This is a genomic window from Pseudoalteromonas sp. SR41-1, from assembly GCF_014164015.1.
Lineage (GTDB): Bacteria > Pseudomonadota > Gammaproteobacteria > Enterobacterales > Alteromonadaceae > Pseudoalteromonas > Pseudoalteromonas distincta.
The window spans coordinates 1-57,671 of record NZ_JACJEK010000017.1; the positions used below are offsets into that span (position 1 = coordinate 1).

A 57,671-nucleotide genomic window follows, 5' to 3' on the forward strand; every position below is an offset into this window, starting at 1 on the left:
CCAAGCGCACAGGGCGTGCATCTGTGAAAGTGTTATGGCAAGGATGGCTTAAGTTACAAGCCATCCTGGAAGGCTACGATTTAGCAAAATCTCTTGAGTCAGACTTGTGATCAAGAGACAGCTTTACAGCGGCTTTTTATTCTCTGTATTTTCATGCAGTTCGAGTTTTGGTGCACTCATACCTTTGAGCAACCGACCAAATATATCAGCGCCGGTAATAATGCGTTTCACATCGCTCCACACTAATACCACATCGTGATCAATGGCCCCATCAAACGATTTATCTAAAGAATGATTAGCCCGTATTTTTAAAATCACTTCACTTAAACGCATCGCTTCATCAGCAACAATTATAGGTCTGTGACAATAGTGATAAGGGTCAAACGTATCTGGCTCAAATAACGCTGATCTTAAAAAGCCGTCAGCATCTACCACTAATAAAGGCCAACCGTCTTCATTGGTAATGATCACCCAGTTATAACCTGACTTATGTAGTTTGCGTAAAAACTCATTATCAGTTGTTAATGTAAGGTCTGGGAAAATAGGCAAATCAAGCTTAGTAGGCAAAGCAATAATCGAGTCTGGATCAATTACCTCACCCTCTTTGGTTACGCTTATTTCATCTAAGCTAAAAAAGTTAAGCGCGCCTATTCCCTCAACGTGTTGAACATCAGCTTCTTCAGCCTCTATGTGTTTGCGAATAATACCCCTGAGCTCACTTTCAGCAAAGTACGTAATCCCCTCTTTACCTAACCATGCATCGAGAATTAAAGCAGTTGGCTTAGCAACTATATAAAACAGAATCTGATAAAACTTAATTAACGGCGAAAGTAGGCTCGCCATTTTTAACGCATTACGCGAAAAATAAGCCTGTGGTGTTATTTCACCAATAATAGTAATTGCGATAGTTGAGAATAAAAACGAACTTGCGCCCATTAATACCGAATCAGAAAGTAGTGTAAGTAGTACGTTAATACCTACGTTACCCCACAAAATAGTCGATAATAAAAAGTTAGAGTCGTTTCGAAGGGCCATGACTTTTATGGCCGCCTCGTTCCCTTTTGCACTTTCCATTTCAAGCTGAAGCCTACTTAGTGAAAAAAACGCTAAGTTTAAGCCCGAAAATATTGCCGATTGTGAAATACACAAAGCAATTGCACACCAAATCATGACTTCAAAGGTCATTGTATTTTCCTGTTAGTAATACCAATTCACTTAATTAAGCGAATTGGTATAAGGCTTATAAAAGCAATAAACTGCCTAAACCTAAAAAGGTAACAAACCCAACAATATCGGTAACGGTAGTTAAAATTACCGAACCAGATAACGCAGGATCAATTTTCATTTTGTCTAAAATAGACGGAATAACAACACCTGCTAGTGACGCGGCCACTAAATTCAATAATATGGCTACCGTAATCGTAATACTAAGCATTAAGTCGTTAAACCATAAAAAGGTAAGTAGGCCGATTACAAACGCCCATACCAAGCCATTTACAGCGCCAACACGCAGCTCTTTTTTAAGCAACGCATTACGGTTTGAATCTGTAACCTGTCCAAGCGCTAAACCTCGCACAATAACGGTTAATGTTTGACTACCTGCAATTCCCCCCATAGAAGCGACCACTGGCATTAATACCGCTAGTGCTACAACTTGTTCTATCGTTGCGCCAAATAAACCGATAAACCACGACGCTAAAAAGGCAGTAGCTAAATTAATACCTAACCATATGCCACGGTTTTTAGCACTTTTTCGCACACTTGCGAACAGGTCTTCGTCTTCACGTAAACCACCGGCTTTAGCGGCTGCTTCATCAGCAATTTCTTGTCGTAATTCATAAGCAGAGGCAATGGTTAATCGCCCAAGTAATTTGTTATCAACATTAACCACTGGCAGTGCCATTTTTTCACTGTGGATCACCACTTCTGCCGCTTCATATAAATCATCATCAGCATGGAGCGATGAAAAGTCATGATTTGCCAATGTCATTAAGTTATCGGTGTCGCTGGCTTTTATTAAATCATTTACCGCAACCTCACCTATTAAACTACCCTTGCGGCTTACTAAATAAATAACTTCACTGTATTGCGGTAAACCTTTGTGTAGCAATTTTTTAGCACCACCGGCTGTTAGCTTCTCCGATACTTTTAAAAAGTCAAAACCTAACCAGTGACCTAATTGCTCTGGCGGGTATTGCTGCGCTAAATCATATTGTTTGGTTTGCGCTTCATCGAGTTGCTTTTTTGCATACTCAACAAATCGCTCTGGTATAACTTCTTCAAGTTCCAGTAGCTCTTCTACATTAACTTCATCAAGAAGTTTAAAAGCCTCAGTGTCTTCTAGCGTTTGTAGCAACCACAAACAACTATCTTCACTTAAATTAACAAAAATTTCGTGTTGCGTGTCTTCATCAAGCAACTGCCAAATTTCAAGTCGTTGCTCTTTTGGTATCGCCTCAAAAAGTAATGACAGGTGCTCTGTTGAAAGCGTTAACTGCGCATCTGCTAATAATTTATTTTTGCGTTCTGTTGTATCGCATTGCAATAAATCATTTATGAGCTGTGGAAGTTGGTCTACCGGATACTCAATCATCTTAAAACCTTAAAATTTAAAAGCGCACATTATTTATAGTCTACTTGAACAATAAAAAATTGCAGAAAAAACGTGAACTTATTAAGCATGCGCAAGCTATTTTTGCGCATTGTATGGGCAAACTAAATGCAGTACTAATATTTATTTTAAAAAATTAAAAAAACAGTAAAAGGAATTATTTTTGAGGGATTAAACAACAAGTAAACAAACTAAAGGGATTACTTATAATAAAAAAAATCCCATATTAGCTAGGCTAATATGGGCAAAATCACACAATGAATTAGGTGTTTTTAAATTATGGTTTATGCTTTAAATTAAAGTCTATCAGTAATATTTCGTACTAAGTCAGAATCTACAAATTGAGTAATAAGTGCAGTGCCCCACGCATAGCCACGCTGTATTGGGTAACCTTTAAAAATCCAGCGTTTACGCACGTGATTAAAGCGCTCTAAATAGTCTTGCTTTTTTTGTGGCAGAGGCTGCTCACCCAATTTATTCCATGCTTTATATACGCCTGACATGTCAGATCCTCGCATAAAGCGTTGCAACCAACGTGGAAAACGAGAAAAGCTAATAGTGGACTGAAAATCAATAAAGTAAGGTTTACCGTCTGCGCCGCATAAAATATTACCCATATTACGCAAGTCTAAATGCACGATGCCTTTGCGATGCATTTTTGCTACTTGACGCTCAAGCTCACTAAAAAAGTTAACAGGTAGTGTTTTGTCTTCATGAATTAAAGCGCGCAGTGGCGTGCCTTCAATATAGTTATAAGCAACCGCTATCGGCGACAATCTACAAAGGCGGTTAGCAACTGCATCAAGCTCTGCTAAACGGCTCAACCCTTTATACTCTTGATTTACCGACATTCGTGCAAATGTTTTGCGGATAAACCAGGGGCTTTGGCTAAAATCTTTAACGATTAAATCAAATTCATTATCTTTATATCGATACACAATCGCGTTAGCAAAACGTCCCTTATGGACAACACTTAAGTGATGTTGCATAAAAGTATGTTCTGGATATTGCTGTTGTAATTGTACTAACAAATTATTTTCAATCATAACAAACCTAACAAGATGATAACCTTAATTGCCTAGGCAACTATATTATCAAAGTTAGATTCTGCGCACAATCAGATCAACTAATTAGCACGCTAACTTTCTATTGAAACAGTATCGCTATTTTATTGATAATCTACTTTTGGGGGGAGTCTGGCAGTGAATCAAGATTATTTATAGCTTTGAATAGTAAGTCGATTATTTGGTTTTTTTCTGGCTCTGAAAAACCATTTAATGCTTGCGCATAGACTTCGTTCACTACAGGCATAATTTCAGGACAAAGAGCTTTACCTTTTTCACTTAAACACAAAATAGTTGAGCGCTTATCAAGCTCACATTGCGTTTTAATAATGAGTCCTTTTTCTTCAAGTCGGTTTAGTAAGCGGCTCATAGCGCCACGATCATAAACCATATATTCGCAAAGTCCTGCAAGCGTATTAACCGACTCTCTCGCAAGTAGAACAACCACAATATATTGCGCAGAAGTTAAGTCCATAGGAAGTAACTTGGCATCAACATGAATGGCTAATCTCGAACGTAAAAAAGAGACTAAACGCCCCAAATCTTGCTCTGGCGCTAACTCTTCTCGAGTACAACGTTTAATTGATGGCATGTTTTGCATGGTTATTCCACTGTATAAGTATATTTGCATGCTGATAGACCTTAACGCATACAAAAAATTCAATAATTTTTATAAAAAATCGCCCACAAAAATAAAGCCGCTATTAGCGGCTTTTAGTGTAGGGCTTTAAGCTTTGTTAAATTTTAAATTGGCCAACTAAGTGTCCTAAGCTTTCACCACGCCCAGCTAAATGCTGACCAACTGAAGAGGTGGTTTTACTTGAAATAGTTAGCTCATTAACTATTTCTTGAATAGCAAATACATTACGGTTTATTTCTTCTGTAACGCTACTTTGCTCCAGCGCCGCTGTCGCAATTTGTGTGCTCATGTCGTTAATTGATCTAACTGAGCTTGTTACAGCGCCTAAACTTTCTGAAATAGCACGAGAGGATTCAACAGAGCGATTACAACTACTTTGGCTTGCTTGCATTGCTGCAACTGCATCTGATACTAAATTATGTAGCTCACTCAACATTTCACTAATCTCTAGTGTGCTAACTTGAGTACGACTTGCTAGGCTTCTTACTTCATCGGCTACAACTGCAAACCCTCTGCCTTGCTCACCTGCTCGCGCAGCTTCTATTGCAGCATTGAGTGCAAGTAAGTTTGTTTGCTCAGCAATTCCACCAATTACACTTAGTACGCTATTAATCTTTTTAGATTGATCACTGAGTGAATCAACCTGTTCAGCAGCTAGGTTAATTTCGCCCATTAAGTTTGAAACCTCACAGAGTGAAATATCAACACACTCTTGAGCTTTAGCAACTTCTTGCGTTGCCGCTTGAGTTGACTCTGCCACTTGGTTTGTATTTTGAGCCACCTCATGAGAAGTAGCCGACATTTCGGTAATAGCCGTTGCAACAAGGTCTGTTTCATGATTGTGATTAAGTAACTTGTCTTCAATTAATCGTGTTTGTGTATTTATGTCACCAGAAGCTGTTTTTACATCGTGTGTTACATCAACCACATTAGCAATAATGCCATGTAGCTTACTTACAAACATATTAAATGCTTCGCCAAGTTGACCTATTTCATCATTAGTATCAATGTCTAGACGCTTAGTTAAATCGCCCTCACCTTTTGCAATATCGTCAAGGCTTTGCGCCATGCGCTGTATTGGTTTTACCATTGTGTTTGCGGCAACTAACGCACATATAATTGTTAAAACAACCCAAAATAAAGCAATTAATAATAAGGTCATTACCTTATCATTCATGTGCTCTTGCATTGTTGTTTGGTATTTAAGTAGCTCTGCGTCTATATCATCCATATATGCGCCAGTACCAATCATCCAGTTTGTGCCTGGTATCATTGCTGCATAGCCCATCTTTTCAACTAAGCCTGTGGTATTTGGTTTTTGAAAATGATAGTTAAAAGCGCCACCGCCTTTTCTAGCTTGCTCTAATAAGCCCACTATTATTTTTTTACCGTTAGGGTCAGTCATCCCTATTTTGTTTTGCCCTTCAATAGCATCACCTAGTAATGCATGAAAAACACTAATGCCATTGGTGTCGTATATAAAAAAGTAACCACCTTGGCCAAATGTTAAGTCTCTTAAAGCGTTTTTAGCATCTTGCTCAGAGCCATTTGCTAATTGATAGCGAACAATTTTGCTAGCAATTTCAATTTCGGTACTTAGTAACGTTTGCTTGTCACTTATTAACTTAGTTTGAAATGCTTCAAAATTTTGTTGCTGATTTTTATTCTCTAAATAATAAGAACTCAGCATTAAGCTGATCAAAAGTAGCATTAGCGGTAAAATAGCTAGTAACAGCAATTTGTTTTTCAAGCTTAAATTACTCATTTTTTCTCCGAGGTGAATAAAGGTGTGTGTGCAGCAACAACTAAAATCTAGCAAAACTAATATAGTTTGCAGATTTACTTATTTGCCCAAAATAACTTCGCTCATTTATATCGCTTTAAACTTATATTAAGAAAAGCATAGGTGAAATTAGGTAGGACCAAGTTAGTTAGAAGTCAGCTTAGCCATATTATAATCCCAACTCGGCATTTTAGACACCAATAACGCAGAGACCTTAGTCTTAATAAAAATAATTCATCCAACGTTTATCCATTATTTAAAACACTCTCTATAAATAATATCCACGTAGCCTTACTGCTTTTATTTAAGTTAATTAATTTTAATTGCAGCGAGTTAGATTATTTGTAAGCGAGTATAAACATTGACCTCAAGGTTAAATTAATATGTAGAGATTAATTTTTTATTAACATATAATAACCCTATCTTCCTAGTACCAAATAACCAGATAGATTGAAACATATTGTTTTGAGCCACTGTTATGAATTAATAAAAATGAATTACTAATGAAATATATTTTATATCTTGCGCTTTTAATCTCTAGTCAAGTATTTGCAAAGCCTGTAAATAATAGTATTGCATTTTACTATTCGTACCCGATACCTCTAGCCGAAATGACTTTTTATTCTCGCGTTGTAGTTCAGCCCGAACACGTCACTGAGCACGAACTTAATTGGTTTAAACAACGTAATATTGCTGTTTATGCTTATTTAAGTGTTGGCGAGTCCTTTAATAAAAATAAGTCATCACTTAGTATAAACCCCAACTGGAATAGCCATATTGCCGATTTAGCATCAGCACATTGGCAACAACATATTCAAAGGAGCGCTGAGACATTAAAAGCACGTGGTTTTAGCGGCTTATTTTTAGATACTCTAGACAGCTATCAACTTTTAGATGACAAGCACAGTAAACCCGAACAACAAGCTGGATTAGTCACCATAATAAGCTCTCTATCTGAAACTTTTGATAAGCACCTTATCCTCAACCGGGGCTTTGAGCTATTGCCTAAACTCGCTAATTTAGCCAACGACTTAGTTGCTGAGGGTTTGTATAGCCACTTCAACCCTAACGACAATAGCTATACACTGACTAACAAAAACGACCAAAATTGGCTAAGCGCACAATTAAAAAAAGCACAAAACTTAGGCCTCAACGTCCAAATTATTGATTATGCAAAGCCCGATAACCGCCTCGCTATGGCACAAAAGATTATAGACGCAGGTTTTAATCCATGGGTGACAGATGGCCACTTGCAAACATGGGGTACATCATCGATAACACCGGTGCCTAGGCGAATATTAATTCCTTATAATAGCGATATTTCACCATTAGTTAAAAAATCTGTTCATTCAAAGCTTGCTACAATCATAGAATACTTAGGGTATATTCCTGATTATGTAGATGTAGCTAAAGAAAGGTTACCTAGAATAGATCCGAGTTTACATGCCGGCATTATTTCTTGGACTACTAGTAATATATTTTATAGTACTGAGATTATTAAATGGCTAGAAGAAGGTTTAGAAATAGTACCGGAACTAATATTAGGGGAATTACCTCAATCAAATAAATTACTGATTAGTTTAGGCGTAGAAAATATAAATAATGCGCAACCTGGCCCTTATAAAGTTGAATACTTTGCCGATTGGCTAAAAGGTGAAACTACAAAAGCACCTGTAATTATCAGACCAAATTCCCTTAAGTTAACCTCGGACGCCACAGCGTTAATTAGCATTAGTTCAGCAAATGGTAAAATCCTAGCGCAAGGAAGTAAGACTAAACTGGGTGGCATAATAGTAGCCCCTTGGCTAATTGATAATTTACCACTGGAAGGCAGTAAATGGGTGATCGACCCTAAGAAATTGTTAAAGAAAGTACTAAATTTACCCACAATATTAGCTCCTGATACAACGACTCTAAGCGGAAGGCGTATGTTAACTTTGCATATAGATGGCGATGGATTTAGTAGTATTGCGCACTTCAAAGGTAAGCCATACAACTCAGAAGTAATTCGCGATGAGGTAATAAAAAGGTACAAATTGCCATTAACCTCCTCCATAATACAAGCAGACATAGAGCCTAACGGCTTACATTCAAAACAAAGTAAAGAACTTGAGCAAGTTGCAAGAGATATATTTGAACTACCTTATGTAGAGGTTGCATCGCACACATATAGCCACCCTTACTTTTGGAAAGTGCTATCAGGAATACAAAACATAGATGAAGATGATACGAAATACGGACTTAATTTAAATATTCCTGGGTATCTCTCTGTCGATTTAGAAAAAGAAATTTCAGGGTCAATTCAATATATTAATGAACGACTGACGCCAAAGAATAAAAAAACAGTATTAATTCTATGGTCAGGCGATGCGGTTCCAGGACCAAAGGCTTTAGCCATAGCAAGAAAAGCTGGCGTGCTCAACGTGAATGGTGGTAATACTTCAGTAAAAGCTGATAACCCAACTCTTACAAATGTATCGCCAATTGGACGACCTGAAGGTGACTTGTTATACCAAATTTATGCACCCATTATTAACGAGAACGTATACACCAACTTGTGGCATGGGCCTTATTATGGTTTTAAGCGCCTAATCGAAACATTTGAAATTACAGAAAAACCATACAGATTAAAACCCTATAGTATTTACTTTCATTTTTATTCTGGTGAACTACCTGCTGGACTTGATGCCCTGAAATATAATATAGACTACGTACTTGCAAGACCGAATACGCCAGTACATTTAAGCCAGTATGCAAAAATAGCTAAAGACTTTTATTTTTCAGCTCTTGCTAAAAACAGCAATAACGAATGGGTTTTTAGCTCTCAAAGTATTCGAACATTACGTATTCCCAATGATTTTGATGTTCCTAATGTAGCTCAAAGTTCAGGAATATCCGGCGTCACTCAAAAGGGTAATTACATTCATATAACTGATGATTTAGCAAAGCTTAGCTTTGATCACAGCCAAGAAAACAATGTACCGTATTTAGCTTCAGCTAATGTCTCCATGGATAATTGGCAAGTGAATGGAGCTGTCAGTTTTAAAGCCTGGGTGCCTGCTAAAATTGATTTAGTTAATGGGCGTTCTTGTGAGTTTGTTTCTAATGATGGAAAGCGCTTTAAAGGTAAATCAAATGCTGATATCACACAGTTTAGTCTGCCAAAAGGTCAATTCTACGGTTACTTAAAATGTAAAAGAGCTGCTTGATGGTGAGTAATAAAAAACTAAGCTCTTATTGTAAGTAACATATTGATACATTCTTTTATCGTTTTTCTAAGTATAGGTTTGTAGGTTGCTCTTAATAACTCGAGTGGCAAACCAATGGGTTTTATTGTGGTGAGTTAATCAAACCAGCATGTTATTATACCCCTTGAGTATATGGTTGAATTAACATGTAGAAATTAATCTTCCATTAACATATAATAACCCTATATTACTAATACCAAATAGCTAGATAAATTGGACCGCATTACTTTGAGCCACAGTTATAAATTAATTGAAATGAATTACTAATGAAATATTTTTTATACCTAGTGCTTTTAATTTCTAGTCAAGTATTTGCAAAGCCTGTGAATAATAGTATTGCATTTTACTACTCAGCGCCGATGCCATTAGCCGAAATGACCTTTTATTCTCGCGTTGTAGTCCAGCCTGATCTTGTGACTGAGCACGAACTTAATTGGTTTAAACAGCGTAATATTGCTGTCTATGCTTATTTAAGTGTTGGTGAGTCGTTTATTGAAAGTAAGTCTTCACTCGCAGTTAACCCTAACTGGAATAGCCATATTGCCGATTTAGCATCAGCACATTGGCAACAACATATTAAAAGTAGCGCTGCGGCATTAAAAGCACGCGGCTTTAGCGGCTTATTTTTAGATACCCTAGATAGCTATCAGCTATTAGATGCTACACACAGTAAACCCGATCAACAAGCTGGGTTAGTCACCATAATAAGCTCACTATCTGAGACTTTTGATAAGCACCTTATCCTCAATCGGGGATTTGAGTTATTGCCTAAACTCGCCAATTTAGCAAGTGACTTAGTTGCTGAGGGTTTGTATAGCCACTTCAATCCAACCGACAATAGCTATAAAGTGACCAACAAAAACGACCAAGATTGGCTAAGCGCACAATTAAAAACAGCACAAAGTTTAGGCCTCAACGTCCAAGTTATTGATTATGCAAAGCCCGGTAATCGCCTTACTATGGCACAAAATATTATAGACGCAGGTTTCAATCCGTGGGTGACCGACGGTCACTTGCAAACGTGGGGCACATCATCAATTACGCCGATCCCTAGGCGCATTTTAATCCCTTATAACAGTAACGTAAAACCACTCATATACACTACCGTACACTTAAAGCTTGCGACCATGATTGAGTATTTGGGGTACATACCTGATTACATAGATATGGCAAAACGCGACTTACCTTTGGTTGACCCTAGCTTACATGCCGGTATTATTTCGTGGACCTCAAGCGATGCATTTTACACCCCAACACTTACCAATTGGCTTGAAGCTAATTTAGGTGTTGTGCCAGAACTTATTTTAGGCGAGTTACCACAGTCAACTAAATTACTATTTAACATGGGTATTGAGTCGTTAAACACACTACCTGAAGGTCCATATAAACAAGATAGCTTTGCACCTTGGCTCAAAGGAGAATCCACAACACCTCCCCCTATCGTTAAACCATATTTACTAAAATTAGCAACTAATGCGACTCCTTTAATTACAATAAAATCAGCTGATAACACAATAATTGTACAAGCGGCTAAAACTAAATATGGTGCAGTCGTGGTTGCTCCTTGGCTAATTGATACATTTCCGATGGAAGGCAGCAAATGGGTTATTGATCCGCGTACATTGCTTACTCAAGCAATGGGGTTACCACCTATATTAGTGCCAGATACAACCACCGAAAGCGGCAGGCGAATGCTTACTTTGCATATCGATGGAGATGGATTTACAAGTATTGCCCACTACGCAGGTAAGCCTTATTCAGCAGAAGTAATTCGAGATGAAATAATTAAACACTACAAACTACCGTTAACGTCATCAGTGATCCAAGCTGATATTGAAGAAGGCGGTATTCATTCTAAACAAAGTGCCAAACTCGAAGGCATTGCGCGTAGTATTTTTAACCTGCCTTACGTAGAAGTTGCTTCACACACTTATAGTCATCCCTATTTTTGGACAGCACTATCTGGGCGAAAAAAAATAGATGAAGACGACACAGATTACGGTTTTCATCTAGACGTGCCTGGCTACAACACAATTAGCCTTAAAAAAGAAATTACCGACTCGATAAAGTACATTAATGACAAGCTCGCACCTAAAAATAAAAAAACAGTAATGATGCTATGGTCTGGTGATGCAACACCTGGCCCAAAAGCACTTGAACTTGCTCGTGACGCTGGTGTGTTAAATGTCAATGGCGGTAATACTGATGTAAATGCTGATAACCCAAGCCTTTCTCACATCTCCCCTATCGGTCGCCCTGAAAGAGATTTGCTGTATCAAATTTACGCCCCCATATTAAATGAAAATGTTTACACAAACTTATGGCATGGCCCTTATTACGGCTTTAGACGCTTAACCGAAACATTCGAAATAACAGAAAAGCCATATAGGTTAAAACCTTACACTATTTATTATCACTTTTATTCAGGTGAAGTACTTGCGGGCTTAGACGCTCTAAAACACAACATTGATTATGTTTTAGCAAGGCCAAATACACCGGTGCATTTAAGCCACTATGCAAAAGTAGCAAAAGACTTTTACTTTTCTGCACTTGCTAAAAACAGTGATAATGAATGGTTATTTAGCTCAAAGTACATTCGCACTCTGCGCATATCTAGCGATTTTGATGTGCCAAACATAGCTCAAAGTGAAGGTGTATCTGGTGTAACTGAAAAAGGTGACTACATACATATTATAAATAACATAGCTCGCCTTAGCTTTGATCATAGCCAAAATAGTAAAAAACCTTATTTAGCATCTGCAAATGTTGTTATTAATAACTGGCAAGTTAACGGACCGGTTAGTTTTAAAGCATGGGTGCCCGCTTCACTTGATTTAATTAATGCACGTTCTTGCGAATTTGTATCTAATTTGGGTGAGCGCTTCAAAGGTATTAATCGGGGTAAATTAACACATTTCAAAATACCTACAGGTGACTTTTATGGTTACCTTAACTGCAACGGATCTGCTCTATAATGAATACTAAAAAGCGCCCTCAGTTAATTTCTATAAAAACAATATTAGCGATACTAGCTGTAAGTTGTTTTGCACTTTATGCGTTATTTCCCCATACCTTATTTTTTGAAGATGATGCACTTTCACAAGATTATACCTTTGAGAAATCTTACCTTAATGCAGCGCTCAATACAGAGCCCGACAACGAAAAGCTACGCGCTAAATTGGTTGAGCTACATATAGGGCTTAGTGAGTATTCACAAGCCACTAACGAGCTTGAAAAGCTACCTAGAGGTGAGCGCAAAGCAACACTTGAAATAAAGCTGCTCTACTCATTATGGCTAGCAAGCGGTGCTAAAGTTGACGACCGCTTTGAAGAGTTATCTTTAAAAATTGGTGCTCATAAAAACTGGAACGAACAAATATTAACTATTGCAAAAGCAGTTGGGTTAAATGCAAAAGTTGCTCAGTACTATCAAAAAAATAAACAGCCTCTCCTTGCAGCCGATTACTGGTTAAGCGCAGGCGAACCAGACAAAGCATTCGCTATTTATAAAACAAATATAAATGCTGATATTGCAGCTAAAGCGATTGAAACTGCACTTGGTGCAAATAACCCGATACAAGCTTATGCATGGTGGAAAACCTATGGCGACCAAGCCAATATTAAACGCACACTTTATTTGGCTAACTTAGCAGGCAATACAGAAGATGCGGCTCAAGCCATTGAAAGTTTATTAAAGACCGATCCAAATAACAGCGAGTACTTAACACAAGCAATGCATCTGCGTTTAGCAAATGGAAATGCAAAAGGGGCTGAGCAATTACTTGCAAAGCTATTACTACAAAGCCCAGCTGACAAAGAGCTACATTTATTAAATTGGAAGATAAAGCGCTGGCAAAACAAGCCTAAAGAAGCACTTCGAGAGTTTAAATGGCTAATGTCTAACAAAGCTGTAACTCCTGCGATGCTTACCGATAGTATTAACGATGCCACCGCTTTATATTTATACCAAGACGCTAATGATATATACGAATATAAAGCCCAAAATAGAAATCTAAAAGGTAATGGCTTTGCTAATTGGATGCAAGCTAACGAATTTATTGGTAACACAAAGCAAGAATTAAATAATATTGAACGCTTTGAGCAAATAAATGGTAAAAGTGCATTATCACAATATTGGAAAGCAAAAGTACTTCACGATACTGGTAATTTAAAAGCATTAAGAGCTTTGTGGCCTACATATAAAGGGCCTAAAAATGAAGAAGATTTACTTTGGATTGCCCGCGCATTTTGGCTAGATGATGACTTTTCTACAGCTCTGCAAGTACTAAAAAACAAACATGAAAGTTCTGACGATGAGTTTTGGAGCGCCAATGTTGACATGGCAATGCGAGTTAAGGACAAAGCTCATGAGCTATATGCATTAGAGAAGTTACAAAAAATAAGTCCTTTGAGCGTAGGCGACATGCTGCACTACCAACAACTGCGCTTTGAAGGTAGGCCTCAGGAGCTTCTTGATTATTTATGGAAAAGTGAGTCGCAAACTGACCGTCAATTGATTCAAATTGCATTATTAAGCACACAAGTAAATGATGCTAAATCAGTTGCACGTATTCATGCTGAACTTGATAAACAACGATATAATAAAGCTCTCTATCCTGCTTGGTTAATTCTTTCTAATTGGTATCAAAACCAAAGTGATTTAAATTCAGCTTATACAACTTTAAACCGCGCTGCTAAATTAAGCGAATATGACTCTGATGTTGTGCTTGCACAAGGTTGGTTAGCGCTGCAAATGCATGACACTGTAATGATTGGCCGCATTTTAACACGCTATTCTCAAAGCGACACTTCCTATGCGTGGACGCAGCTCTTAGCTAGCCTATCTATTTATGAAAAATCATATAACAGTGCCTACTTTTATTTGCGTAAATTGGCCATTGCAGAGCCAAGTGACTTAACAACACTGGTTAACTTAGCCGATGTAATGAAACAACTTGGATATTATGCAAATGCTGCTGAACTTAATCACTATTTACTGCAACACTTACCTAAAGATAAATATGCATATAGAGGCTTAATGTTTCGCTGGGCGGGCGCGATGGCTGTTCCTCATTTAATGCAATTAAACACAATGGAAGAACTTGCCCCCGACACTATTGGTGAGCCCCAAACAAACTGGTGGTTAGCACGCCGAGCTGCACAAAAATTAGAGCCATGGCAAAAGCTACAACTTTATATGACCAACGGCGAGTTTAATAAAGCGAAACAGCTTATAGCTGAAGGTTCACTAAGCAAATTAGATGAACTAAACGCCCTACTCTATTTAAAACAACCCTATGCCACCATGCAACGTTGGTACGAAGAACTCACTGGCGAGGCAAATGAATCGCAATTGAGTTTACTCAGAAATGCACGCGCATCCTATTTTAGAGCGCTTGAAATAAACCTATCGCCAGAGGCTGGTTTAAACAGTAGCCAGTACGATGTAAACGTTTATTTTCCTTATGCTAATGGACAATGGAAATTAAGTTTAAGTAATCAGCAAAACCTTGATAACAACGGATTACTGTTTGCAATAGAAGATAAAATGACATTTGGTCGTTGGTATTTTGATGCAAAAATAGATTCGCACCAAGGCAGCTTAGTTAGCCGCCAAGGTCTTAGCTTAGACTCTCGTTATCAATGGGATTCACGAACACAGGTAGGTTTAAAGCTTGAATATAATGTTGAAAACCGCCAATCAGAAGCACTACTTAGCTATGCTCAGCTAGATAAAGCCACGGCCTATGTTAACTACAATATTGATGGTAGACAAAACGTACAGCTATCAGCAGCAGCGATGTCTTTTTCTCGAAGAAGCGATGGCAGCTCACTAATAAACGGCCAAGAATATAATGCTCGTTACCAATACAGCATTTTAAAAGACCGCCCAATTTGGAACGCTTATTTTAGTGCGCAATGGCAAGACTTTGAACGTGTTAATGCATTAATAAATACAGATGCAAGCAGAAGACCGCTAAGAGTTGACCTTCAACCATTTAGACGTTTTGCACTAGGGACTTCATTTGCTTCAACTGGCTCATTAGAACCTCCTTATTTAGGCGCAAGCCCTTCGTGGTTATTTGATATAAGCACTGGCTATCAAACACTTAACGATACAGTAGATGTATCAGTTTCAAGTGGCGCAGGTTGGTCTGTACTGGGCGATGATTTATTTAAATTACAGCTGGGTTACCAAAGTAGTAATAAAGTGGGTAACTCAGATACACAATTACAATTAGGTTATTACGTACATTTTTAATGTTAGGAGAGAGTATGTTTCGTTTAATTATACCGTGTTTGGTATTACTATTATCAGCATGTACCACCAGCAGAGTTGCTGATGATGTAGAGCTTAGCCCTTCAAAAATTGTGGCATTAATGCCACTTGTTAATCATGCTCAAACACCGCTTGCAGGTGAGCGTGCTGAAGATATTTTAGCCAGTATTTGGCAACAAAATAAATTACCAACTCTTATACGCGCACCTCGCGTAAACACCAAAGAGCTTCCACCACTGGACGATCAATACCGTTTAGACAATGCTATGCAGTGGTTAAGCACTCAACAAGCTGACTATGTACTAACAGGCAGCATTGAAGAGTGGCGCTATAAAGCTGGGCTTGACGGCGAACCCGTTGTTGCACTTACATTATCACTCACTGAAAATGGACAAACAACGCCGATTTGGACGGGTACTATTGCTAAAAGTGGTTGGGGCCGCGATAGCATTGCAGCAACAGCACAAGATGTGATTGCCGATTTAATTTCTTATATAGAGGTTAGTGAGTGAAAACACATTTCCTTAGACCAAGAGACGTTCCTGAGCTACAAATATGGGCTGAGGTATTTATATTTACCGCGCTTGCTTTAGGGCTGCCTGTATTATTTAACGCACAGGACCCATTTTGGACTGAGGGAGGGTTTTCGTGGCCTGTACTTGGCCCACTTTTAGTTTCTTTACGCTATGGCTTTTCAAAAGGCTTTATTAGTATTTTATGTTTGCTTGTTGGCCAACTTTTTTTACTTCAAGCAAATATTTTATCACCGCAAAGCGACTTCAATATTAACGCTATGATTGGCTACATTATTGTAATTATGATCACAGGCGAATTTAGGGATGTGTGGGAGCGTACTAATCAACAGCAAAGTATTCAGCTTGAGTACGTAACAGATCGTCTTGAAACATTTACTCGTCAGTATCATTTAATTAATTCATCTCACGATAGAATTGAGCAAATGCTAGCTGGCCATACGTTAAGTTTACGTGAATCGCTACAAGCAGTAAGAACCTCTATCGGGCTATTAAAAGAAAGAAGACTTGATAGCGCAGCGCAAAAAATAATCGACTTGTTTGTTGAGTACGGTTCGCTAGAAAGAGCGGGGTTATATAAAGTTGAAAACGACAGTGTTTTAGAGCCACCACTTGCCTCTATAGGTAAAATGAGTCAAATAGCTAAAAACGATCCTCTTATATTAGCGATGATCGAAGAAAAAGAATTAGTATCGGTAAAAGACGAAAAAGCATCATCGGGTATAAGTAAATACCATATAGCAATCCCACTTATCGATGTAAACAATACTATTTACGGCGCTATTTTGGTTGAAAGAATACAATTTTTTGCACTTAAAAATACAACTCTAACATTACTTGCTGTAATGGCTGGGCATATAGGCGATTTACTTCGTCATGAAATAACAAACCCAGTAATGACGTCTGAAGAGTCTCCATACTTTATTCGCCAAGTTAAGCGCGCAAATAAAGAAGCAAAACGATACAACATCCCATCGCAGCTACTAAAAATAAAAGCCAACAATATTACTGATAAATCGACTCAACTTATGAGTTATTTAAGTGAAGCCCGTCGTGGTTTAGACATTTATTTATATGATGATAAAAATCAGATATTACTGCTATTAATGCCATTAGCTGATGAACTTGAAAAAGCAGGCTTTATTGCCCGAATGAACACTTGGTGTAAAGAGCGCACTGGTAGCACTTTAGCTGAGCTTGATATTGTTATTGAGCAGCAACTTGCACTACCTATAAGCTCAGATGACATAAAGAGATTGGTTTCACTTTCATGATTATAATTATTGTAGCGGCTATATTAGGGTGTATTTGTCAGTACTTTGCACTAATAGAAGTACTGGAAACACCTGATTGGTTTTTAGCTATATTATTGCATGCTATCGCTAGCATCTTTTTTGCTATTGTTAGTTATGTTTTTATACCTAAAAAATACAAAACGACTCCTTATAGCTCTTTGCTACTCATGTTTTTATTATTGTTTACATTACCAGTACTTGGAATTATAGGTGTTGTAGTAGCGCTTACATTTGCTCTTTGTAAACCTCTCAAGAATGACGAGATAGAAATAGAGGAGCATAAAATACCTGAGCTTCCTTTTGAAGCCAGAGCAATATCAGCAAATCCAACCTATTCAATTGGTGGACTTAAAGCAATTTTGAAGCACGCTAATGAGCCAAATAAGCGTTTAAGTGCTGTAATGGCGGCTCGTCACATGAGTGACTCACAAGCTATTCCTATTTTAAAGCTAGCACTTAAAGATTTAGAAGATGATATTCGCTTGCTCGCCTACTCAACCCTTGATGGTAAAGAAACCAAACTTAACGAAAAAATCAGTTTGTATCAGCAAGAAATAGCAGTTACAACTAAGCAGCCAAAATTGAGTCATTTACAAAAACAGCTAGCCGAACTTTATTGGGAACTGAGCTATTTAGGCTTAGCCCAAGGCGCACTGCGTAAATACGTTTTAGAAAAAGCAGAAGCACTTGCATTGCAAAGTATTGAGCACGTAAAAACACCTGCAACCTTTATATTTTTAGGGCGTATATCTTTAGCCTTAGACAAATACGAAATAGCCCATGAGTATCTACTTAAAGCAACTGAGTTTGGTATGGCAAGGCGCCATGTATTGCCTTATAAAGCCGAAGTTGCCTTTTGTATGAACAAGTTTGACGACTGTAAACGCTACTTAAAAGAACTCCCAGAACAACCTAAGGGCAGTGAATTACGTCATTTGCAGGAGTATTGGCATGAGTAATAAAAATGCAGACATTTTACTGCTTTTAGAAGGCACTTACCCTTATGTACGTGGTGGCGTATCTAGTTGGGTTCATCAAATAATTGAAGGGTTACCTCATTATAACTTTGAGCTTGTTTTTATAGGTGGAGCACCAGAGCATTATGGCGAGATTCAATATACTTTGCCTGAAAACGTTACCAAGCTGCATGTTCATTATTTAGTGGAAAATGACACATCTGAAATAAAAGCTAAGCATGGCGTTAAATATAAAAAAGAGCTCTTTGATTTTTGGCAGCAACTACAAAATTATTTTAGGGATTGTGATGAGCCCATCCCAACTGAGTTATTAAAGTTTGCATTTGAGACTTTGGCTAAAAAAGACGGTATTAACGAAGCCGACTTTTTATATAGTGAATCATCGTGGCAAGTACTCACCAATTACTATTCAACTTTTTGTGATGAATCCTCTTTTATTGACTTTTTTTGGTCATACCGCAATTTATATAAACCGCTATTTAAAATAGCCGAAATTGCACGCGGACTTCCAAAAGTTAAACTTATTCACTCAATATCTACCGGGTATGCTGGTATTTTAGGATCTGGTGCCAGTGTAATAAGCGATACTCCCTTTTTGTTGACCGAGCATGGTATTTACACCAAAGAGAGAAAAATAGATCTTATTCAAGCCAGTTGGATCAAAGAGTCTGAGCAAAGCCTAGGTAAAAACTTAAATACCGAAATGGGCTTTATTCGCCGTATGTGGATCAGCTTTTTTGAGCAAATCGGCCGAACAACATACCAAGAAGCAGATAAGGTCATTTCGCTATACGGCGGTAACAGGCAGCGCCAAATAAAGGATGGTGCAGCGCCAGAAAAAGCATTTGTTGTACCTAATGGAATTAAAACAGTGCGCTTTATTGAAGCGCTTGAGCAGCGTCCAAAACAGATACCACCAGTTGTTGGATTAATTGGACGTGTAGTGCCTATAAAAGATATTAAAACCTTTATACGTGCGATTAAAGAGGCGCAATCGATGCTGCCTGAAGTAGAAGGCTGGATCATCGGCCCTTATGAAGAAGATCCGCAATATTACAAAGAGTGTGAACTACTTGTAGGCAGTCTTGATTTACAAAGCAGTGTAAAGTTTTTAGGTATGCAAGATATTACCAAAATTTTGCCTAAGCTCGGAATTGTAGCTTTAACCTCGATTTCCGAAGCGCAGCCTTTAGTACTTTTAGAAGCAATGGCGGCCGGTGTGCCTGTACTTGCTAGTGATGTTGGCTCGTGCCGCGAAATAATCGAAGGCGGAACTGATGAAGATAAAGCATTAGGTAAAGCCGGTGAAGTTGTCTCAATTGCTTCACCTAGCGAAACAGCACAACAAATATCAAACATGCTAACAAATGAGCAAGTTTGGCTTGAGTATCAAAAAAGTGGTTTAGACCGCGTACAAAAATTTTATGACGAGAGCCACATGTTTGCCCGTTACGATAAACTTTATAAGGATACAATGGCATGGCCGGAATAGGTTTTGAGATACGAAAAATTCTCAAAAAAAATACCCTGCTCTCAGTTTTTGAAGCATACGGCTACGCGGGCTTAATAGGCTCAGGCCCTTGGCTGCTCTCTATTGTAGCGTTAATGCTAATTGGTATTTTAAGTTTAGGCGTTGTATTACCCAAAGTACTTATTATTCAGTTTTTAACGCTTGTTACCTACATGATGGCAGCTTCACTTATTTTAACGGGTGGCTTGCAGTTATTATTAACTCGATTTATTGCCGATTTATTTTTTCAAAAAGAAGAGGCAAAGGTACTGCCTAATTTACTTGGTGCGCAACTTATAACAACAATAGCCGCGCTATTGGTAGGCTTGGCTGTATGGCCTATGCTCCCTATACCTGTTGTTACTAAGATTATAATTTTAGGTGCCTTTGTAAGCTTATGTAATCAGTGGCTTGGCGCTATTTTTCTATCAGGTATGAAAGAATACCGGTTAATTTTAATAACTATGCTAAGTGGTTACGCCTTTATGGTATTGCTTGCATATTTATTAAGAGACTGGCAGTTAGACGGCTTATTTTTTGCGTTTTTTGCAGGCGAAGCTCTGCTCTTTTTTAGCTTTTTGTTTATGATTATTCGCCGCTACCCAGGTGAAAAACTTATAAGCTTTGACTTTTTAAGCAATAAAAAAGTGTATTACAGCCTATTCTTTTGTGGTCTGTTTTATAACATTGGTGTGTGGGCTGATAAAATCATTTTTTGGTATTCACCAAGCACATCAATTCAAATTATTGGCACGTTACGAGCCAGCCCAATTTACGACTTGCCTATATTTTTAGCCTATTTGTCTATTATTCCCGGTATGGCAGTATTTTTAGTAAAAATGGAAACCGACTTTGTAGAAGAATACGACCGTTTTTACACAGCTATTCGAGAGGGTTCATCGTTAGAAGAGATTTACTATTTAAAAGACAATATGATCCAAACTGCACGTGCCGGTTTATACGATATATTTAAAATTCAAGGTATTACCGTTGCCTGCTTATTATTATGGGGCGAGCAAATACTTACCTTTATTGGTATTGATCCAAACTATAAAACGCTTTTATTTATTGATGTCGTTGGTGTGGGTGTACAAGTTATATTTTTGTCTATTTTAAATATTTTGTTTTATTTAGATAAACGCTCAACCGTCCTGTTTTTAGCGGGACTATTTTTGGTAATAAACGTTGTTTTAACTTTGCTATCAATCGCTTTTGGGCCGCAGTTTTATGGTTACGGCTTTGCTCTCTCAACTATTATTACCTCTGTTGTTGGCTTATTTTGGCTTTCTAAACAATTTGAAGATTTAGAATACGAAACGTTTATGCTGCAATAGCATAATATAAAGGCTGCTTATGCAGCCTTTATATTTAAAGCTTTTCGTAGAAAATTAAAATAATTAATTATTGGAAAGCGGCTGATACACACCATGTTTATAGCTCATATAAGCGCCTCAGTTTAAAGCAAAAAAGACTAGCTCAGTAAAGGTATAAAATGGGTATAAAACAAAGGACTTATAAAAACCAAGCTACCTTGGCTTAGCTAATCTCTTGTACAATTAGACTTAGCTAGTTTAGCTTTATGCTAAATGAGGTAGCCGTTGCAATTACTTACTCACCCATCGCGCTTTAAAACCACGCGTATCAACATGTATAAATGCGCCTCTGTGCGACTTAGGCCCATAAATACCTAAACCACCTAGCAAACCTTTAAATGATTCACGTCTAGCTAACGACTCCACTATATCGGCCATCGCTTTAGCGTCACCAATTGAATGCTTACCGTCATTATTTATATCATCCATACGGTAGTTGCCATCGTTATCTATAAAAATATCGGCAGCATCACCAAATACATGTCGGCTAAGTTTTACATTGCCAATTGATTTGTTGTAGTACGGAGTTCTATAACCGCTCATAACCACCATATTACTAACCGGTATACCTTCTAAAATCAGTTCTTTGCGTATTTTTTCTAGTTTAAGTAGTAATTTATTTTGTAAAAATAAATACTTTGGGTACTTACTTCGCTGCTTACTAACAAATTCTTTTAGTGAAAAGTGAGGTGATATTTTTACGTTTTCATTTTCAGGCGTTACCTTAACAAAGCCATCGGGCACTATGTAGTGTGAAGCGTCTTTAATCTGTGAAGGTTTAGGATAGTGCCCAATGTGGTAATACTTGAGCTTTCCTCCTTCAACATTGTCTGCCGGTACTTTTACAAATACGTTGATTTTCATACGCTGTTTTTTATCGGGCGACTCAATAATTACCGTTGTTAAACCAGGCTCTTTGGGTGCTTGCCATTGCCAGCGGTTGGTGTCTGTAAGCTTAGATTTCCCTTGAGTGTTAATTAGCGTGTAAGCATTTTTTGATTGCGCAAAAAGCACTTCAAACTCAACTTGTTCTTTGGGCATTACAAATACTGAAAACACCGAATATGGCATAACTATGTCGTTAATTTTTAGGCTAAATTCTGCATCTTCAAAGCTGGCTTTGTTTTTTATATCAACTACCTGATGCGCGGGCTTTATAGGCGCGGCAGCAAATACATGATTGCTAAATATAAGTGTGAATATGGCGATAGAAATATAATGAATAAATTGCATAAACCCTCTCATTATTTATTTTTTAATAAAGCGGCAATCACCGACTGTTCATCATTTTTGAATAGCGCTTTTTTATCGCGTTGATATATGTCATCTCTAAAGTTAACCAGCTTATTTTCGTCAACCCATGCAGTCCAATAAACTAAATGAATAGGAAGAGGCTCATCTAAATAAAACGTCTTAGTACTGTTTTGAGCAAGTGCGCTGTCCATATTATTGAGTGTTTGCGCTTCTCCTTCGTACTTAATAATTTCACGCGCTAACGAAAAAGGCTTTTCTATTCTTATACAGCCATGAGATAAAGCTCGGTTTGCTTGGCTAAAACGGTGCTTTGCTGGTGTATCGTGAACATAAATTGCTTCGGGATTGGGGAATAAATACTTAACTTCCCCTAGGGGGTTTTCTTCACCAGCACGTTTTACTAAAAAGTGATCAAATTGGTACGGCTTAATAGAATCCCAATCAATATTGCTTGGATTAACAGTTTGTGAGTCTAGGTAGCTGTTTTTTCTAATTTCAATATTATTTTTTACAAGATAGTCAGGATCCTCGGCTACCTTTGGAGCAATTTCTTTGGTGGCAATTGAGGTGGGTATACGCCATTCAGGATTAACTACAAACTTTTCTATTTCGTCGCTAAATGCAGGTGTTTCCCAACTTGGTTTACCTACAACTACGTTATTTTTTAATTTTACATCGCCAGCTTTTACAAATCGTAAGCTGTATTCAGGAATATTTACATACACATATTGCTCATCACTTGCGCCTGCAAAGTTAGTTATTCTATAAAAGTTAAGTTTTAATTTATCGAGTTTTTGCTGTGCGGGCACATTAAGCGATGCAAAAGTACGCTTACCCACTCGGCCATCAACTTTTAAACCATGGCGGCTTTGAAATTGCTTAACAGCTTGCTCTATATCTTTATCAAACGTGCATATAGCTTCGTCGCACACGTTAATTTTTAAGTCACGCTCTTGATATAAACGCTGTGCAAGTAAGCTCACCTGTTTATTATTACTGCCTAGTTCAAGCAATTCATCGTTATATAAGTGTGTAAAACCACCTTTGTTAACTATTTCTTGATACCAATTAATGGCTTTTTCTGTACGTTCAATTAACTGCGCTGAATATTGGTCAAAGTAGTAGCTGTCATCTGCTTGCACGTACTTTTGTGAGTTGTAAGTAGTTAGTGAAGAGTTAGCGAGTACCACACTTTCAAGTTCATTGGCAGCGAGTGTTGGTGCTGAGCATAATCCGCTCATACCAATAAACAATGCAGTTTTTAAAGTAAAACCCTTTGCTTTAGTAAGCGCTTGATTTGAAAATGACCCCTTCACTGTGTACCTCCTCGCTAAATATCGTTGATAAATGCTTATGTACTTACCACTAAGTAGTACACTGGAGGTGCAACGGTAATGCCAAATTAAAGTTTCAAAATAAACAATTGAAATTTAATGACTTTTTAAAAACCCTTATTCTAAACGTTAATAAATTAAACTAGAGAATATGTAATTACTATGCTCAAGTGTGTAAAGTTGCTATGGCATTAATCTTTTAAAAAAGCTAAAAAACCACGTTCATAACGACTCAAGTACTTTGTTTTTCGTGGTAATGAAAGAGACTCTCTCCACGCAGTTTGAGTATCTTCATCTTCTTTACACAGGGTAATTAAATCGGGATGCACATAAGATTTGCGTGCTATAGCGGGAGTATTACCAAGTTGCTCAGATACGCTATCAAGCATGCTTTTTAAACTAAGCGCCCCTTTAGCTTTAGCTAATTGTTTGAATGCAATAACGCTTGCTCGCCAAGTTCTAAAGTGTTTAGCACTAAACTCCTCGCCCATTATTTGCTGAATGTATTGATTTATTTCACTTGATGTTACATTTGTGCGCTCACCTTCATTTATATACTGAAATAAATGCTGCCCGGGTAAATCTTGTAAGTCTTTTATAACATGGCTAAGCACCCTGTCGGTTATATTTACTTCACGTTCTTTACCTGATTTGGCACGATATTTTAGCTGAATATTTTTGCCCGTGAGTTTTGCATGGCGTGTTCGTAATGTTGTCGCACCAAAACTTTTATTTTGCTTTACGTTACGCTCGTTACCTACCCTCAATGCACCTAAATCCATAAGTCTTACAACTGCTGCTAAAGTGCGTTCAATATTAAGCTCATCGCCTTGTAAGTCTGTTTCTAAACGCGCTCTTAACAAAGGGAGTTTATTACCAAATACTCCACATGCTTGGTATTTTTTTGCTTCTTGTTGCGCCCTAAATTCAGGATGGTAGCGGTATTGCTTTCGCCCCTTACTATCAAATCCTGTCGCTAAAATATGCCCGTTTTCTTCTGGGCAAAACCAAGCGTTTTTATAGGCTGGCGGAAATGCCAATCCATTCAAACGATCAATCACATTTTGCTCTTTTATTTGCTTACCGATTGGATCAAAGTAAAGCCAACTTTTATGTTTAAGTTTACGAGTGATCCCTGGTAAATTATCGTCTACATAAATTAGCTTCATTAACCCTCCAGTTATATTTAAGCATGCGTCGGAATACAAAATGTATCACTTTAAAATAACCTTAAACTGAACAAGATTATTGATATATAATAAAAAACCAACAACAATTATAAATACTTAATATATATTAATAATTCTATTTAGGTTTTCGTAAAAGTAAGTCGAACTTACGCGCCAGCAACATGCCTATTACGATTAAACTCGATGCACTTAGCGCTAAAAAAAGCTACTTGAGATAGATTTATTATCCTAAGTTCAGATTAATTACACTTTGTCCCCTGCAATTGGGGTGCTGTTTAAATGGAGAATTCAATGGCTTTTGATTATGGATCGATTGATCTTGGACTAAAAAACCCCTTCAAACTGGAAGGTAAAGTAACAGCATTAAGAGGACTCATTGAGTCTATAGCAGGTATTAGTTTACTTGTTATTGCTGCGGGCTCTGTGAAAGAAGATACAACCGCAGGTTGGATTTTAATGGTGTTTGGCATGCTTATTTTAGCATTCGGCATTCGCTCACTATCGGCAGGTATTTATGCAACACTTAAATACTTTGTAGGTAGAAACCACCCAACTTCACTTGCTTATAACTACAGTAAATCGCAAGCATCAACCGCTCAAGAAGAACAAAAAGAAGTAGCCTACACAGCGCAATCACTTGAAGAAATGCTGGTTGGTCGTAAAAACAGTACATTTAAAGAGCCTAATGGTTTTTTATCACGCTTACTTCACAGCTTAATCCCTAAGTTATTGTTTCTACCATATCCTATTCGAAATGTTGCTCAGCGATTATTTGGCTCATGGGTAAGCACCTTTGTCGCCCTTATTGCTTATGGCCTTGTTGCATTTGTATCTTTGTCGGGCTTTACCGGTGAAGCTGGGGAATTAGCATTTCCGGTTTATAGTGCAATATTAATGTTTTACGTGCTTTTTTCTTGGCGCTCTACAGGTAAACCTATCTCTCGAAATGCAGAAAAGAATATTGAAGCACTTGGTACTGGTGCGCTTGCTAAAATTATTTCTTTATCTTTTATTTTACCCATCGCTATTGGTCTTTCTATGTCATGGTTGATGAAAGAGCAGCACATTAGTAAACAAGAAATAGATAGCTGGCTTGAGCAACTGCCTAGTCTTCATGCTGGAATATACTTAATTGCAATTATTATATTAGCAACTCTAAGCTGTGCGCTTGCTTTTATCATGATTAAAGCGCGTTTAAATTCAGTTACCCCTTCAGCTGAAGTATCTGAACTACGTGAAAACTGGCAAGAGTCTGTTCATCCAGACGAGATTTTCATAAACCTTGATAACCTAGTAATGGCTAATCGCCGTTATAAAGAAGTACCTAACAGAGTTTACAGAGAATTAGACCCTAAGCTTCAAGAACAAATAGAAGGTAAAGGCGGTTTTAAAGGTGAAATGATCCAAGAGATTCAGCCTAAACTGCACTCAATGGACTTAGGTAAAAACTTTACACTCGCGAGATTACTTGCTTTGGTGAGCGGTAACTTACTTTATATTGTAGCGTTAGCATTTACTGTACTTTTAGCGTATTCGTTTATTAATATTTACCATTACATTGATGCGGCAAATATTAATAGTTTTAAACAGGCATTTAATAACCAACATGTCATTCAATTTAGTGAGCTATTAATGACAAGCTTTCACTTATTGCTAATAGGCGTACTTATTAAAGCATTTGCGCAGTTACTTGCAAACACAGCGCATCTATTTTTTGCAGAAATGCAATTTGAGTCACTGCTTGTGTACTTTAAATGTGAAGGCACTTTTACTGAGTCTAAAATATCAACAGGTACTGGTATTCACGATAGCACCCGCTCAGAAAATACTTTAGTACGCAGTAGCATAACGCCTTGGATTATTGTTTCTCGTGTTATCTCTACTACGTTTGCTGCAACAGGTATGAAAAACCTTGAACATCCTCGCCACATTATGGAAATGCATAAAGACGAAGGACAATTACAAGCAATCAAAAAAGACGTTATTTCATTCTTAAAAGACCGCGAATCTATCGCCTCAATCACCAGTGAGCGTGATTTAGGTAATGCGTCACAAATACATCAACTAAACCAACAAACGCGCGCTATACCTACTCAGCAAGCGATAGCGAAAGATGATGAAGAAGCTGCCGGGTATTTAAGACAAGAAGAAAACTTATCTCCCGAGCCCAAGGGTTAATTAACCTCAAACCTAGATAATTTTTATTAATGCCACCTTGTTAACTTAGGTGGCATTTTTTTTAACCTCTATTCAATACTTTTTAACTTTATTACCTCTTTTGCACTCAACAACATGATTAATATTGGATTAGTTCACAAAGCCCTTGCTTTATGTGCCAAAACACAAATAATGAAAGGATTAATTACAGGGTAAGAATGAGGACAATGAGCTATATACTAACCACCCAATGTGCTGATGATGTAGGCTTAATAGCTAAAATTACAGGGCTTTGCCATAAAAATAATTTAAACATTACGCGTAACAACGAATTTGTAGATAAAGACGCGCAGCGATTTTTTATGCGTACAGAGCTTACAGGCGAGCCACAAAGCGACTTTTTAGATCAACTACGCGCATTGTTGCCAGATGGGGCTAAACTTGCGCTACATTGCGGCGCAAAAACTAAAGTAGTTTTACTGGCAACTAAAGAAGCTCATTGTTTAGGTGGTATGCTGTTAAAGCAATTTGAACAAACTCTTAATATTGAAGTACTCGCTGTAATTGCTAACTATGCTGATTTAGAGCCGCTAGCTAAAGGGTTTGGTGTGCCATTTCATGTTGTATCGCACGAAGGGTTAACCCGTAGCGAGCATGATAAAAAGGTAGGCGATTTAATTGCCAGTTACAATCCTGACATTATTGGCCTTGCTAAATACATGCGTATTTTAAGTCCTAAATTTGTGGGTCGATTTGAAGGTAAAATAATTAATATTCATCACTCATTTTTGCCTGCATTTATAGGTGCTAAACCTTATCATCAAGCATTTGAGCGCGGCGTAAAAATTATTGGTGCTACCGCTCACTTTGTTAATAATGAGCTTGATGAAGGTCCTATTATTTTGCAAGATGTAACCAGCGTTACGCATGCTAATACCGCCGAAATGATGGCTAAAATGGGCAAAGATGTTGAAAAGACTGTGTTTTGTAAAGCACTTCAACTTGCCTCAGAGCATAAGCTATTTATTAATGGTAATAAAACCGTGGTGTTTTCTTAGCATTAATCCAACTGCTTAATTATTCTACATATGAAAAAATGCCAGCATTGTTGCTGGCATTTTTTTGCTCATAAATAAGCTAATAACTTTTTAAATGTAAATTATGCCTGCTCTATTGGTTCGAGCTTTAATTTAGCGGCAATTAAAACGGCTTGGGTACGATTGTACACACCGAGTTTTCTAAATATGGCTGTAATGTGTGCTTTTACTGTCGCTTCTGATATGTGTAGTTCATAAGCAATTTGCTTATTAAGTAAACCTTCGTGCAGATATTGCAGCACTCGGTATTGTTGAGGCGTTAATGAGGCAACTTGCGCTGCTATTTCTCTATCTTCACCTTCAATTTCAGCTACTTTGTTTTTTAGCTCTTTTGGTAGCCATGTATCGCCTTCAAGTATTTGGTTAATTGCACTGGCAATATCATCAGACGATGATGATTTAGGAATAAAACCCATAGCGCCGTAACCCATTACTTTAGAAACGATATTCACGTCTTCACTACCCGAAACAACGGCAATAGGTAAGCTTGGGTATTCTTCTCTAATACGAATAAGACCATATAAATCACCATTACCTGGCATGTGAAGGTCTAGCAGTAATATATCAAGATCCTCTTGCTCGCTTAACACTTGCAGTGTGCTGTCAAAATCGGATGATTCAAAAACCTCTAAACCCTCAAATTTTGCGCTCAGTGCGCCTTTTAGTGCTTCACGAAATAACGGATGATCGTCCGCTATTAAAAACTGACTCATGGTTCACTCCTAATAAATTCGGCTGCCAGTTAGGTTTAAAACCTTTACTGACAGCCGATATACTACGTTTAGAATCAACTTGTAATCAAGTTTTTAACGCACATTTAACGATTTAATCTGTTCTCGATTAGTTCATCGACAACTGAAGGATCGGCAAGCGTTGACGTATCACCGAGTTGTTGGTGCTCATTTGCAGCGATTTTACGTAAAATACGACGCATAATCTTGCCTGAACGTGTTTTTGGCAAACCCGGTGACCATTGAATCATATCTGGAGATGCAATTGGGCTGAGCTCTTTACGAACCCAATTACGTACCTCTTTAGTTAATTCATCGCTTACAGTTACACCTTCGTTAGGCGTAATGTAAACATAAATACCTTGGCCTTTAATATCATGCGGGTAACCTACAACAGCAGCTTCTGCTACCGCTTCATGCGCAACTAACGCACTTTCAATTTCGGCAGTACCAAGGCGGTGCCCAGACACATTAAGTACATCGTCCACACGGCCTGTGATCCAGTAATAACCATCTTCATCACGACGACAACCATCGCCTGTAAAGTAAACTCCTGGGTAGGCGCTAAAATAAGTTTGTTCAAAACGTTCATGGTCGCCATAAACAGTTCGAGCTTGCGATGGCCAACTATCTAAAATAACTAAATTACCATCTACGGCACCTTCGAGTGTATTACCTTCAGCATCAAATAATGCAGGCGCAATACCAAAAAATGGATGTGTTGCAGAACCTGGTTTTGTATCAGTAGCGCCCGGAAGTGGTGTGATCATAATGCCACCGGTTTCTGTTTGCCACCATGTATCAACAATCGGGCAATTAGATTTACCAATACTCTCGTAATACCATGTCCACGCTTCTGGATTTATTGGCTCACCTACTGAACCTAAAATACGTAAACTATCGCGATGTGACGAAGCTGTAGGCTCATCACCTTTAGCCATTAGTGCTCTAATTGCTGTAGGGGCGGTATATAAAATAGTAACGCCGTGTTTATCAACTACTTCGCCCATACGCCCTGCAGTTGGATAAGTGGGGACACCTTCAAATAAAACCTGAGTACAACCGTTTACTAATGGCCCGTACGCAATGTAACTGTGGCCTGTGATCCAACCTACATCGGCACTACACCAATACACATCATCTTCTTTTAAATCAAATACGTATTCATGTGTCATTGATGAGTAAACTAAGTAGCCACCTGTAGTATGTACAACACCTTTAGGCTGACCAGTAGAACCTGATGTATACAATATAAACAAAGGATCTTCAGCATTCATTGGCTCTGGCTCACACTGTGCTGGTAAGTCAGCAACTAGCTCGTGCCACCATATATCGTGCTCATTCCAATCAACTTCACCGCCTGTTAATTGATGCACAATAACGTGTTCAATTGTGGTTACAGTTTCTTGCGCTACCGCTTCATCTACATTTGCTTTTAATGGAACACAATTTCCTGCTCTGCGTCCCTCATCAGAAGTAATAACAACCTTAGCACCAGAATCTCTAATACGATCAGCAATAGCCGATGGTGAAAAACCACCAAATACAACAGAATGAATAGCACCAATACGTGCACAAGCTTGCATTGCATACACCGATTGTGGGGTCATTGGCATATAAATAGCTACGCGGTCACCTTTTTGTACACCCAGTTTTTTTAAACCATTGGCAAATTTAGCCACTTCGTCATGAAGTTTTTGATAAGTAATGTTCTCACTTTGAGAAGGATCATCACCTTCCCAAATAAGCGCAATTTTGTCTGCTTTCGTTTTTAAGTGGCGGTCAATACAGTTGTAAGACGCATTTAAATAGCCATCTTCATACCATTTAATACTGATGTGGCCTTTATCAAAAGAGGTGTTTTTAACTTTAGTGTAAGGAGTAGACCAATCGAGGCGTTTGCCATGCTCACGCCAAAAACTTTCAGGGTCATCAATAGATTGCTTATAAAGCGTATTATATTTATTTTTATCAATGAGAGTCGCATCTTTAATATGCGCAGGAACTGGATAGATACTTTGTGACATCTTCGTCTCCATTTAAATTACTTGCCTTAAGCTTTTATCAAGGATTACTCAGCAGTACTTTATTAAGTATTAGACCTTAGTTGTACTCTACTCCAATTTACTCATTTGTAGTTTATAATCCACCTGCTTTCAATTTTTTTACATAAATAATACAACGCGTTAAATGTAAGTGAATACAAACTAATCCGTTCTCAAACCTTAGTCTTATAGACCAATAGGTAATTGAGTAAATATTGCACATATTCAAAAGTGTTTGTGTACTTTTTAATAAAGATATTTGCGGTATTACTTGCTAAAGCTTTATTTAACGAATGAAAACAATATGTGTATTGAAAAGCCAAACTAACACCCTTTTTTATTCGTAAGTAATACTAGTAGCAAGTAATACAACCTTACATGAAAAAAAAAGCAACAAACAACAAGTAGCCTATAAAGGACACCACAATGAAATTTACCCCATTAAAAACATTAGCAGCAAGCGCTGTATTATGTGCATTATCAAGCACTGCTTATGCAGCGACTGCCGCAAAAATTGGTGATACGGAATTTACTTACGGTGGATACATTAAACTCGACTCTATGTGGAGTGATTATTCAGCGGGTGCGCCTGCAGGCTCAAACGTAGGTCGTGACTTTTACGTACCAAGTACGTTAACAGTTGGCGATGATAACAGCTCAGATGCTGTATTTGATATGCATGCTCGTGAGTCACGTTTTAACTTTGGCACAGCCACTGTTATGGATAACGGTAAAACCGTTAATACTAAAATTGAAATTGACTTTTTGGCCTCGGCTGCTGGCGGTAATGAGCGAGTTTCAAATTCTTACGCCCCGCGTATTCGCCATGCGTTTGTGACTTACGATGGTTGGTTATTTGGTCAAACATGGTCTAACTTCCAAAACGTGGGGGCGCTTGCTGAAACGCTTGATTTTGTAGGCCCTGCTGAGGGCACTGTGTTTGTGCGTCAATCGCAAATTAAATACACCACTGGCGCATGGTCGTTTTCATTAGAAAACCCAGAAAGTACAATTTCTACTACTAGCGGTATGGTAGTAACTGATGATGCATCATTGCCTGACTTTACAGCTCGTTACACACACAAAGCCGATTGGGGTAACATTGTGGTTGCAGCGCTTGCTCGCCAACTTACTTATAAAGTAGGCAGTGTTGATGCAGATGAAACTTCTTTTGGTATTAGTGCATCAGGTAAAATAAACCTTGGTGAAGACAACCTTAAATTTATGCTTACTCAAGGTAAAGGCTTAGGCCGTTACGTAGGCTTAAACGTTGCTCACGGTGCTGTACTTAATGGTGATGAACTAGATGCAATTGATTCGACTTCTGGTTTTGTTGCTTACCAGCACAAGTGGACAAGCCAATGGCGTTCAACGTTCTTATATTCATTCTTCAGTGCTGATAACAGCACTGATTTATTAGCTATTTCTGGTGATCCGACTGAATCAAGCCAAAGCTATAGCGCTAACATTCTATACTCACCGGTTAAACGTCTAACTTTTGGTGCTGAGCTAAAGCATGCTGAGCGTGAAACTGAAAGCGGCGTTGATGGCGATTTAGACCGCTTACAGTTTTCTGTTAAATACTCTTTTTAATAGCTAAAAAGCTAACTACTTTAAAAAGCGGCCTAGGCCGCTTTTTTTATAAGCGAGATTGAGTTCTATATAATTCATCAATTCGTACCTAAAATCTTTATATGTGGCGCTAAAATCCAAAAAAATAGAATTATTATTGATAAAAATACCAAACACAATTGCAAATCGATATCATTTAGATTAAGTTACACACTTCTTTTGAACTAACTGGAAAAACTTATGTCGTCCCCTCAAGTTTTGCGTTTATCTAAACTAAGCTTTGCTACTTCTTTAATTTTATCTGGTTATGCACTTGCTGATGAGGCAAATGTAAAATCTGAACCTCTCGAAAAAATTGCGGTATATGGTCAGCATCATAAAAACTACATTACTGAAGAAGCGCAATCGGCTACCAAACTAGGTTTAACAATTAAAGAAACACCACAATCAATCTCGGTAGTTTCACGCGCATTAATGGACGACTTTTCACTAGACGATATAAACTCAGTACTTGAAAGCACGCCAGGCGTAACAGTAGAGCAAATAGAAACAGATCGTACTTACTTTAAGGCCCGTGGTTTTGAAATTACGAACTTTCAAGTTGATGGCTTAGGGATCCCACAAAGCTCAGGCTCTATTCAAGGCAGTCTTGATACATCAATTTATGACCGTGTAGAGATAGTTCGCGGTGCTAATGGTTTAATGACTGGCGCTGGTAATCCTTCTGCAACTGTAAACATGGTTTTAAAAAAGCCAACTTATACAACACAGGCAAATGCATCAGCATCTTATGGCTCATGGAATAAAAAACGTTTAGATTTAGATGTATCTACGCCAATAAATGAAGACCACGCTGTACGCGCTGTATTTACAAAGCAAAAAGCTGACTCATATTTAGATCGCTACGAAACAGATAAAACCATTGTTTACTTAGCCTACGAAGGCAAATTAACAGACAACACATTATTAAGCGTTAACTACGTTAACCAACAAAAAGACGCAGATAGCCCGCTGTGGGGTGCACTACCTCTTTATTATACAGACGGAACAGCAACCGATTACGACGAATCAACCAGCACCGCTGCTGACTGGTCTTACTGGGATAACAGTGCTGAGCAAGTATATGTAACACTTGAACAAAACTTATCGGCAACATGGGTAGCTAGAGCACGTTATGCTCACATCGAAAACGAACAAGACTCAGAGTTGTTCTACGTATACGGCACCCCTGATAAAGATACTGAACTTGGTTTAACAGGTTATGCTAGCCGTTATGATTACGAAGATAAGCATGACTTATTTGATTTATATGCCAGTGGTAAGTTTGATTTATTTGGCCAAGAGCACGACCTATCATTTGGTGTTAGCCAAGCTAAAATGGATTACAACGAGCAGTCTCTTTACGATTATACTACAGGCAATGGTTTTCCAGCTATGCCATCACTTAAAACGTGGGATGGTGTAGTACCAGAGGCAACACTTGCTGATGGCTTAAATGGTAGTGATATTACTAACGAGCAAAAATCAGCTTACATATCTACTCGCATTAGATTAAGTGAGCCTTTAAGTGTGCTCGCTGGTGTGCGTTATACCGATTGGAAAACAAAAGGGAGTGCTTACGGTGTTGAGCAAACAAGAAGCGACTCTGAAGTTATTCCTTATATTGGCACGGTGTACGACTTTAACGAGTCTCTATCAGCTTATGCAAGCTACACAGAAACATTTGTACCGCAAAAAGAGCTTGATATTAATGCCAACCAATTAGCTCCCGTAATAGGTAAAAGCAGTGAAGTTGGTATAAAAGCACAGTTACTTGATGACCAAATTTTCGTAACTTTTGCTTACTTCGATGCAAAGCAGGAAGGGCTTGCCATAGCTTTACCCGACTCACTACCTAGTGATACGCGTTATTATGCAGCAGATGGTATTAACAGCAACGGCTTTGAAGTTGAACTAAGTGGTCGAATAACTGATGATTTAAGCGCAAGTGTAAGTTTTAGTAACCTAACTATTGATGGTGATGATTTAGTTAAAGATTACACACCTGAAAACCAACTTAAAGTGGCCGCAACCTACCAAGTACCTTTAGTTGATGGTTTATCATTTGGTGCAAACTATCGCTGGCAGGATTCAACTAGCCGAGTTCAAGTCGAAGATGCAAATGGTATTGCAAGCGTCACTACTCACCAAGATGCATACGGGTTACTTGATTTAATGGCCACTTACGAAATTACAGATAACGTAGGAGTCACTTTCAATGTAAATAACACCACCGGTGAAAAATATTTGCACAGCCTGTACTGGGCACAAGGTTACTACGGTGCACCTCGTAACTACGCCCTATCTGTAAACTGGCAATTATAAATATATTTGATTAATTAAAGACTCTAGATTTTTTTAATTCAATAGAAAAAAACGACACATTTTTAATGTGTCGTTTTTATTTTATCTAACCTGATGTAAGTTTTTAATAACAAAAAAGCGCTAATCATTACTGATTAGCGCTTTTCAAAGCTCGGGTCAAATCAAGCTTAAAAACTCATTTGGGTGCAGTTTAAAGGTCTGGATCGTCGCCTAACTTATCTTCACCGTCTTCAGGTTCAATAGTTGCTTTTAGTAAAAGCATTTCGCGTAACTTACCTTCGATCTCATCTGCAATTTCTGGGTTTTCTTTCAAAAACTTAATTGAGTTAGATTTACCTTGGCCAACCTTGTTGCCACTGTAACTGTACCAAGCACCTGCTTTTTCAACAATTTTATGCTTAACACCTAAATCAATTAACTCGCCTTGCTTAGAAATACCTTCGCCATACATAATGATAAATTCAGCTTGTTTAAATGGCGGCGCTACTTTGTTTTTAACAATTTTAACGCGGGTTTCGTTACCAACAACTTCATCACCTTCTTTCACAGAACCAATACGACGAATATCAATACGTACCGATGCGTAAAACTTAAGTGCATTACCACCCGTTGTTGTTTCTGGGTTACCAAACATAACACCAATTTTCATACGGATTTGGTTAATGAAAATACATAACGTGTTAGAACGTTTAATATTACCAGTAAGCTTACGTAATGCTTGTGACATTAAACGTGCTTGTAAGCCCATGTGCGAGTCGCCCATGTCGCCTTCAATCTCAGCTTTTGGTGTAAGTGCAGCAACCGAGTCAATAATAACGACGTCTACTGCGCTTGAACGTACTAACATGTCACAAATTTCTAGTGCTTGCTCACCTGTATCAGGTTGAGATACAAAAAGGTCATCAATATTTACACCTAGTTTTTGTGCATATACAGGATCAAGAGCATGCTCAGCATCAATAAAGGCACATGTTTTACCTTCTTTTTGAGCTTCTGCGATAACTTGTAAAGTAAGCGTTGTTTTACCAGATGACTCAGGACCATACACTTCAACAATACGTCCCATAGGTAAGCCACCTATGCCTAAGGCAATATCAATACCTAGTGAACCTGTAGATACAGATTCAATGTTTAACGCTTTGTTGTCACCCAATTTCATAATTGAGCCTTTACCAAATTGACGTTCAATTTGTGATAGTGCTGCGTCTAACGCTTTTTGTTTGTTATCGTTCATTTTGTTCTCCAATCCAGCTAATGCGAACAAGTATACTGTATGAAATCACAGTATCAAGCTAATTTTTTCATTTTATCTCATCTATTACACTTTTTAATGCAAATACAATAGCTTGCAGTCTTACTTGAGCCCTATCACCAGTAAATATTTGTTTAAAGGTCAGTACTTTGTCATCAATTTGTATGCCAAACCATACAAGTCCAACAGGTTTACCTTCTGTCGCCCCGCCAGGCCCTGCAATGCCCGATACAGCTATAGATATATTAGCGTTTGTTGCTTTAATAGCACCTACTGCCATTTCATGGACTGTTTGCTCGCTCACAGCACCGTATTGATTTAATGTACTAGCACTAACATTGAGCAAATCTTGCTTTGCTTGGTTACTATAAGTGACAAATGCACGGTCGATATAAGCTGAGCTTCCAGGTGTATCGGTAAGCGCATAACTCACTCCGCCACCAGTACATGACTCAGCAGTAGTGATCCATAAGCATTTATCCGTTAAAATAGCGCCTAATTGCGCAGCAAGTGTTTTAATCTCTTGATGTAATTCCATATTCAGCCTTTGGGTAAATACATGTCGTTTGATCTTTATGCACCACACACTATAAAACAACAAACCCCTATGATGCAGCAGTATCTAAAAATAAAATCAGAGCATCGCGATATTTTATTGTTTTATCGTATGGGCGATTTTTACGAACTTTTTTTTGATGACGCTAAACGCGCCGCTCAATTACTCGATATTTCGCAAACTCATCGTGGTAAAGCTGGCGGCGATCCCATTCCTATGGCTGGCGTACCCTACCATGCGGTAGAAAACTACTTAGCACGTCTAGTCCAAATGGGTGAGTCAGTCGCTATCTGCGAACAAGTGGGAGACCCTGCAACCAGTAAAGGCCCTGTTGATCGTAAAGTAGTGCGTATAGTTACACCCGGTACAATTTCTGATGAAGCGCTTTTACAAGAACGACAAGACAATCTCCTTACCAGCGTTTGGCAAAGTAAAAAAGGCTTATACGGGATTGCTTATTTAGACATTAACTCTGGTCGTTTTAATATTGTCGAGGTAAATACCGACGAAGCCTTTAGCTCAACTATTCAGCGCCTATCACCAGCCGAACTTCTGTATAGCGAAAGCTTTGAAAACGTTCATTTAATTGAACATATAAAAGGTGCTCGCCGTCGCCCAGAGTGGGAATTCGACTTAGATACGGCTCAGCACTTATTATGCGATCAGTTTGGTACTAAAGATTTAGTTGGCTTTGGTGTTGATAAAGCCCATAGCGCGCTTGTTGCTGCAGGTTGCCTAATGCAATACGTAAAAGATACACAACGTATTGCACTGCCACATATTCGTGCAATTACGCTTGAGCACAACGAACACGCTGTTATTTTAGATGCCGCTACCCGTAAAAATTTAGAATTAACTGTTAATTTATCGGGCGGGTTTGAAAATACACTTGCTCAAGTACTTGATAAAACAGCAACGCCAATGGGTTCTCGCTTACTTAAGCGCCGTATTCATACACCAATTCGTAATAAAGACGAGCTAAATTCACGTTTAAATGCAATTAGCGCTATTTTAGATGCGCAGCTTTGTGGTGAATTACACGAATCATTAAAAGAGATTGGTGATGTAGAGCGTGTTATTGCACGCCTAGCTTTATGTACTGCACGCCCGCGTGATTTAACTCGCCTGCGCAGTGCGCTACAAGCACTTGCACCACTGCATACTTTGTTAGCTGACGCTAACGATCCTCGTATAGCAGGTATCATCAAGCACTCGCCTGAACTCCCTGATTTACAAGCGTTATTAGAACGAGCTGTGATAGAAAACCCACCGGTACTTATTCGTGACGGTGGTGTTATTGCTCCAGGTTACAATAGTGAACTTGATGAGTGGCGTAACTTAAGCAAAGGTGCAACCGACGTACTTGAGCAATTAGAACTGCGTGAACGCGAACGTACGGGCATTAGTACGCTTAAAATTGGTTATAACCGCGTACATGGCTTTTTTATTGAAGTAAGTAGAGCTAATGCGCACTTAGTGCCAGCCGACTACATTCGTCGCCAAACGCTTAAAAATAACGAACGCTACATTATTCCAGAGCTTAAAGAGCACGAGGATAAAGTACTCGGTAGCCAATCAAAAGCTCTCGCGCTTGAAAAACAACTATACGAGGAGCTGTTTAGATTTATTGCTCCACATATTGAGCAGTTGCAAATGATGGCAGCAGCATTGGCCGATTTAGACGTTTTAAACAATTTAGCTGAGCGTGCATTCGCACTCAATTATGCAAAACCAGAATTGTGCGATAACGACAATATAAGCATTAAGCAAGGTCGTCACCCTGTTGTTGAACAAGTAATGAAAGAACCGTTTATTGCTAACCCTGTTGAATTAAACAGCCAACGTAAAATGCTAATTATTACCGGTCCAAACATGGGCGGTAAATCAACCTATATGCGCCAAACGGCACTTATTGTTTTAATGGCTCACATTGGCAGTTATGTACCCGCTGACAGCGCTAAAATTGGTAATATCGACCGCATATTTACACGTATTGGTGCAAGCGATGATTTAGCATCAGGGCGTTCAACCTTCATGGTAGAAATGACCGAAACAGCAACGATTTTAAATAATGCAACTGCGCAGTCTTTAGTATTAATGGATGAGATTGGTCGCGGTACAAGTACTTACGATGGACTCTCTCTTGCGTATGCAACAGCCGATCATTTAGCATCAAAAATATCTGCTAAAACATTGTTTGCTACGCACTACTTTGAATTAACAGAACTTGCTGAGCAAACTACGGGCCTTGTAAACGTACACCTTGATGCAATAGAGCATAATGACACGATTGCGTTTATGCATACAGTTCTCGACGGTGCAGCAAGCAAAAGCTTTGGTTTACAAGTAGCAGCTCTTGCAGGTGTGCCAAAAGCTGTGATTGCACAAGCAAAGCAAAAACTTAAGTTGCTTGAAAATCATCAAAGCGTTACTGCACCAAATACAGAGCAACAAGCCTTTACTTTTAATAACGAAATTGCACAAAGTACACCTTCTGAAGTTGAAGAGCAGTTAAGCGCAATCGACCCTGATAATTTATCGCCACGCCAAGCGCACGATTTGTTATATAAACTAAAAGCATTGCTGTAATTTATATCACCTAATTTACAAGCATAAAAAAAGCCGAAGAATAAACTCTTCGGCTTTTTAACACACATAGTCTCTTAAACTATTTAACTAGTTACGAAAACTGATTAAACAAGCTATCTGTACTTAAACCTTCTTGTTGCAAAATGTCTTTTAGACGACGTAATGCCTCTACCTGAATTTGTCTTACTCGCTCACGTGTTAAGCCTATTTCACGACCTACATCTTCAAGTGTAGATGGCTCATAGCCAAGCAGTCCAAATCGACGTGCTAGCACTTCGCGTTGTTTAGGGTTTAATTCACCTAACCAATCAACAATATGTTTATTAATATCATTATTTTGTACTTCGCCTTCAGGACCAGCACTTTTTTCATCAGGAATGATATCAAGTAGTACACTGTCGTTTTCGCCACCAATAGGCATGTCTACTGATGCAATTCTTTCGTTTAAACGTAGCATTTTAGTAACGTCTTCAACGGGTCTATCTAGGCAAGCTGCAATTTCGTCAGCTGTTGGCTCATGGTCAAGCTTTTGAGTTAACTCACGCGCTGTACGTAAATAAACATTAAGCTCTTTAACTACATGAATAGGTAAGCGAATGGTACGCGTTTGGTTCATAATGGCACGTTCAATTGTTTGACGTATCCACCATGTAGCGTAAGTAGAGAATCTAAATCCACGCTCAGGGTCAAATTTTTCAACTGCGCGAATTAAGCCTAAGTTACCCTCTTCAATTAAATCAAGTAGAGCAAGGCCGCGATTATTGTAACGACGTGCTATTTTAACAACCAAACGTAAGTTACTTTCAATCATACGTTTACGTGAGGCTTCACACCCTCGAAGTGATTTGCGAGAAAAAAACACTTCTTCTTCAGCACTAAGCAAAGGAGAAAAACCAATTTCGCCTAAATAAAGTTGAGTTGCGTCAAGATTTTTAGTTACTTCTTCTTTAGCAAAGATTTCATCGTCGTCTACTTTATCTAGTAGAGCTGTGCTTTCATCAACATCGATGTCATCGAACTTTTCGTCAGTCGTAGTATGTTTGTCAAGTTTTGCTGCGCTAGCCATAAGCCTTCTCCCGAGCAATTATCAATACCTAAAAATTAGGGTAGGTATTTAGCAGGATTGACAGCTTGCCCTCGGTAGCGGATTTCAAAGCGAAGCGCGGTGACCGGAGATTCTGAATTACCAATTTCTGCTATTTTTTGTCCTGCCTTAACTTTCTGCTTTTCTTTAACAAGTAATTTCGAGTTATGTGCATAAGCACTTAGGTAATCATCATTATGTTTCAATATGATTAAACTACCATAACCTCGAAGGGCGTTACCCGCGTATACCACTGTTCCTTGTGCCGCAGCTAAGACTGAAGCCCCTTTGCGATTAGTAATCTGTAAACCTTTATAACCGTTTTCCTTATTAGAAAAGCGTTTGGTAATTTTGCCCTGTGCAGGCCAAAACCACTTAACTTTACTGCTCGACAAACGTTTAGTATTACTAATTTTGTTACTGGCTTGTTTCTGAACATACTCTCGTTGTTTTGGGGGATCAAGCTCTTTCTTTAAAATTTTGTTATTTTTTTGTAATTTTTTTATAGACTTTTTACTCGAATTCGTATAATTTCCATCCCTTTTTGTTTTTTCGGGCTTAGTGAGTAAGGAGATGTTTTGCCCAGGGAAAATTGTGTAAGGTGATGGAATTGAATTGTTTTTTGCCAACTCCCTAAAGTCTTGCCCAGCACTAAAGGCAATAGAGTAGAGCGTATCTCCTTTTTGTACTTTATAGCTAACCCCATTAATGTTAACAGTATGACCTAAATCATTAACATTATTATTTAAGCTACTAACAGGTGCAGGAACATGGCGAGAAGAGCAACCAAAGAGAAAAATACTAATAAATATAGTTACATACAGTAAACACTGTTTATTCATTGTATTTTTCCCCTAAATTAGAAAATTGATATTTTTAACGCTTAACGCAATAAAAAGTAAGCTAGCGCAATTAATACCACTAATCCCCAACCAAGTATTTCAATATACTGACGTAATTTTCGCTCCATTTGAGCTCCGCCCCACTTCATTAAGGCTGAAACTAAAAAGAATCGCGCACCGCGCCCAATGGCTGATGCTATTAAAAATGGCAAAAATGCCATTTGTAAAACACCTGCGCCAATCGTAAATACTTTATATGGTATAGGCGAAAAACCGGCTAAAAACACAACCCAAACACCGTAATCCTTAAACCAGTTTAGTGCTATATCAAACTTTTCTTGCCAGTGCATTTGTGCAATCAATGGCTCTACAACGGGTTCAAATAGCCAAAAACCAAGTAAGTAACCAACCACTCCACCAATAACCGATGCTATTGTGGCAAAGCTTGCAAATCGCCATGCTTTGTTTGGTTGCGCAAGCGACATAGGTGCAAGCATTACATCGGGTGGTATCGGGAAAAAAACTGATTCTGCAAAGCTCATAGCAGCTAAGTAACGTTCCGCATGACGGTGTTTTGCCCACACTAGGGCCATATCGTATAACTTGGTAAACAACTTCAAAATGAATTCCTATTCAATATCGCCAGGTACTAACGGCACAAATCTAACGGGAGCAATAACATGCTCTTTATAATTATCGCCTTTGCGGATAACCATTACTAATTTTTGATCGCTCTCACCAATTGGGGCTAATAACACGCCACCATCGGCCAACTGAGCAAGTAAGTCTTGCGGAACTTTAGAGGCCGCAGCAGTCACTATAATACCATCAAACGGCGCTTGTGATTGCCAGCCTTGCCAACCATCGCCATGCTTCATGGTTACATTATATAAATCGAGTTGCTGCAAACGTCTTTTTGCCTGCCACTGAAGTGTTTTAATACGCTCTACCGAGTAAACCTTTGTAAACGTTTTGGCCAATATTGCAGTTTGATACCCAGATCCCGTACCTATTTCTAGCACTTTATTGCGCACACCAGCTAAACGAAGTAGCTCTGTCATGCGCGCTACTATGTAAGGCTGAGAAATTGTTTGCCCTTGCCCAATAGGGAGCGCTGTATTTTCATAGGCTTTGTGTTTTAGCACATCATCTATAAAAATATGGCGCGGAATATCAGCTATAGCACTAAGTACTTGCGTATCTTCAACACCTTCACGCTTTAGTAAGTCAGAAAGCGCTTTAGCACTGCGGGTATAATTAGCGAGCACGATTAATCTCCAAATCGGCTAACCACTCTCCTACTGCCTTTAAGCTATCTTTAGCTGTCATATCAACGCTCAGTGGCGTAACTGAGGCATAGCCATTATTGATTGCGTAAAAGTCGGTGCCTTCACCAGCATCGCTTTCGGTGCCAAGCGATCCGTACCAATAAATATCACGACCCCAAGGATCGGTTTGTTTAGTCATAGTTTCGGCTTTATGACGAGCGCCTAAACGTGTTACTTGCACCCCTTTTAATTCACTTAATGGAATATCTGGCACATTAATATTTATTATTTGATCTTTTGGAAGCGGATGCGAAGCCAAGCCTTTAATAATATTTACGGTAACAGCAGCGGCTGTTTCAAAATGATCGCCATTATGTGAGCAAAGCGATACCGCAATTGCAGGCAGACCTAAATGGCGACCTTCAGTTGCAGCGGCAACAGTACCGGAATAAAGCGTGTCATCACCCAAATTGGCACCATGGTTAATACCAGCAACAACTAGATCTGGCTTTTCATCAGCTAACTGATTTACACCTAAATGTACACAATCAGTAGGTGTGCCATTAACTGACATAAAACCATTTTCGAGTGTCGTCGCTCGTAGCGGGTTCATAAGTGTTAAAGAATTACTTGCACCACTACAGTTGCGATCAGGTGCAACAAGGGTTACATCTGCAATTTGTATAAGCGCCTGATATAAAACCGCAATGCCTTTGGCATTTACGCCATCATCGTTACTTAACAGTATTTTCATTTATGCCATTATCCTTTTCTTTGCGCTCTCGAGGGCTAGCATCAGTGTAATCCACCAGCTCACGTAATAATGCAGTTGCAAAACACCCTTTTGGCAAACCAAAGCTTAGTTTTAGTGTGGTTTCATCAAGTGTTTCAACGGTTAAGTTTTGTGGAATTAAGCGCAGCATTCGGCGCTCATTTTTAAGGCCTAACTCACCTAAACCATCACACCATGTTTGGAAAGGTGCAAGCCATATTTTTTCTTGTTCGGTTAAGCCTTTTTCGCTTTTTCCCACCATAGGTGCCGACATCATAATATCGCCGGTAGCTAATCGCTCTATGTTTTCGTCATTAATTGCATCTTCAAAAAATGCATTGCTGCCGCTGAGCATAAATACTTCACGGTGCATTGTTTTAGCTAAACCATGCTCTTTTACACGTAAGCTCACTAACTGATTAAATACATGCGATCGTGCTGCTGAAATAATAATACCGCGCAACTTTTTATCGCGAATACGCTCACCGGCAAACATTTTTTCAGCCATAACTAAGTTATGACCGCCATGCCCAAAGCGCTGTTCGCCAAAGTAATTAGGCACACCTGCGCGTACTGCGTTAATACGACATAAAATATCAAGAGGGTTGGTTACGTTACGAAGCGTAATAGTAAATTTATTACCTTTGTGGCAGCCCGTACGTAACTTACGGTCGTGGCGCTGTTGCGACACAATAAAAATACTCTCACTATTTAAATCACTAAAATCGATAGGCTTTTTAATTGGTACTTTTACACTAAACCACTGTGAGCACACGCCGTGGCGATCTTTCATGCCTGCATAGCTTACGTCTCGCGGTGAAACACCCGCACGCTGTGCAATTAGCTTTGCAACGTATTGCGTGTTTTCGCCTTTTTTAACCACCTGCAAACACACGTGTTCGCCACTGCCGGTAAATTCTATACCTAAGTCTTCATCAACCATAAAGTCTTCAGCTGTGGTTTTAAAATCAGCTTTAGAAAGCGGTGCACCGTATAAATAATTTAAATCGCTCATGCGTTTTTTGTACTCGCAAGCTCTTTACTCATAATAACCACCGCATGGCTCGAAATACCTTCTTTGCGCCCTTCAAAGCCTAGCTTTTCGGTAGTAGTGGCTTTAACGTTAATTTGGCTAAGGTCGCAATTTAAATCGCTGGCTAAATTAGCGCGCATAGCTTGAATATGTGGCAACATTTTTGGTGCCTGAGCAACAATAGTCACATCGCCATTACCAAGTACATAACCTTGTTCTTTAGCTAAGCCCACCACATGGCGAAGTAAAATACGGCTATCGATATTTTCATACTCGCTTGCCGTATCGGGAAAGTGCTTACCAATATCACCCATTGCAAGTGAGCCTAAAATAGCATCGCATAATGCATGAATAGCAACATCACCATCTGAGTGCGCTAAAAAGCCCTGTGGGTAATCAATTTTTTCACCACAAATAGTTAACGGGCCTTCGCCACCAAATTTATGTACGTCAAAACCATGGCCAATTCGTATCATAATCCACTCTCGTTTTGTTGTTTATGTAATAAAAACCCAGCCAGATCTAAATCCTCTGGCGTGGTTATTTTAATATTATCGCTACGACCTGCTACAAGCTTAACCGGTTTACCCGCCCACTCAATTGCACTGGCTTCATCGGTAATAGTAGCCCCACTTGCTAATGCGTTTTGCAGTGCATTTTTAAGCTCGTCATATTTAAAAAACTGCGGGGTAAGTGCTTGCCATAAATCATCTCGCGGCACAGTTTGTAGGGCATGAGTGTGGCCGCGTTTTATAGTGTCTTTTACTTTGCTAGCTAAAATACCGCCTTCATCAGCGTTAATGCATTCATCAATTAAACGTTCTATATCACTGATATTAACTAATGGACGAGCAGCATCATGCACCAATACCCATGTTGGTGGGTTAGGCGCTAAAAAAAGCAAGCTATTGAGCACCGAGTCGGCTCGCTCTTTTCCGCCACTGGCTCGCACAATGCGATTATCAAGCAGTGGGAGTTCGTCAAAATAGGGGTCGCTGTCGCTAAGGGCAACAACAATAGTGCGTAATTGAGGTAATTGAGAAAGTTTAGCTAAGGTGTGTTCTAAAATGGTTTTACCGGCTAATTGTATATATTGCTTAGGCGCATTGTGCTGCATTCTACTGCCAACACCCGCAGCAGGTACAATTGCTGCAATAGTCTGTTTATTTGTCATATTGTTTGCCCGGTAAAACACGAATAAATGTTTCGTCCGGTTTAATCATTCCCAATTCGTTGCGTGCACGCTCTTCAATGCCTTCTTGGCCAAGCTTTAAGTCTTCAATATCTGCTTTAAGTACTTTATTACGTTTAATGAGTTTTTCGTTGGTTTGATGATGCGACGTTACTGCACCTTTTAGTCGTGTGTAGTCTTGTAAACCATTATGACCAAACCATAACCTGTATTGTACAAACAGTGCTAAGCACAGTAAGCCAACTTGAAAAATACGCATTTAACACTCCTTATTTTAAATTCCAAATACCTTAACTTTAATACGCTAAGGGGCGCTTTAAATTGCGCCAATTAATACTACCCGCTAAAAGCATTTCGCGTAGTGATAAAACACGCGGCATACAACGCTTCGAAAATTGCCACTGATGCCCGCAACATGCAGCGGTTAAACTCACTTTACTTGGCTTTATTAGCTGAGCATTTTGCTGCTCTAGTCCATTTCCTAAAAAATCAAACCATCCAAGCTCGTTACAATGCAGCTTATTTTCGCCTAACTGATCGATACTGTCTATTCTAAGACGCACCTGATCGTAGCCATGCAATATAACGGGCACTATAAGCCCCACTTTGGCATACGTTTGATAAAAAAGTTCATTAGCTTGAACATTCACATCGGGTGGGGTCGGTTTTTGCTTTTCAAGCCACGTACCATTTTGTGCATCAAGCGTAAAAGGCGTGTCACCATTGGCAACTAACGTTGCCGCTCGCTCAATATAATAAGGTAGGCTTTTTAACTGGCGGCGCAGTTTATCGGCATTAGGCTCTGCAACTAATCGCTGAACCTCACGCTGATAAAACGCATTGCACAATTGTGCATACAACACTTTTTGTGCATCAGTTTGCCAAATTTCAACTTGCTGTTGAGCACCAAGTGACTGATTTTTAGCGACCAAAAGCTGTACTCAAAAATATCCAGGTAAATGTTTTATAACACAGTATTGAATATTTTTTAAGCGCAGCGCACTATTTTAAGCGCTTGGCTTTTCACCTAATTTTGCTTTACCTGATTCTAAAAATTGCACAACCGTATTACGCTTTTTACCAATCAATAAACTGCCATCAGCTAAAAACATAAAGTTTTGCCAATTGCGTTTAAATACATCAAACGTCGTTTCGATAATATTGTCGCGTGCCATACAAAAATAAACCGTGGTGTTAGCTTCCCAATCTAAAAACGTTAAGATTGCTTCTGGTGGTTGCGCATCGCCATTTTCCCACGCATCTTGCCAATCTACTTCTTGGCTAAAGCTTTTTTCTTGACCACACCAATCGGAGTCTTCAAAAAAATCAGGGTGATCAAACTCACGGCTCACCATGGTTGTCCAAAGTACGGCTGCGCGCTCGTCGCTCATAGGCTTTATTTTTGCTGCGTCTTCATCAGATACAGGTAAATCTTTGTGGCGAAAAACCCACGCCTTTTTGTAATCATCTAAAGAAATATAGTTCATAGTATTGGCAAATTAGTTAACATTAAAAGTGCAAAGCCAAATTATACAAGAGATCAAAACATGACTACAGCAATAAAACCACTTTCCCTAAAACCAGGCATATACCAACACTACAAAGGCCCGCAATATAAAGTTATTCATGTTGCCACCCATAGCGAAACCGAGGAACAGCTTGTGATTTACCAAGCACTTTATGGTGAATTTGGTATATGGGCGCGCCCACTTAGTATGTTTTTAGAAACTGTTGAAAAAGAAGGTGAGGTCATACAGCGTTTTGCTTATATTGGACCTGCTGCTTAACTATGGCATTATAACAAAATAACTTACTGCTCAGACCAGACAAGGGTACACCGTGCAATTTAATTCAACTGACAATTACATAGCGAGTAGCGCACTTAAACAAGCTGTAAATGCTGCCATTATGCTCGAAAAACCACTTTTAATTAAAGGCGAACCTGGCACAGGTAAAACCATGCTGGCTGAGGAGTTGGCTAAAAGCTTAGATACCACGCTTATTCAGTGGCATATAAAATCGACTACTAAAGCGCAGCAAGGTTTATACGAGTACGACGCGGTTTCGCGCCTGCGCGACAGCCAACTAGGTGACGAGCGTGTACACAATATTGGCAACTACATCGTTAAAGGTAAGCTTTGGCAGGCATTTACGTATGCAGAGCTTAACGGCAAACGCCCAGTGCTTTTAATTGATGAAATAGACAAAGCCGACATAGAGTTCCCAAACGACTTACTACTTGAACTCGATAAAATGGAGTTTCATGTTTATGAGACTAACGAGCGCATTGTCGCAAAAGAGCGCCCTATTGTAATCATCACATCAAATAACGAAAAAGAATTACCGGACGCATTTTTACGCCGCTGCTTTTTTCATTACATTGATTTTCCTAGCAGCGACGAAATGCAGCAAATTATTGACGTGCACTACCCTAACGTTAAACAGGATTTAGTACGCCAAGCACTTGAAGTGTTTTTTAACCTGCGCGAAGCAAACGGCCTTAAAAAGAAACCTTCCACCAGCGAATTACTCGACTGGTTAAAGCTTTTAATGGCTGAAGACATAGACGCTAAAACACTGCACGACAAAGCTAAAAAAGGCGGTTTAATGCCAATGTTTGGCGCATTACTTAAAAATGAGCAAGATATAAGCCTAATCGAAAAGCTCGCGTTTATGAGCCGCTAGGGCCTGTTGACCTTTCAGGATTAAAATTTGTTCTAACTAGGGACGATTTAATCGTGGCGCGAGGTTTGTAACCTAGTGGGCTAAGTAAAAGCCGAGCAACAAAGAGTTAATCGTCCCTAGGACGAACCTTCAGGCAGCGCGTGTTTGGTATTTATGCTGTGTTATCGCCTATTTATGGGGAATAACCACACTACATGGGCTCTGCCTTGCCTAAATACCAAACACACTGCTGCAAATTTAACCTCGAAAGATAAACAGGCCCAAACATGTTAGTACAGTTTTTTTTCAAATTACGCAAATACCGCTTACCGGTGAGCCTGCGCGAGTTACTCGATTTAACTAACGCCTTAAAAAAAGGCGTTATATTTGCCGACGTAGACGCCTTTTACCATCTAGCGCGCACCATCATGGTAAAAGATGAAACGCATTTTGATCGATTCGATAAAGCCTTTAGCGACTACTTTAGCGGTATTGCCGATCTTGATTTGCTCGAGAGTTTAAAGCAACAGCACAACTTACCTGAAGACTGGCTACGTAAAGAGTTTGAAAAAAACCTAAGCGATGAAGAAAAAGCCCAACTTAAAGCTATGGGCGGGCTCGATGAGCTTATGAAAACCCTAAAAGAGCGTTTAGAAGAGCAACAAAAACGCCACGCTGGCGGTAATAAATGGGTAGGTACTGGCGGCACATCACCTTTTGGTGCATACGGCTATAACCCAGAAGGTGTGCGTATAGGGCAAGACGGCAATCGTAACCGCCAAGCAGTAAAAGTGTGGGATAAACGAGAATACAAAAACCTCGACACCGACAGAGAAATTAGTTCGCGCACAGTTAAACTCGCCCTTAAAAAGTTACGTAAGTTTGCCCGCACAGGCGCAAGCGACACGCTTGATTTAAACGAGACTATTCGCGCGACTGCAAAACAAGGCGGCATGCTTGATGTAAAAATGGCACCCGAACGCCACAATGCAGTAAAAGTATTGATGCTGTTTGATATTGGCGGCTCAATGGATGACTACATCCACACCTGCGAAGAGCTATTTAGCGCCGCCCACAGCGAATTTAAACACCTAGAGTTTTACTACTTTCATAACTGTTTATACGAGCACGTTTGGCAAGACAACACACGCCGCCATTCAAACGTGATTGACACCATGACGCTGATTAATAAATTTACCAGCGACTACAAAGTCATATTTGTCGGCGATGCCACTATGGGCCCTTACGAAATAGCTTATGCGGGCGGCTCGGTAGAACACTACAATGAAGAGCCCGGCAGTGCATGGTTGCAACGTATAACAAACCACTTTGATAAAGTCGCCTGGCTCAACCCACAACCCGTTGAACACTGGCCGTACTATCAATCAATTGGCTTTATAAAAGAGTTAATGAACAACCGCATGTATGCGCTGAGCTTAGATGGAATAAGTAGAGCGATAAAAGAGCTGAGTTAAAATATTAATTTATCTAGCTACCTAAATATATTAATAACTATTTTGGTTTAGTTATTTAAAAATACTCTAATTAAGGTAGCTAAAGCTTAAATATCGACTCCAGTTTTTTAATTATAAAATTTATGAACTATATTTTTTAAAGAGTATTCAATATTTCTATTTGATACTTCATAGTAGTCAACATAACAATCGAGCTGCACTACCTGTTCTAAAACTAGAGTTGTCTGACAGTCTCTCCTCATATATTCGAAGCCAGCATCCAAAGTCAATACTACTTCATATTCAATTACAGCTATTGGCTCATCTAAATCTTTCTCAATAACGGCAATATTTATAACCTCTATATTTGCTGAGTGCATTTCAAGATCAAGAATACCTCTATTCCACTCTTGAATTTCTAATAAGTTCAAACTGTTTTCGCATACATCTTCAAAAAAGTTTTCAACATATGTTATCAATTTATTTTTAGTCACATTACCTTTTAAAAACTCTATAACTTGACCGACCTTTGAGTCATTTTCTTTATTAATAGCGGTCATTAAATCTTTAAGCGTTTTATAGGTAAAAATCTCTTTTTCAGAATATTCTAAAGAGCCAAAATCACTATCATGTGATACTAAATGCCACTCTTCTACAATTGAATCACGCTGGTTCATATATTCTTTTAAAGCTAAAATATTAATAGCATCAGGAAATTCACTTTTAGACTTGTTTCCAGACTTCCCTTTAAATGGAGGTTTTTGTAAGAAATACATATCCAGTAATTCAGTTTCATCAATATTTGTAATTGGAACTTCAATACAATTTACTGTCGTTAGAAAGTTAGTAAAATATTCAGAGTACTTGCCTTCAATATTACTTTTTAGCATCTCATATTGTTCATCTATTGATGGGCTAAGTAACTTAGTTTTTCCTTTAAGTTTACCTATAAGATTCAAGGCATCATTTTCCATTACTTCAAGGATACCCTCAACCTCTTTGGTGATGATACTTGTTATATAAAGTTGGCAGTGACTCATCTCACAATACTTTTTTAATTGTTTAAAAGCTTGATTTGAAAAAGTATCAAAACCTAAATTCCGATAAGCACATGAGTCAATAAATACATGTTTAATTGCCATAACCTATTCCTTTAATTTAAATTAATCCTAACAGCTAAAACTTTAAAGCATCTTACTCATAAACAAACTATAAAGTTATGAGATAGTCTCTTTTTTGCCTTTTAAAATAAACCTGAGTATATCTAAATCACCCTTTTACATAGATGAACTTGATAAAACTCACAACTCAGCTATGTGATTTAACACTTCAGGATGACGCTGTACAAGCTTTAGCAATGTTATCGCTTGCCCATTTGGTGCGCTGCGTCCTTGTTCCCAATTTTCGAGCGTTCTTGCTTATGTATTCTGGATGTTTCTCGAATATTCACTACTTCATCAGGGGAGACAACAAGATCGTTAATATCATTTACTGAATAAGTGCGTAACGTAAGCTTTCCTTGTGAATGTGCTTTAGCGTCCACAAGTGCTGTCGTTAATTCTGAAAATAAATCACGTTTGCTCATTGCGCAATACCTTTGAAAGCTATCTTAATAATCTTGATATCATGCAGCAATATTTATTATTACTTGCTAATAAACTTACACATTCCTAATCCTAAAACATCTCCATCACGCTTTACATAACCATATTGTGTATAAAAGCTTTCTTTACCGTGAGCACTTAATAAACCTATAGTAGCGCCATTAGAGCAGGTGTTGTTTAGATAGTTTTCAATGTGGGTCATAACTAAATGACCTATGCCTTGTTTTTGATAACTTGGCGCAACAATTACATCTTGAATATAAAAATACATTGCGCCATCACCGATTACTCTACCAGTGCCTATTAACTTATCAGTATCGTATACGGCAACCCAAAAAAGTGAGTTTTCAATGCTTGCTTTTAATGTTTTATCGTCAGGGTTTTGCCACTTTGCTTGTGCGCGTAAATTAGTAAATTCATCCAGTGCTGGAGCTGAATATTCAACCTTATATTCCATAACATCCCCTACTCACTTTTGAAGCCCTTTACTCATAAACAAGCTGTACGGATCTAACTCATAATCACCAAACGGTTCGCACTCTTTAAAACCAAATTGAGTGTAAAGCTTTTGTGCGGGCAAAAATGCCTTTGCCGTGCCGGTCTCTAAGCTTAACTTTTTGTAACCTCGCAAAGTTGCTTGCTCAATAATATGTGTGAGCAATTTAGCAGCGATGCCTTGGCGTAAATAGTTGCTTGAGGTGCGCATTGATTTAATTTCGCCATGAGTGGCATCGAGCGCTTTTAACGCGCCAACACCCGCTAAATTATTATCAATCCATAAGCTATAAAAGATTATATCGGGCTGAGTGAGTTTGCTCACATCAAGTGCATGTACGCTCTCAACAGGTGAGTGCTTTAGCATATCGTTATGATGCGCATGTAGTAGTTTTATAACGTGTGGGTTTGAAAGCTCACCTATTCTAATATCCATTTATACCTCGTTTAATCCTAGAATTTAATGCTTTAGGGCTTTAATGAAAACCCTAAAGTAAGTGGCTCTATTTAGGCTGCTAGTTTCCATACTACAAACGCAACAGCAAAGCCTACTAAATACACTAAACCTAACCACGTTAAACTACGTAATAGCACGCTGTGCTTTATAGCAGGCTCTGAGCGCACAAGGCTAAAGTTAAGCCATGCAAAAACGGGGGTGGTAACAAACGAAAGTGTCATTGCAAACGTAAGCATTGGACCAAGGGCTGATTTAAAGAATAAAATAACGGCCATGCCAGCTAGTGCTTGCAGTACAAGCCAAATATTTAGGCTGTGTTTTGATTGCTTAAAGCCAAGTAGTTTATGAGATTCGTTAAGCGTGCGGGCGTAGCCATCTAGCACGGTAAGTGTAGTGCCAAACATACATAAAAAGGCGATTGCTGATACAAGCGGCCTTGCCCACTCGCCTATTGTTAATGCGTACATATCAATAAGCTGCTTGGCAAACGCGACACCGCCGAGTTCTATACTACTGGTTTGCCCGTACTGCACTAATACACCTAAGCTAAAAAATACCAAGGCTAAGCCAGCTGTAAGCCAGTAACCTACGTTAAAATCGAACAAGCCTTGGCTTTTAGAAACTGTTTGCTGCGCTTGTTTTTCTTTTAGCCATAAAGAACTTAATGCAGATATTTCGATAGGGGCTGGCATCCAACCCATTAAAGCCACCATAAAGCTCAGCATAGCCAGCTCGTAAGGTGATGGGCCAACATAGTCAGCAGGCGCCATTGGGCCATTACTAAACGCGATAACTAACGCAATAACGGTAGCCAGCGTTAATAACCCCATTATGCCTTTGGCCACACTGTCGAGCGCTTTAAAGTGCCCTAACAATAATATGGCTAAGCACACTCCTAATAATATCCAACATAGCAGTGTTACTTCTATCACTACGGGCAACGCGTAATGCAGTAAGCTTGCAGTAAGTAGTAATACGCCAGCGGTATTAACTACGGCGGCTACAATGTTTAAACCGATAAAACTGTAAAAATAAAACGGGCCTTTACTTTTATAGCCCTCCACTAGGCTATTTTTAGTCGCGAGTGTGTATTCCATACCAAAGCGAAAAAACGGGTACTTTAAAACATTAACAACCAGTATTAGCCAAAATAGTTGCCAGCCAAATATTGCCCCAGCTTGCGTAGAGGCAACTAAGTGAGAACCGCCAATAGCGGCTGTTGCCATGAGTATTCCAGGTCCAAGCGCACCTAGTCGAGACTTCCATACTGCTTTTGTTGTGTGCATTAATTTCTCAAAATATGTGTGTTATACGCTGCTTTTATTAATTTTTTTGATTAATAAACTGCAAGAACGCATAACTTACCTAAATTACAGGCAATAAAAAAGAGCCATACGGCTCTTTTTTACAATACTTTGTGACTAAATTTTATTTAAGATCCATCTCTTGGATGATCTCGTGTGCGATTTCAGGTGTAGTGCTAACAGGCTTTTCGTGTAAGTTTGCTTTTATCTGCCCTTTTCGATGTTTTAGTGCCGCATCGAGTTTTTTAGCTGCGCTTGCAATGGCAGGGTACATAACTTCGTTTTCCCCTTTTACCGATATGCGCGTGCCTTCGTAATTAGTGCTAATTTCAGCTTGGATTTTATGATGCTCTTTAGACAAAATAATATCGAGTGCAATAAGCGATGGAAAGTGGCTCTCGATTTTTGAAAATTTTTCGTTGATGTGCTCTCTAATAGAGTCAGTAACTTCAACATGGTGACCAGAAAGATTAATTTTCATAGGGTATCCTTTTATTTGTTACCTCATAAATAGTATTGGGGGCTATTTAGATTAACACAAGGAAAAAAGAGAGATATTTGAGGTTTATTTGCGGTTTTTGGTGATTTAAATCATGCGTTGTGCAAAGTTTATGCAAAGCCCATAGTGCATGGGCTTTCAGACGTCTAGCTGTATTGATTAATCTGTGTACGAACAACAGTAGTCAGCAAAATCAGATACTTTTACTTTAAAGCTTACATTTGCATCAACATTAAACGATTCACCTGCGTTAAATGTTTTCCACTCACTTGCCCCTGGTAATAAAATATCCCATTGGCCAGCTAAAAGCTCCATGCATTCTTTTTGGTTTGTATCAAAAACAAACTCACCTGGTTGCATAAAGCCTAACGTTTTCGCTTCTCCATCACCTAAAATAACGGTACGGCTCGACACTTTTCCGTCAAAATATACATTGGCTTTTTTTACTACACTTACGTTATCGAACTTTGGCATTTTTAGCTCCTGCTATTAATTTAAGATTTTTATTTATAAATTTTATCGCACTACCTTGCCTGATAGCTTACTTTCTTGCAAGGAAAGCAGCATTGTTCAAGGTGAAGTTGCTTCATGTAAGGGCATAAAAAAACCCGCAACATGTGCGGGTTTTTCAATTACTTACTTTATTTAATCAAAGCGATTAAAAAAGCTCGTTTGCTTTGCTTACAATGTTTGCCACAGTAAAACCAAAGTGCTCAAACAGCTCACCAGCAGGCGCCGACTCACCAAAGGTAGTCATACCTACTACTGCGCCATTTAGACCTACGTACTTGTACCAGTAGTCAGCAATACCTGCTTCTACTGCTACGCGGCGTGTAACAGATGCCGGTAATACGCTTTCTTTGTATGCTGCGCTTTGATCTTCAAAGGCATCAGTACATGGCATAGATACAACACGTACCTTTTTACCTTGGCTGCGTAGCTCAGTTGCTGAATCTTGTGCTAGTTGCACTTCAGAACCCGTTGCAATTAAAATAATTTCAGGATTGCCGTCACAGCTAAGGATGTAACCACCCTTTTTAACGTCTGCTAATTGCTGTGCGTCACGCGCTTGTTGCTCAAGACCTTGGCGAGTAAAAATTAACGATGTAGGACCGTCTTTACGCTCAATAGCTTGTTGCCATGCAATTGCCGACTCAACTTGGTCACATGGGCGCCAGTTGTATAAGTTAGGCGTTAAACGCATGCTTGCAATTTGCTCTACTGGTTGGTGAGTTGGACCATCTTCACCTAAACCGATTGAATCGTGCGTGTATACAAAAATGCTTGGTTGCTTCATTAATGCAGCCATACGTACGGCATTTTTTGCATATTCAACAAACATTAAGAACGTAGCACCGTAAGGAATAAAGCCTTTATGAAGGGCAATACCATTCATAATTGCCGACATACCAAACTCACGTACACCGTAGTAAATGTAGTTACCGCTTGCATCGTCGTGTGTTAAACCTTTAGAGCCATCCCAAATTGTTAAGTTTGAGCCTGCTAAATCGGCTGAGCCACCCATAAATTCTGGTAATAACGGACCAAATGCGTTTAATGCATTTTGCGATGCTTTACGAGACGCTGGGTTTGCAGGGTTTGCTTGTAATTGCTCAATGTACGCTTGAGATTTTTCAGCCCAATCGCCAGGCAGTTCGTTATTAATACGACGCTTATATTCAGCTGCAAGCTCTGGGTATGCTTTTGCGTATGCTGCAAATTTTTCGTCCCAGCTTGATTCAAGCTGCTGACCTTTTTCTTTGCTATCCCATTGTGCGTAAATATCATCAGGAATTTCGAACGCATCGCCAGTCCAACCTAAGAATTCGCGAGACGCTTTAATTTCGTCATCACCTAGTGGTGCACCGTGACAATCGTGGCTACCAGATTTATTAGGTGAGCCGTAACCAATAATTGTTTTACAACAAATTAGTGATGGTTTATCGGTAACACTTTTAGCTTCTGCAATTGCAGCACTTATAGCATCGCTGTCGTGGCCATCAACACCACTAATTACATGCCAACCGTATGCTTTAAAGCGAGCTGGCGTGTCATCTGTAAACCAACCTTCTACTTCACCATCGATTGAAATGCCGTTGTCATCCCAAAATGCAACAAGTTTACCCAGACCTAATGTGCCTGCAAGTGAACCAGCTTCATGAGAAATACCTTCCATAAGGCAGCCATCGCCCATAAATGCATAGGTAAAGTGATCAACAATATCGTGACCTTCGCGGTTAAACTGTGCAGCAAGTGCTTTTTCGGCAATTGCCATACCTACGGCATTTGTGATCCCTTGACCTAATGGACCCGTAGTAGTTTCGATTCCTGGTGCGTAACCATATTCTGGATGACCTGGTGTTTTAGAATGCATTTGACGGAAGTTTTTAATTTCGTCCAGTGGTAAGTCGTAACCACTTAGATGCAATAGAGAATAGATAAGCATTGAACCGTGGCCGTTTGAAAGAATAAATCTGTCACGGTCAGCCCACTCTGGATTTGTTGGGTTGTGTTTTAGATAATCGCGCCATAATACTTCTGCGATATCAGCCATGCCCATAGGGGCTCCAGGGTGACCAGATTTGGCCTTTTGTACTGCGTCCATTGACAAGACGCGAATAGCATTTGCAAGTTCTTTGCGAGATGGCATGAATTCTCCTACCTTTATGTGTATTTGCGCGGGTATTTATGTGTTTGTTTATGCACCCAAGTAACTTGGGTTTGTTTATATCGACCATTCTTACTTATTGTGGGGGCTGTGTGCAATTAAAAACCCTATAAAAGTGAGGCATTATGAATATTTTTTAAGACCAAAAAGTTATTAGTAATTTTATTTAGACGTCTAGGCGTAAAAACACTATGCAAGGTGTTTTGTTTTCGATAAAATACGCCCCTTAATTTTTTAGCGCTAATACCGACGTTTGTGAAGCGCAATATTTGTGAGCAGAATTACAATGGCAAAACATTTATTTACTTCTGAATCAGTTTCTGAAGGTCATCCGGATAAAATCGCCGATCAAATCTCTGATGCGGTACTTGATGCTATCCTAGAGCAAGACTCTCATGCCCGTGTTGCGTGCGAAACTTACGTAAAAACAGGTATGGTTATGGTTGGTGGTGAAATCACTACTAGCGCATGGGTTGATATTGAAGAAATTACACGTAAAACAGTACGTGAAATTGGCTACACGCATTCAGACATGGGTTTCGATGCAGATTCATGTGCAATTTTAAACACTATTGGTAAACAGTCTCCTGACATTAACCAAGGTGTTGACCGTACTAGCCCAGAAGAACAAGGTGCTGGCGACCAAGGTCTTATGTTTGGTTACGCATGTAACGAAACAGAAGTACTAATGCCTGCGCCAATTACTTACTCACACCGTTTAGTACAGCGCCAAGCGCAAGTACGTAAAAGCGGCGAGCTTAACTGGTTACGTCCAGATGCAAAATCTCAAGTTACTTTTGCATACGAAAATGGTAAGCCAGTAGGTATTGATGCAGTAGTACTATCTACTCAGCACAGCGAAGACATTTCGCAAAAAGAT

General features: G+C 38.9%; 47 protein-coding genes and 1 pseudogene (1 of these 48 running past the window's edge). 17 read left to right on the forward strand and 31 right to left on the reverse strand.

The genetic code is table 11. The features are described 5' to 3' along the window. Window positions 1–123 precede the first annotated feature (123 nt). From H5118_RS14775 to H5118_RS14795, 5 genes are all read right to left on the reverse strand, one after another. A complete protein-coding gene (locus H5118_RS14775; RefSeq protein WP_024598984.1) occupies window positions 124–1,185 on the reverse strand; it encodes a DUF21 domain-containing protein in 1,062 nt (353 codons plus the stop codon). 55 nt (window positions 1,186–1,240) lie between these two features. Then, a complete protein-coding gene (locus tag H5118_RS14780) occupies window positions 1,241–2,593 on the reverse strand; it encodes a magnesium transporter (RefSeq protein ID WP_165724231.1) in 1,353 nt (450 codons plus the stop codon). Between the two features lie 314 nt (window positions 2,594–2,907). Then, window positions 2,908–3,657 carry an RIO1 family regulatory kinase/ATPase gene (locus H5118_RS14785; protein WP_182749275.1) on the reverse strand — a complete coding sequence of 250 codons (750 nt, stop codon included), beginning with the start codon at window positions 3,655–3,657 and terminating at the stop codon, window positions 2,908–2,910. Between the two features lie 133 nt (window positions 3,658–3,790). Further along, a complete protein-coding gene (locus H5118_RS14790; RefSeq protein WP_259397988.1) occupies window positions 3,791–4,306 on the reverse strand; it encodes a MarR family winged helix-turn-helix transcriptional regulator in 516 nt (171 codons plus the stop codon). Window positions 4,307–4,412: 106 nt separating this feature from the next. After that, window positions 4,413–6,080: a methyl-accepting chemotaxis protein gene (locus H5118_RS14795; protein ID WP_182734118.1), complete on the reverse strand. Its 1,668-nt coding sequence runs from the start codon at window positions 6,078–6,080 to the stop codon at window positions 4,413–4,415. A gap of 521 nt (window positions 6,081–6,601) precedes the next feature. Here H5118_RS14795 and H5118_RS14800 point away from each other — a divergent pair. The 8 genes from H5118_RS14800 (at window position 6,602) to pelG (ending at window position 21,275) form a co-directional block, all read left to right on the forward strand. Next, the gene (locus H5118_RS14800) at window positions 6,602–9,307 is read left to right on the forward strand and encodes an endo alpha-1,4 polygalactosaminidase (protein WP_182749276.1); all 2,706 of its coding nucleotides are present in this window, start codon (window positions 6,602–6,604) and stop codon (window positions 9,305–9,307) included. Between the two features lie 305 nt (window positions 9,308–9,612). Beyond that, complete coding sequence (locus tag H5118_RS14805) at window positions 9,613–12,321, forward strand: endo alpha-1,4 polygalactosaminidase (protein WP_182749278.1); 2,709 nt, start codon at window positions 9,613–9,615, stop codon at window positions 12,319–12,321. Then, on the forward strand, window positions 12,321–15,608 hold the full coding sequence (locus H5118_RS14810; RefSeq protein WP_182749280.1) for a tetratricopeptide repeat protein: 3,288 nt from the start codon (window positions 12,321–12,323) through the stop codon (window positions 15,606–15,608). The genes H5118_RS14805 and H5118_RS14810 overlap by 1 nt, the downstream gene beginning before the upstream one ends. Window positions 15,609–15,622: 14 nt before the next feature. Next, window positions 15,623–16,138 (forward strand): hypothetical protein, encoded by a 516-nt coding sequence (locus tag H5118_RS14815; protein WP_007584808.1) that lies wholly within the window; start codon window positions 15,623–15,625, stop codon window positions 16,136–16,138. Next, entirely contained in the window at window positions 16,135–17,433 is a 1,299-nt protein-coding gene (locus tag H5118_RS14820) for a PelD GGDEF domain-containing protein (protein ID WP_182749282.1), read from the forward strand. The genes H5118_RS14815 and H5118_RS14820 overlap by 4 nt, the downstream gene beginning before the upstream one ends. Then, window positions 17,430–18,413 carry a hypothetical protein gene (locus H5118_RS14825; protein WP_024597303.1) on the forward strand — a complete coding sequence of 328 codons (984 nt, stop codon included), beginning with the start codon at window positions 17,430–17,432 and terminating at the stop codon, window positions 18,411–18,413. The genes H5118_RS14820 and H5118_RS14825 overlap by 4 nt, the downstream gene beginning before the upstream one ends. Continuing rightward, window positions 18,406–19,923, forward strand: coding sequence for a GT4 family glycosyltransferase PelF (gene pelF / locus H5118_RS14830; protein WP_154903678.1), 1,518 nt, complete (start codon window positions 18,406–18,408; stop codon window positions 19,921–19,923). The genes H5118_RS14825 and pelF overlap by 8 nt, the downstream gene beginning before the upstream one ends. After that, window positions 19,911–21,275 carry an exopolysaccharide Pel transporter PelG gene (pelG, locus tag H5118_RS14835; protein WP_182695071.1) on the forward strand — a complete coding sequence of 455 codons (1,365 nt, stop codon included), beginning with the start codon at window positions 19,911–19,913 and terminating at the stop codon, window positions 21,273–21,275. Before pelF ends, pelG begins: the two co-directional genes overlap by 13 nt. 270 nt (window positions 21,276–21,545) lie before the next feature. Here pelG and H5118_RS14840 read toward each other — a convergent pair whose 3' ends face one another. The 3 genes from H5118_RS14840 to H5118_RS14850 form a co-directional block, all read right to left on the reverse strand. Beyond that, window positions 21,546–22,547: a D-Ala-D-Ala carboxypeptidase family metallohydrolase gene (locus H5118_RS14840; protein ID WP_182749283.1), complete on the reverse strand. Its 1,002-nt coding sequence runs from the start codon at window positions 22,545–22,547 to the stop codon at window positions 21,546–21,548. Window positions 22,548–22,558: 11 nt separating this feature from the next. Further along, entirely contained in the window at window positions 22,559–23,884 is a 1,326-nt protein-coding gene (locus H5118_RS14845; protein WP_182749285.1) for a murein L,D-transpeptidase, read from the reverse strand. Between the two features lie 209 nt (window positions 23,885–24,093). Then, on the reverse strand, window positions 24,094–25,071 hold the full coding sequence (locus tag H5118_RS14850; RefSeq protein WP_002958945.1) for a DNA topoisomerase IB: 978 nt from the start codon (window positions 25,069–25,071) through the stop codon (window positions 24,094–24,096). Between the two features lie 312 nt (window positions 25,072–25,383). Between H5118_RS14850 and H5118_RS14855 the strand changes: the two genes are divergently transcribed. Then, window positions 25,384–27,270, forward strand: coding sequence for a hypothetical protein (locus tag H5118_RS14855; RefSeq protein ID WP_182720474.1), 1,887 nt, complete (start codon window positions 25,384–25,386; stop codon window positions 27,268–27,270). A 206-nt stretch (window positions 27,271–27,476) separates the two neighbouring features. Beyond that, a complete protein-coding gene (gene purU, locus H5118_RS14860; RefSeq protein WP_182749287.1) occupies window positions 27,477–28,307 on the forward strand; it encodes a formyltetrahydrofolate deformylase in 831 nt (276 codons plus the stop codon). Window positions 28,308–28,408: 101 nt separating this feature from the next. Here purU and H5118_RS14865 read toward each other — a convergent pair whose 3' ends face one another. Together H5118_RS14865 and acs are read right to left on the reverse strand one after the other, a co-directional pair. Beyond that, a complete protein-coding gene (locus H5118_RS14865; RefSeq protein ID WP_002958948.1) occupies window positions 28,409–29,059 on the reverse strand; it encodes a response regulator transcription factor in 651 nt (216 codons plus the stop codon). Window positions 29,060–29,163: 104 nt separating this feature from the next. Further along, window positions 29,164–31,104: an acetate--CoA ligase gene (gene acs / locus H5118_RS14870; protein WP_182749289.1), complete on the reverse strand. Its 1,941-nt coding sequence runs from the start codon at window positions 31,102–31,104 to the stop codon at window positions 29,164–29,166. Between the two features lie 444 nt (window positions 31,105–31,548). On the opposite strand from acs, the gene H5118_RS14875 reads away from it, so the two are divergent. Beyond that, the gene (locus H5118_RS14875) at window positions 31,549–32,715 is read left to right on the forward strand and encodes a DcaP family trimeric outer membrane transporter (RefSeq protein ID WP_182749291.1); all 1,167 of its coding nucleotides are present in this window, start codon (window positions 31,549–31,551) and stop codon (window positions 32,713–32,715) included. Window positions 32,716–32,934: 219 nt separating this feature from the next. Then, entirely contained in the window at window positions 32,935–35,058 is a 2,124-nt protein-coding gene (locus tag H5118_RS14880; RefSeq protein WP_182735930.1) for a TonB-dependent siderophore receptor, read from the forward strand. A 190-nt stretch (window positions 35,059–35,248) separates the two neighbouring features. Here the strand turns inward: H5118_RS14880 and recA are convergent, their stop codons facing one another. Beyond that, window positions 35,249–36,292: a recombinase RecA gene (recA, locus tag H5118_RS14885; protein ID WP_002958952.1), complete on the reverse strand. Its 1,044-nt coding sequence runs from the start codon at window positions 36,290–36,292 to the stop codon at window positions 35,249–35,251. A gap of 67 nt (window positions 36,293–36,359) precedes the next feature. Further along, entirely contained in the window at window positions 36,360–36,848 is a 489-nt protein-coding gene (locus H5118_RS14890) for a CinA family protein (RefSeq protein WP_024597314.1), read from the reverse strand. A 21-nt stretch (window positions 36,849–36,869) separates the two neighbouring features. On the opposite strand from H5118_RS14890, the gene mutS reads away from it, so the two are divergent. Next, window positions 36,870–39,455, forward strand: coding sequence for a DNA mismatch repair protein MutS (gene mutS, locus H5118_RS14895; protein ID WP_182693730.1), 2,586 nt, complete (start codon window positions 36,870–36,872; stop codon window positions 39,453–39,455). A 91-nt stretch (window positions 39,456–39,546) separates the two neighbouring features. Here the strand turns inward: mutS and rpoS are convergent, their stop codons facing one another. The 11 genes from rpoS to H5118_RS14950 form a co-directional block, all read right to left on the reverse strand. Beyond that, window positions 39,547–40,521 carry an RNA polymerase sigma factor RpoS gene (gene rpoS / locus H5118_RS14900; RefSeq protein WP_002958955.1) on the reverse strand — a complete coding sequence of 325 codons (975 nt, stop codon included), beginning with the start codon at window positions 40,519–40,521 and terminating at the stop codon, window positions 39,547–39,549. Between the two features lie 35 nt (window positions 40,522–40,556). Beyond that, a complete protein-coding gene (locus tag H5118_RS14905) occupies window positions 40,557–41,381 on the reverse strand; it encodes a peptidoglycan DD-metalloendopeptidase family protein (RefSeq protein ID WP_182749293.1) in 825 nt (274 codons plus the stop codon). 41 nt (window positions 41,382–41,422) lie between these two features. Then, entirely contained in the window at window positions 41,423–42,001 is a 579-nt protein-coding gene (locus H5118_RS14910) for a YqaA family protein (protein WP_002958957.1), read from the reverse strand. Between the two features lie 9 nt (window positions 42,002–42,010). Then, the gene (locus H5118_RS14915) at window positions 42,011–42,649 is read right to left on the reverse strand and encodes a protein-L-isoaspartate(D-aspartate) O-methyltransferase (RefSeq protein WP_002958958.1); all 639 of its coding nucleotides are present in this window, start codon (window positions 42,647–42,649) and stop codon (window positions 42,011–42,013) included. Beyond that, window positions 42,639–43,403: a 5'/3'-nucleotidase SurE gene (surE, locus tag H5118_RS14920; protein ID WP_024600608.1), complete on the reverse strand. Its 765-nt coding sequence runs from the start codon at window positions 43,401–43,403 to the stop codon at window positions 42,639–42,641. Before surE ends, H5118_RS14915 begins: the two co-directional genes overlap by 11 nt. Beyond that, on the reverse strand, window positions 43,384–44,436 hold the full coding sequence (gene truD, locus H5118_RS14925; protein ID WP_182749295.1) for a tRNA pseudouridine(13) synthase TruD: 1,053 nt from the start codon (window positions 44,434–44,436) through the stop codon (window positions 43,384–43,386). Before truD ends, surE begins: the two co-directional genes overlap by 20 nt. Then, window positions 44,433–44,930 carry a 2-C-methyl-D-erythritol 2,4-cyclodiphosphate synthase gene (gene ispF / locus H5118_RS14930; protein ID WP_024604077.1) on the reverse strand — a complete coding sequence of 166 codons (498 nt, stop codon included), beginning with the start codon at window positions 44,928–44,930 and terminating at the stop codon, window positions 44,433–44,435. Before ispF ends, truD begins: the two co-directional genes overlap by 4 nt. Then, window positions 44,927–45,628 (reverse strand): 2-C-methyl-D-erythritol 4-phosphate cytidylyltransferase, encoded by a 702-nt coding sequence (gene ispD / locus H5118_RS14935; RefSeq protein WP_182673805.1) that lies wholly within the window; start codon window positions 45,626–45,628, stop codon window positions 44,927–44,929. Before ispD ends, ispF begins: the two co-directional genes overlap by 4 nt. Further along, a complete protein-coding gene (gene ftsB / locus H5118_RS14940) occupies window positions 45,618–45,905 on the reverse strand; it encodes a cell division protein FtsB (protein WP_002958963.1) in 288 nt (95 codons plus the stop codon). The genes ispD and ftsB overlap by 11 nt, the downstream gene beginning before the upstream one ends. 37 nt (window positions 45,906–45,942) lie before the next feature. Next, entirely contained in the window at window positions 45,943–46,578 is a 636-nt protein-coding gene (locus H5118_RS14945; protein ID WP_002958964.1) for a hypothetical protein, read from the reverse strand. Window positions 46,579–46,653: 75 nt separating this feature from the next. Continuing rightward, window positions 46,654–47,133 (reverse strand): DUF2947 domain-containing protein, encoded by a 480-nt coding sequence (locus H5118_RS14950; protein ID WP_182749297.1) that lies wholly within the window; start codon window positions 47,131–47,133, stop codon window positions 46,654–46,656. Window positions 47,134–47,193: 60 nt separating this feature from the next. On the opposite strand from H5118_RS14950, the gene H5118_RS14955 reads away from it, so the two are divergent. The 3 genes from H5118_RS14955 (at window position 47,194) to H5118_RS14965 (ending at window position 49,785) form a co-directional block, all read left to right on the forward strand. Continuing rightward, window positions 47,194–47,433 (forward strand): DUF1653 domain-containing protein, encoded by a 240-nt coding sequence (locus tag H5118_RS14955; protein WP_039486721.1) that lies wholly within the window; start codon window positions 47,194–47,196, stop codon window positions 47,431–47,433. A gap of 52 nt (window positions 47,434–47,485) precedes the next feature. Continuing rightward, entirely contained in the window at window positions 47,486–48,331 is an 846-nt protein-coding gene (locus tag H5118_RS14960; RefSeq protein ID WP_182692907.1) for a MoxR family ATPase, read from the forward strand. A 266-nt stretch (window positions 48,332–48,597) separates the two neighbouring features. Next, window positions 48,598–49,785: a VWA domain-containing protein gene (locus tag H5118_RS14965; protein WP_182749299.1), complete on the forward strand. Its 1,188-nt coding sequence runs from the start codon at window positions 48,598–48,600 to the stop codon at window positions 49,783–49,785. 107 nt (window positions 49,786–49,892) lie between these two features. Here H5118_RS14965 and H5118_RS14970 read toward each other — a convergent pair whose 3' ends face one another. The 8 genes and pseudogenes from H5118_RS14970 to tkt form a co-directional block, all read right to left on the reverse strand. Next, a complete protein-coding gene (locus H5118_RS14970) occupies window positions 49,893–50,906 on the reverse strand; it encodes a PIN domain-containing protein (RefSeq protein WP_182749301.1) in 1,014 nt (337 codons plus the stop codon). Between the two features lie 159 nt (window positions 50,907–51,065). Continuing rightward, a pseudogene (locus tag H5118_RS14975) lies at window positions 51,066–51,349 on the reverse strand (helix-turn-helix domain-containing protein). A gap of 59 nt (window positions 51,350–51,408) precedes the next feature. After that, complete coding sequence (locus H5118_RS14980) at window positions 51,409–51,825, reverse strand: GNAT family N-acetyltransferase (protein ID WP_182749303.1); 417 nt, start codon at window positions 51,823–51,825, stop codon at window positions 51,409–51,411. A 12-nt stretch (window positions 51,826–51,837) separates the two neighbouring features. After that, window positions 51,838–52,299, reverse strand: a complete 462-nt coding sequence (locus H5118_RS14985) for a GNAT family N-acetyltransferase (protein ID WP_182712273.1) — start codon at window positions 52,297–52,299, stop codon at window positions 51,838–51,840. A 71-nt stretch (window positions 52,300–52,370) separates the two neighbouring features. Beyond that, entirely contained in the window at window positions 52,371–53,546 is a 1,176-nt protein-coding gene (locus H5118_RS14990) for an NRAMP family divalent metal transporter (RefSeq protein ID WP_182712292.1), read from the reverse strand. A 202-nt stretch (window positions 53,547–53,748) separates the two neighbouring features. After that, window positions 53,749–54,105 (reverse strand): ribosome hibernation-promoting factor, HPF/YfiA family, encoded by a 357-nt coding sequence (gene hpf, locus H5118_RS14995; RefSeq protein WP_007376058.1) that lies wholly within the window; start codon window positions 54,103–54,105, stop codon window positions 53,749–53,751. A gap of 177 nt (window positions 54,106–54,282) precedes the next feature. Next, window positions 54,283–54,597 carry a pyrimidine/purine nucleoside phosphorylase gene (locus tag H5118_RS15000; RefSeq protein ID WP_002958974.1) on the reverse strand — a complete coding sequence of 105 codons (315 nt, stop codon included), beginning with the start codon at window positions 54,595–54,597 and terminating at the stop codon, window positions 54,283–54,285. 184 nt (window positions 54,598–54,781) lie between these two features. Beyond that, window positions 54,782–56,773 carry a transketolase gene (gene tkt, locus H5118_RS15005; protein WP_182749305.1) on the reverse strand — a complete coding sequence of 664 codons (1,992 nt, stop codon included), beginning with the start codon at window positions 56,771–56,773 and terminating at the stop codon, window positions 54,782–54,784. A gap of 304 nt (window positions 56,774–57,077) precedes the next feature. Here tkt and metK point away from each other — a divergent pair, with 304 nt between their 5' ends. Continuing rightward, window positions 57,078–57,671: the 5' portion of a methionine adenosyltransferase gene (gene metK / locus H5118_RS15010; protein ID WP_002958976.1), read on the forward strand. Its footprint extends 558 nt past the window's final position; 594 of the gene's 1,152 nt are visible here — the first part of the coding sequence; its start codon is at window positions 57,078–57,080; its stop codon lies off the right edge, out of view.

Excerpts from the sequence above, each read along its gene's own strand:
- H5118_RS14775 (WP_024598984.1), bottom strand. The coding sequence starts at position 1,185 with ATGACCTTTGAAGTCATGATTTGGTGTGCAATTGCTTTGTGTATTTCA.
- H5118_RS14780 (WP_165724231.1), bottom strand. The coding sequence starts at position 2,593 with ATGATTGAGTATCCGGTAGACCAACTTCCACAGCTCATAAATGATTTA.
- H5118_RS14785 (WP_182749275.1), bottom strand. The coding sequence starts at position 3,657 with ATGATTGAAAATAATTTGTTAGTACAATTACAACAGCAATATCCAGAA.
- H5118_RS14790 (WP_259397988.1), bottom strand. The coding sequence starts at position 4,306 with ATGCAAATATACTTATACAGTGGAATAACCATGCAAAACATGCCATCA.
- H5118_RS14795 (WP_182734118.1), bottom strand. The coding sequence starts at position 6,080 with ATGAGTAATTTAAGCTTGAAAAACAAATTGCTGTTACTAGCTATTTTA.
- H5118_RS14800 (WP_182749276.1), top strand. The coding sequence starts at position 6,602 with ATGAAATATATTTTATATCTTGCGCTTTTAATCTCTAGTCAAGTATTT.
- H5118_RS14805 (WP_182749278.1), top strand. The coding sequence starts at position 9,613 with ATGAAATATTTTTTATACCTAGTGCTTTTAATTTCTAGTCAAGTATTT.
- H5118_RS14810 (WP_182749280.1), top strand. The coding sequence starts at position 12,321 with ATGAATACTAAAAAGCGCCCTCAGTTAATTTCTATAAAAACAATATTA.
- H5118_RS14815 (WP_007584808.1), top strand. The coding sequence starts at position 15,623 with ATGTTTCGTTTAATTATACCGTGTTTGGTATTACTATTATCAGCATGT.
- H5118_RS14825 (WP_024597303.1), top strand. The coding sequence starts at position 17,430 with ATGATTATAATTATTGTAGCGGCTATATTAGGGTGTATTTGTCAGTAC.
- pelF (WP_154903678.1), top strand. The coding sequence starts at position 18,406 with ATGAGTAATAAAAATGCAGACATTTTACTGCTTTTAGAAGGCACTTAC.
- pelG (WP_182695071.1), top strand. The coding sequence starts at position 19,911 with ATGGCCGGAATAGGTTTTGAGATACGAAAAATTCTCAAAAAAAATACC.
- H5118_RS14840 (WP_182749283.1), bottom strand. The coding sequence starts at position 22,547 with ATGCAATTTATTCATTATATTTCTATCGCCATATTCACACTTATATTT.
- H5118_RS14850 (WP_002958945.1), bottom strand. The coding sequence starts at position 25,071 with ATGAAGCTAATTTATGTAGACGATAATTTACCAGGGATCACTCGTAAA.
- H5118_RS14855 (WP_182720474.1), top strand. The coding sequence starts at position 25,384 with ATGGCTTTTGATTATGGATCGATTGATCTTGGACTAAAAAACCCCTTC.
- purU (WP_182749287.1), top strand. The coding sequence starts at position 27,477 with ATGAGCTATATACTAACCACCCAATGTGCTGATGATGTAGGCTTAATA.
- H5118_RS14865 (WP_002958948.1), bottom strand. The coding sequence starts at position 29,059 with ATGAGTCAGTTTTTAATAGCGGACGATCATCCGTTATTTCGTGAAGCA.
- acs (WP_182749289.1), bottom strand. The coding sequence starts at position 31,104 with ATGTCACAAAGTATCTATCCAGTTCCTGCGCATATTAAAGATGCGACT.
- H5118_RS14875 (WP_182749291.1), top strand. The coding sequence starts at position 31,549 with ATGAAATTTACCCCATTAAAAACATTAGCAGCAAGCGCTGTATTATGT.
- H5118_RS14880 (WP_182735930.1), top strand. The coding sequence starts at position 32,935 with ATGTCGTCCCCTCAAGTTTTGCGTTTATCTAAACTAAGCTTTGCTACT.
- recA (WP_002958952.1), bottom strand. The coding sequence starts at position 36,292 with ATGAACGATAACAAACAAAAAGCGTTAGACGCAGCACTATCACAAATT.
- H5118_RS14890 (WP_024597314.1), bottom strand. The coding sequence starts at position 36,848 with ATGGAATTACATCAAGAGATTAAAACACTTGCTGCGCAATTAGGCGCT.
- mutS (WP_182693730.1), top strand. The coding sequence starts at position 36,870 with ATGTCGTTTGATCTTTATGCACCACACACTATAAAACAACAAACCCCT.
- rpoS (WP_002958955.1), bottom strand. The coding sequence starts at position 40,521 with ATGGCTAGCGCAGCAAAACTTGACAAACATACTACGACTGACGAAAAG.
- H5118_RS14905 (WP_182749293.1), bottom strand. The coding sequence starts at position 41,381 with ATGAATAAACAGTGTTTACTGTATGTAACTATATTTATTAGTATTTTT.
- surE (WP_024600608.1), bottom strand. The coding sequence starts at position 43,403 with ATGAAAATACTGTTAAGTAACGATGATGGCGTAAATGCCAAAGGCATT.
- truD (WP_182749295.1), bottom strand. The coding sequence starts at position 44,436 with ATGAGCGATTTAAATTATTTATACGGTGCACCGCTTTCTAAAGCTGAT.
- ispF (WP_024604077.1), bottom strand. The coding sequence starts at position 44,930 with ATGATACGAATTGGCCATGGTTTTGACGTACATAAATTTGGTGGCGAA.
- ispD (WP_182673805.1), bottom strand. The coding sequence starts at position 45,628 with ATGACAAATAAACAGACTATTGCAGCAATTGTACCTGCTGCGGGTGTT.
- ftsB (WP_002958963.1), bottom strand. The coding sequence starts at position 45,905 with ATGCGTATTTTTCAAGTTGGCTTACTGTGCTTAGCACTGTTTGTACAA.
- H5118_RS14950 (WP_182749297.1), bottom strand. The coding sequence starts at position 47,133 with ATGAACTATATTTCTTTAGATGATTACAAAAAGGCGTGGGTTTTTCGC.
- H5118_RS14955 (WP_039486721.1), top strand. The coding sequence starts at position 47,194 with ATGACTACAGCAATAAAACCACTTTCCCTAAAACCAGGCATATACCAA.
- H5118_RS14965 (WP_182749299.1), top strand. The coding sequence starts at position 48,598 with ATGTTAGTACAGTTTTTTTTCAAATTACGCAAATACCGCTTACCGGTG.
- H5118_RS14970 (WP_182749301.1), bottom strand. The coding sequence starts at position 50,906 with ATGGCAATTAAACATGTATTTATTGACTCATGTGCTTATCGGAATTTA.
- H5118_RS14980 (WP_182749303.1), bottom strand. The coding sequence starts at position 51,825 with ATGGAATATAAGGTTGAATATTCAGCTCCAGCACTGGATGAATTTACT.
- H5118_RS14985 (WP_182712273.1), bottom strand. The coding sequence starts at position 52,299 with ATGGATATTAGAATAGGTGAGCTTTCAAACCCACACGTTATAAAACTA.
- H5118_RS14990 (WP_182712292.1), bottom strand. The coding sequence starts at position 53,546 with ATGGCAACAGCCGCTATTGGCGGTTCTCACTTAGTTGCCTCTACGCAA.
- hpf (WP_007376058.1), bottom strand. The coding sequence starts at position 54,105 with ATGAAAATTAATCTTTCTGGTCACCATGTTGAAGTTACTGACTCTATT.
- H5118_RS15000 (WP_002958974.1), bottom strand. The coding sequence starts at position 54,597 with ATGCCAAAGTTCGATAACGTAAGTGTAGTAAAAAAAGCCAATGTATAT.
- tkt (WP_182749305.1), bottom strand. The coding sequence starts at position 56,773 with ATGCCATCTCGCAAAGAACTTGCAAATGCTATTCGCGTCTTGTCAATG.